Annotated in this window: 52 protein-coding genes and 1 pseudogene (1 of these 53 running past the window's edge); 26 read left to right on the forward strand and 27 right to left on the reverse strand. The window is 62.6% G+C overall.

The window, feature by feature from the left end; translation table 11 throughout:
- The coding region (locus GTA51_RS04525) for a chemotaxis protein CheA (RefSeq protein ID WP_160959069.1) at positions 1–1367 on the forward strand (1367 nt) is incomplete at its 5' end.
- A 136-nt stretch (positions 1368–1503) separates the two neighbouring features.
- Here the strand turns inward: GTA51_RS04525 and GTA51_RS04530 are convergent.
- The 13 genes from GTA51_RS04530 to GTA51_RS04590 form a co-directional block, all read right to left on the reverse strand.
- Positions 1504–2007, reverse strand: a complete 504-nt coding sequence (locus tag GTA51_RS04530; protein WP_160959070.1) for a hypothetical protein — start codon at positions 2005–2007, stop codon at positions 1504–1506.
- Positions 2008–2191: 184 nt separating this feature from the next.
- Entirely contained in the window at positions 2192–2785 is a 594-nt protein-coding gene (locus GTA51_RS04535) for a TetR/AcrR family transcriptional regulator (RefSeq protein WP_160959072.1), read from the reverse strand.
- Positions 2786–3065: 280 nt separating this feature from the next.
- Positions 3066–4040 (reverse strand): tyrosine recombinase XerC, encoded by a 975-nt coding sequence (locus GTA51_RS04540; RefSeq protein WP_160959074.1) that lies wholly within the window; start codon positions 4038–4040, stop codon positions 3066–3068.
- Positions 4015–4974 (reverse strand): GGDEF domain-containing response regulator, encoded by a 960-nt coding sequence (locus GTA51_RS04545; protein ID WP_160959075.1) that lies wholly within the window; start codon positions 4972–4974, stop codon positions 4015–4017. The genes GTA51_RS04540 and GTA51_RS04545 overlap by 26 nt, the downstream gene beginning before the upstream one ends.
- A 7-nt stretch (positions 4975–4981) precedes the next feature.
- On the reverse strand, positions 4982–5821 hold the full coding sequence (locus GTA51_RS04550) for an HDOD domain-containing protein (RefSeq protein ID WP_160959077.1): 840 nt from the start codon (positions 5819–5821) through the stop codon (positions 4982–4984).
- A gap of 1 nt (position 5822) precedes the next feature.
- A complete protein-coding gene (locus GTA51_RS04555; protein WP_160959078.1) occupies positions 5823–6227 on the reverse strand; it encodes a hypothetical protein in 405 nt (134 codons plus the stop codon).
- Between the two features lie 8 nt (positions 6228–6235).
- Entirely contained in the window at positions 6236–7594 is a 1359-nt protein-coding gene (dprA, locus tag GTA51_RS04560; RefSeq protein ID WP_160959080.1) for a DNA-processing protein DprA, read from the reverse strand.
- Positions 7591–9354 (reverse strand): tol-pal system protein YbgF, encoded by a 1764-nt coding sequence (gene ybgF, locus GTA51_RS04565; protein WP_160959082.1) that lies wholly within the window; start codon positions 9352–9354, stop codon positions 7591–7593. Before ybgF ends, dprA begins: the two co-directional genes overlap by 4 nt.
- A 115-nt stretch (positions 9355–9469) precedes the next feature.
- Positions 9470–11371, reverse strand: coding sequence for a secretin GspD/PilQ domain-containing protein (locus GTA51_RS04570; RefSeq protein ID WP_160959083.1), 1902 nt, complete (start codon positions 11369–11371; stop codon positions 9470–9472).
- A gap of 38 nt (positions 11372–11409) precedes the next feature.
- On the reverse strand, positions 11410–11901 hold the full coding sequence (locus GTA51_RS04575) for a general secretion pathway protein GspB (RefSeq protein WP_160959085.1): 492 nt from the start codon (positions 11899–11901) through the stop codon (positions 11410–11412).
- Positions 11902–11929: 28 nt separating this feature from the next.
- Positions 11930–12463, reverse strand: coding sequence for a Rossmann-fold NAD(P)-binding domain-containing protein (locus GTA51_RS04580; RefSeq protein ID WP_160959086.1), 534 nt, complete (start codon positions 12461–12463; stop codon positions 11930–11932).
- The gene (locus GTA51_RS04585) at positions 12460–14907 is read right to left on the reverse strand and encodes a hypothetical protein (protein WP_160959088.1); all 2448 of its coding nucleotides are present in this window, start codon (positions 14905–14907) and stop codon (positions 12460–12462) included. Before GTA51_RS04585 ends, GTA51_RS04580 begins: the two co-directional genes overlap by 4 nt.
- 72 nt (positions 14908–14979) lie before the next feature.
- Positions 14980–15165, reverse strand: a complete 186-nt coding sequence (locus GTA51_RS04590) for a helix-turn-helix domain-containing protein (protein ID WP_160959089.1) — start codon at positions 15163–15165, stop codon at positions 14980–14982.
- Positions 15166–15502: 337 nt separating this feature from the next.
- Between GTA51_RS04590 and GTA51_RS04595 the strand changes: the two genes are divergently transcribed.
- Genes GTA51_RS04595 through acs form a run of 5 tightly spaced genes read left to right on the forward strand, consistent with a single transcriptional unit; the run spans position 15503 to position 21202 of the window.
- Entirely contained in the window at positions 15503–16576 is a 1074-nt protein-coding gene (locus GTA51_RS04595; protein ID WP_160959091.1) for a type IV pilus twitching motility protein PilT, read from the forward strand.
- A gap of 7 nt (positions 16577–16583) precedes the next feature.
- Entirely contained in the window at positions 16584–17738 is a 1155-nt protein-coding gene (locus GTA51_RS04600) for a type IV pilus twitching motility protein PilT (protein WP_160959092.1), read from the forward strand.
- Positions 17735–18361: a hypothetical protein gene (locus GTA51_RS04605; RefSeq protein ID WP_160959094.1), complete on the forward strand. Its 627-nt coding sequence runs from the start codon at positions 17735–17737 to the stop codon at positions 18359–18361. The genes GTA51_RS04600 and GTA51_RS04605 overlap by 4 nt, the downstream gene beginning before the upstream one ends.
- Before the next feature lie 2 nt (positions 18362–18363).
- Positions 18364–19242, forward strand: a complete 879-nt coding sequence (locus GTA51_RS04610) for a LytR/AlgR family response regulator transcription factor (RefSeq protein WP_160959095.1) — start codon at positions 18364–18366, stop codon at positions 19240–19242.
- 31 nt (positions 19243–19273) lie between these two features.
- Entirely contained in the window at positions 19274–21202 is a 1929-nt protein-coding gene (acs, locus tag GTA51_RS04615; protein WP_160959097.1) for an acetate--CoA ligase, read from the forward strand.
- Between the two features lie 323 nt (positions 21203–21525).
- On the opposite strand, the gene GTA51_RS04620 is transcribed toward acs, so the two are convergent.
- A complete protein-coding gene (locus GTA51_RS04620; RefSeq protein ID WP_160959098.1) occupies positions 21526–21939 on the reverse strand; it encodes a hypothetical protein in 414 nt (137 codons plus the stop codon).
- Between the two features lie 211 nt (positions 21940–22150).
- Between GTA51_RS04620 and GTA51_RS04625 the strand changes: the two genes are divergently transcribed.
- The 3 genes from GTA51_RS04625 (at position 22151) to GTA51_RS04635 (ending at position 26207) form a co-directional block, all read left to right on the forward strand.
- Positions 22151–23428, forward strand: coding sequence for a double-cubane-cluster-containing anaerobic reductase (locus GTA51_RS04625; RefSeq protein WP_160959100.1), 1278 nt, complete (start codon positions 22151–22153; stop codon positions 23426–23428).
- Positions 23425–24183 carry an acyl-CoA dehydratase activase gene (locus tag GTA51_RS04630; protein WP_160959102.1) on the forward strand — a complete coding sequence of 253 codons (759 nt, stop codon included), beginning with the start codon at positions 23425–23427 and terminating at the stop codon, positions 24181–24183. Before GTA51_RS04625 ends, GTA51_RS04630 begins: the two co-directional genes overlap by 4 nt.
- Positions 24184–24734: 551 nt before the next feature.
- Positions 24735–26207 carry an outer membrane homotrimeric porin gene (locus GTA51_RS04635; RefSeq protein WP_160959103.1) on the forward strand — a complete coding sequence of 491 codons (1473 nt, stop codon included), beginning with the start codon at positions 24735–24737 and terminating at the stop codon, positions 26205–26207.
- Between the two features lie 153 nt (positions 26208–26360).
- On the opposite strand, the gene GTA51_RS04640 is transcribed toward GTA51_RS04635, so the two are convergent.
- A complete protein-coding gene (locus GTA51_RS04640) occupies positions 26361–26708 on the reverse strand; it encodes a hypothetical protein (RefSeq protein WP_246197980.1) in 348 nt (115 codons plus the stop codon).
- A 509-nt stretch (positions 26709–27217) separates the two neighbouring features.
- On the opposite strand from GTA51_RS04640, the gene GTA51_RS04645 reads away from it, so the two are divergent.
- The 3 genes from GTA51_RS04645 (at position 27218) to GTA51_RS04655 (ending at position 29298) form a co-directional block, all read left to right on the forward strand.
- Positions 27218–27598 (forward strand): RidA family protein, encoded by a 381-nt coding sequence (locus GTA51_RS04645; RefSeq protein ID WP_160959105.1) that lies wholly within the window; start codon positions 27218–27220, stop codon positions 27596–27598.
- Between the two features lie 168 nt (positions 27599–27766).
- Positions 27767–28846, forward strand: a complete 1080-nt coding sequence (locus GTA51_RS04650) for a TOBE domain-containing protein (RefSeq protein ID WP_160959106.1) — start codon at positions 27767–27769, stop codon at positions 28844–28846.
- 32 nt (positions 28847–28878) lie between these two features.
- A complete protein-coding gene (locus GTA51_RS04655) occupies positions 28879–29298 on the forward strand; it encodes a universal stress protein (RefSeq protein ID WP_160959108.1) in 420 nt (139 codons plus the stop codon).
- 18 nt (positions 29299–29316) lie between these two features.
- Here GTA51_RS04655 and GTA51_RS04660 read toward each other — a convergent pair whose 3' ends face one another.
- The 5 genes from GTA51_RS04660 to GTA51_RS04680 all read right to left on the reverse strand — a co-directional run bounded on the left by GTA51_RS04660 (position 29317) and on the right by GTA51_RS04680 (position 36290).
- Complete coding sequence (locus tag GTA51_RS04660) at positions 29317–32118, reverse strand: autotransporter family protein (RefSeq protein WP_160959109.1); 2802 nt, start codon at positions 32116–32118, stop codon at positions 29317–29319.
- Positions 32119–32309: 191 nt separating this feature from the next.
- Positions 32310–33776 (reverse strand): ammonia-forming cytochrome c nitrite reductase subunit c552, encoded by a 1467-nt coding sequence (locus GTA51_RS04665; protein ID WP_160959111.1) that lies wholly within the window; start codon positions 33774–33776, stop codon positions 32310–32312.
- A 33-nt stretch (positions 33777–33809) separates the two neighbouring features.
- On the reverse strand, positions 33810–34271 hold the full coding sequence (gene nrfH, locus GTA51_RS04670) for a cytochrome c nitrite reductase small subunit (protein ID WP_160959112.1): 462 nt from the start codon (positions 34269–34271) through the stop codon (positions 33810–33812).
- Between the two features lie 392 nt (positions 34272–34663).
- Positions 34664–35065, reverse strand: coding sequence for a VanZ family protein (locus tag GTA51_RS04675; protein ID WP_160959113.1), 402 nt, complete (start codon positions 35063–35065; stop codon positions 34664–34666).
- 370 nt (positions 35066–35435) lie between these two features.
- Positions 35436–36290: a zinc metalloprotease HtpX gene (locus GTA51_RS04680; protein ID WP_160959115.1), complete on the reverse strand. Its 855-nt coding sequence runs from the start codon at positions 36288–36290 to the stop codon at positions 35436–35438.
- Between the two features lie 892 nt (positions 36291–37182).
- Here GTA51_RS04680 and GTA51_RS04685 point away from each other — a divergent pair.
- The 5 genes from GTA51_RS04685 (at position 37183) to GTA51_RS04705 (ending at position 41039) form a co-directional block, all read left to right on the forward strand.
- Complete coding sequence (locus GTA51_RS04685; RefSeq protein ID WP_160959116.1) at positions 37183–38169, forward strand: 2-hydroxyacid dehydrogenase; 987 nt, start codon at positions 37183–37185, stop codon at positions 38167–38169.
- 73 nt (positions 38170–38242) lie between these two features.
- Positions 38243–38692, forward strand: coding sequence for a CBS domain-containing protein (locus GTA51_RS04690; RefSeq protein ID WP_160959118.1), 450 nt, complete (start codon positions 38243–38245; stop codon positions 38690–38692).
- Between the two features lie 18 nt (positions 38693–38710).
- Positions 38711–40048 (forward strand): ArsB/NhaD family transporter, encoded by a 1338-nt coding sequence (locus GTA51_RS04695; protein ID WP_160959119.1) that lies wholly within the window; start codon positions 38711–38713, stop codon positions 40046–40048.
- A 397-nt stretch (positions 40049–40445) separates the two neighbouring features.
- On the forward strand, positions 40446–40619 hold the full coding sequence (locus GTA51_RS04700) for a Flp family type IVb pilin (RefSeq protein WP_160959271.1): 174 nt from the start codon (positions 40446–40448) through the stop codon (positions 40617–40619).
- Between the two features lie 210 nt (positions 40620–40829).
- A complete protein-coding gene (locus GTA51_RS04705) occupies positions 40830–41039 on the forward strand; it encodes a hypothetical protein (RefSeq protein WP_160959121.1) in 210 nt (69 codons plus the stop codon).
- A gap of 86 nt (positions 41040–41125) precedes the next feature.
- Here the strand turns inward: GTA51_RS04705 and GTA51_RS04710 are convergent, their stop codons facing one another.
- From GTA51_RS04710 to GTA51_RS04725, 4 genes are all read right to left on the reverse strand, one after another.
- A complete protein-coding gene (locus tag GTA51_RS04710) occupies positions 41126–41434 on the reverse strand; it encodes a hypothetical protein (protein ID WP_160959122.1) in 309 nt (102 codons plus the stop codon).
- Between the two features lie 132 nt (positions 41435–41566).
- Entirely contained in the window at positions 41567–41830 is a 264-nt protein-coding gene (locus tag GTA51_RS04715) for an amphi-Trp domain-containing protein (protein WP_160959124.1), read from the reverse strand.
- A gap of 23 nt (positions 41831–41853) precedes the next feature.
- Positions 41854–42963 (reverse strand): hypothetical protein, encoded by a 1110-nt coding sequence (locus GTA51_RS04720; RefSeq protein ID WP_160959125.1) that lies wholly within the window; start codon positions 42961–42963, stop codon positions 41854–41856.
- 9 nt (positions 42964–42972) lie between these two features.
- Entirely contained in the window at positions 42973–43764 is a 792-nt protein-coding gene (locus GTA51_RS04725) for a ParA family protein (protein ID WP_343039462.1), read from the reverse strand.
- A 156-nt stretch (positions 43765–43920) separates the two neighbouring features.
- On the opposite strand from GTA51_RS04725, the gene GTA51_RS04730 reads away from it, so the two are divergent.
- A complete protein-coding gene (locus GTA51_RS04730; protein ID WP_160959129.1) occupies positions 43921–45180 on the forward strand; it encodes a radical SAM protein in 1260 nt (419 codons plus the stop codon).
- A 94-nt stretch (positions 45181–45274) separates the two neighbouring features.
- Here GTA51_RS04730 and GTA51_RS04735 read toward each other — a convergent pair whose 3' ends face one another.
- The gene (locus GTA51_RS04735) at positions 45275–47764 is read right to left on the reverse strand and encodes a glycosyltransferase (RefSeq protein WP_160959130.1); all 2490 of its coding nucleotides are present in this window, start codon (positions 47762–47764) and stop codon (positions 45275–45277) included.
- 263 nt (positions 47765–48027) lie between these two features.
- On the opposite strand from GTA51_RS04735, the gene GTA51_RS04740 reads away from it, so the two are divergent.
- From GTA51_RS04740 to GTA51_RS04755, 4 genes are all read left to right on the forward strand, one after another.
- On the forward strand, positions 48028–48981 hold the full coding sequence (locus GTA51_RS04740; RefSeq protein WP_160959132.1) for a magnesium transporter CorA family protein: 954 nt from the start codon (positions 48028–48030) through the stop codon (positions 48979–48981).
- A gap of 126 nt (positions 48982–49107) precedes the next feature.
- Positions 49108–50277, forward strand: a complete 1170-nt coding sequence (locus GTA51_RS04745; protein ID WP_160959133.1) for a BtaA family protein — start codon at positions 49108–49110, stop codon at positions 50275–50277.
- Positions 50277–50909, forward strand: coding sequence for a class I SAM-dependent methyltransferase (locus tag GTA51_RS04750; RefSeq protein WP_160959135.1), 633 nt, complete (start codon positions 50277–50279; stop codon positions 50907–50909). Before GTA51_RS04745 ends, GTA51_RS04750 begins: the two co-directional genes overlap by 1 nt.
- 115 nt (positions 50910–51024) lie before the next feature.
- Positions 51025–51660, forward strand: coding sequence for a tetratricopeptide repeat protein (locus tag GTA51_RS04755; protein ID WP_160959136.1), 636 nt, complete (start codon positions 51025–51027; stop codon positions 51658–51660).
- A gap of 167 nt (positions 51661–51827) precedes the next feature.
- Here GTA51_RS04755 and GTA51_RS04760 read toward each other — a convergent pair whose 3' ends face one another.
- Positions 51828–52595, reverse strand: coding sequence for a galactosyltransferase-related protein (locus GTA51_RS04760; RefSeq protein WP_160959138.1), 768 nt, complete (start codon positions 52593–52595; stop codon positions 51828–51830).
- Between the two features lie 699 nt (positions 52596–53294).
- Between GTA51_RS04760 and GTA51_RS20885 the strand changes: the two are divergent.
- Together GTA51_RS20885 and GTA51_RS20890 are read left to right on the forward strand one after the other, a co-directional pair.
- Positions 53295–54371: pseudogene (locus tag GTA51_RS20885) on the forward strand (C10 family peptidase); the annotation flags it as partial.
- The gene (locus GTA51_RS20890) at positions 54351–54785 is read left to right on the forward strand and encodes a carboxypeptidase-like regulatory domain-containing protein (RefSeq protein ID WP_246197987.1); all 435 of its coding nucleotides are present in this window, start codon (positions 54351–54353) and stop codon (positions 54783–54785) included. The pseudogene GTA51_RS20885 and the gene GTA51_RS20890, both read left to right, overlap by 21 nt.
- Positions 54786–55434: 649 nt before the next feature.
- Here GTA51_RS20890 and GTA51_RS04775 read toward each other — a convergent pair.
- Positions 55435–56043: a hypothetical protein gene (locus tag GTA51_RS04775; RefSeq protein WP_160959143.1), complete on the reverse strand. Its 609-nt coding sequence runs from the start codon at positions 56041–56043 to the stop codon at positions 55435–55437.
- A 262-nt stretch (positions 56044–56305) separates the two neighbouring features.
- On the opposite strand from GTA51_RS04775, the gene GTA51_RS04780 reads away from it, so the two are divergent.
- Together GTA51_RS04780 and GTA51_RS04785 are read left to right on the forward strand one after the other, a co-directional pair.
- Entirely contained in the window at positions 56306–56878 is a 573-nt protein-coding gene (locus GTA51_RS04780) for a recombinase family protein (protein ID WP_160959144.1), read from the forward strand.
- Positions 56875–57089, forward strand: the 5' portion of a protein-coding gene (locus GTA51_RS04785) for a hypothetical protein (RefSeq protein ID WP_160959146.1). The gene runs 22 nt beyond the window's last position; only the first 215 of its 237 coding nucleotides appear in the window; its start codon is at positions 56875–56877; its stop codon lies beyond the right edge, outside the window. Before GTA51_RS04780 ends, GTA51_RS04785 begins: the two co-directional genes overlap by 4 nt.

A 57089-nucleotide genomic window follows, 5' to 3' on the forward strand; every position in this document is an offset into this window, starting at 1 on the left:
CCGCACCCAAGCCCGAGCCGGCCCCCGCGCCCAAGCCCGAGCCGGCGCCCGCGCCCAAACCGGCACCCAAAGCGGAACCCAAGCCGGCCCCTGCGCCCAAACCCGCGCCCAAGCCGGAGCCGGCCGCGCCCCCGGCCGAAGCCGCCAAACCCAAGGTTTCCGCCACCATCCGGGTGGATCATGAGAAACTCGACCATCTCATGAATCTCATCGGCGAGTTGCTGATTAACCGCAACCGCTTCACCATGCTGGCCCGCGCCCTGGAAGAGGGCAAGGACAGCGGGGCGCACATCGGCCAGCAGCTCACCGAGACCACCTACGCCATGGCGCGCATCTCCGACGATCTGCAAGACACCATCATGAAGGTGCGCATGGTGCCGGTGTCCACGGTTTTCTCGCGCTTTCCGCGTCTGGTGCGCGATCTGTCGCGCAAATCCGGCAAGGAAGTGTCGCTTATTACCGAAGGCGAGGAAACCGAACTCGACAAGTCCGTGGTCGAGGTCATCGGCGATCCGCTGGTCCACCTCATCCGAAACTCCGTGGACCACGGCATCGAAACCGAAGCCGAACGTATCGCTGCCGGCAAGCCGCCCGTGGGCCGGGTCTGGCTGCGCGCCTACCATCGCGGCAACTCCGTGGCCATCGAGATCGAAGATGACGGCAAAGGCATCGACCCGGCCAAGATGCGCGAAGTGGCCGTCAAAAAAAATCTCATGAGCCCGGAAGAAGCCAAGGCCATGGATGACCGCGACGCCATCGATATCATCTTCATGCCCGGCTTTTCCTCGGCCGAGACCATCACCGACATCTCCGGCCGGGGCGTGGGCATGGACGTGGTGCGCACCAACATTAAAAACCTCAAAGGCACGGTCAATGTCAGCAGCGAAGTGGGCAAGGGCACCAAGTTCACCCTGTCCCTGCCGCTGACCCTGGCCATCATCGATGCTCTTATGGTGGTCGTCGCCGGCCAGACCTACGCCTTGCCGCTGGATTCCGTCTCAGAGACCACCAAGATCGAGGTCAAGCGCATGACCGAGGTCAACCGGCGCAAGGCCGTGACCCTTCGCGGCGAAGTCCTGGGCATCGTGGAGCTGTCCGAAATTCTGGAACTGCCCCAGAACCAGGACAAGCGCGACATCGTCCCCATCGTCATCCTCCAGGACAATGCCCGCCGCCTGGGGCTTATCGTGGACCGGCTGCTGGAACGCCAGGAAATCGTTATCAAACCGTTGGGTGCCTACCTGTCCGAATTCGATATGCGCGGCATCTCCGGGGCCACCATCATGGGCGACGGTTCTGTGGTGCTGATTCTCGATCCCCACGAAATCTATACCATGTCCACCCCGGGCAGCCGCTCCAAAGGGTAGCCGGTACAATCGGGGCAAAGCCCCAGGCTCCGCCCGGCAAGGTGCTGCCGCAAAAAAGTCCGCTGCCCGGAATTCGGGCAGCGGACTTTTTGTGCGTGGCGGGGTTGCCCCGAGGCCTGATCGGCCCTGCCGCCGGCTAATCGTCCAGGGAATCTTCCATCCCCGGCCCGGCATTCTGCCCGGGACGCAGCGGCTCGTAGTACAACGCCGACTTGGTGCCCCGGGTGCTGTTGTTGTATTTGAGCTTCATCTTGATTTGCTTTTCCGGGAAATTCCAGCGCATCACCGTCCAGTCGCCTTCGTTCGTCGTTTTCGGCGTACCGGACAGCTTGGTGGTGACCTGCTTGATGATTTCAATATCGTCGTGATCGGTCTTCATGATCCGGCTGTAAAGCTTGCCATCCACAACGCCATAGACAATGACGGGAGCCAGCCGCTCATGGACGCCGAGTTTGCAGGGACCGGTAAAATTGTAATACGAAATGCCGTTGGCTTCACGGAATTTGACGAAATAGCCGTCATCATTCATGGAGGCCAGCGGTTTGCCATACGGCGGTTTGGCGCAGTCGAACCCGCCGGCAGTGGCGGATGTCGCCAGAAGCAGTGCAAGTATGCCCGTTGCAAAGACGCGAAACACCATTGCGGCCTCCCTCGTTGTCTGGATCAGACAGTTCATCAATAAAACAGAGTGTTTTCCTGTAGAGGAAAGGACGCAAGAAGGCAAGGGAATGGCCGTAGCAGCGGGCAACTTGCAGCACCATGCAGAGCAGAAGCAGGGGGGGCTGCGGCATGCACGGGTCTTGCGGCGGGCATCTGCTGCCGCTTCAGGCGGCCCGGACCGGCGTGCGCGCTCCCACCAATGCCGTCAGCATGGCCGTGAGATTTTTGGCCCTGGTCCGGGACGGGGTGAGGTGCAGATGGACCGTGCCGACCAGGACGGAGACGATGCGCCGGGCCGTTTCGGCCGTGGCTTCGGTTCGCACGGAGCCGTCCAGGCGGCCCAGCAGCAGCAGGACTTCAAACTGTTTGATCACCCGGGCTGTTACGCGCCCCAATTCCCGGGCGCTTTCTCCCTGGGCCGGCAGCAGGGTGGCCGTTGGCGGGCGCAGGATGTCAAGATAGGCCCGAGGCCGTGTTTCCCAAAAGCGGCAATACGCCTCGCCCAGGCGCAGGAGCATGCCCAGCCCCGACTCCCCGGGAACGACCGGACAGCTGGCCTCGATATGGACGAACAGCTCTTCCTGCACCCGGGACAGCACCGCCGCCATGAGGGCATCGCGGCTTTTGAAATGGCGGTAGACCGCTCCCGGGGCCACCCCCAGCCGCCGTACCAGCGTCTGCGGCCCGATGCCATCCCAGCCGGCTTCGCCAAAAACCCCCACCGCCGTATCCACAAGCGCCTGTCTGGATATGTCCATGCCCGCCCTCCAATGCCGTGCAGCCAATCGGCTACTTTTTTCAATCCATCTTCCATTTAGCGGCATCGCGGCGGGGGAGCAATACAAAATCCAGCCTATGAGCGCAAAAATACTGCAATGGGTCATAACGCAGCAGTGCCTGGGTAAAAAGTCTCCAGTCTGTGTCATAAATCAACAGCTGGCCCAGGGGCGCGACTGCTGCCGGCACAGCGCTCTTCAGACCCGGATGCGTCTGCCAACGCAGTGCTCATTGGACCAGGATGCGACTGACAAGACAGTGTTATTCGGACTCGGATGGGTCAGAGCGGGGATGGGCTTTGTCGTAGATGCGCATGATGCGGGCCAGATCGAGATTGGTGTAGCGGGTGGTGGTGGTCAGGCGGGCGTGGCCGAGCAGTTCCTGGACACTGCGCAGATCGGCCCCGGATTCCAGCAGATGGGTGGCGAAACTGTGGCGCAGCATGTGGGGATGGGCGTGGCGGGCCAGCCCGGCTGCCTGGGCCAGGGCGTCGATGATGCGCCCGGCCTGCCGACGATTCAGGCGCGCCCCCCGGCTGCCGAGAAAGAGCGCCTTTTCCGTCAGGGCCGGGCCAAGTTCCCCGCGCCGGCGCTGGTAGGCGCGAAGGCGCTCCCGGGAGGCATCGCTTAGGGGAGCCAGGCGCTCTTTGCTGCCCTTGCCCATGACGCGCACGATGCCCTGGGATACGTCCACATCGTCAAGATTCAGGCCCAGGGCCTCGCTCACCCGCAGCCCTGAGCCGTAGAGCAGTTCGGCCAGGGCCAGATCGCGGCAGGCCTCGATGGAGCCGTCGGCCGCCGGGGCACCGGGCTCGGGTGTGACCAGGGCCACGGCCTCGTCGGCATTAAGCGCCCGGGGCTGTCGCCGCTCGGCCTTGGGATTTTTAACGCCTGCGGTCGGGTCCGTGGTGCACCGTTTTTTTTGCAGCAGGTATTTAAAAAAGCCGCGCACGGTGGAGAGCTTGCGCCCCATGGACACCTTGGCCGTGCGCCTGCGGTGCAGTTCGGCCACAAACCCGCGCACGGCGTCGCGCCCGATGGCCTCGGGGGCATCCAGGGACAGGCCCCGGCCGGCCAGATAGGCGGCAAACTGGGCCAGATCGCTGGCATAGGCGGCCAGGGTGGCTGGCGCGTAGCCCTTTTGAGCCGCCAGCGTCAGCAGGAAATTCGCCACGGTCCGGGCCGGCTCGGGTGTTGCCGGCTCAGGCGGGTCAGCCGTGCCGTTTGTCGAGGACATAGCAGCTCTTGGGGTTTTCCTTGGCCTTTTTTTTCAGCGTCATGGCCGTTTGCGAGGCTTCGCCGAAGTGCTTGAGCCGCCCGTCGCGGTTAAAGACCACGGCAATGGAAATGGCCATGAGCGGAAAGGCGCGCCGGTTGCCTTCGCGGTCCACGGACTGGATAAAGCCCCGGTCGCGATCTTCGGTATCGTAGAAATGGGGCACGATGTTGTCAAAGCTGGCCACCACCGAGGCACACGCCTCCTCCACCCGGTCGATGGCCATGATATAGACGAAATCGTCGCCGCCCACATGGCCCACAAAGGCCCGGGGGCCGCCCACGGCGCGCACGGTGTTAACGATTATGCGCGCGGTCATCATGAGCACCTCATCGCCCCGGGAAAAGCCGTACTTGTCGTTAAACGACTTGAAATAATCCAGATCGGCATAGGCCAGGGCGAAATCCTCCTGGCGGTCAATGAGATCCTGGATGCGGCCGATAATCGAGGTGTTGCCCGGCAGCTTGGTCAGCGGATTGGCGTCAAGGGAGCGCGTGGCCCGGGCCAGGGCGAGCGTTACGCGCGAGCGCAGCATGGCGGCGGTCATGGGGCGGGTCAGCAGTTCGTCCACCTCGGCGGCGCACCAGTCAATGTCCGGGCTTAGCCGGCTTTCGTCCATAATGAGCGCCACCGGCAACTGGCGGTAGACGTTTTCGCTTTTGATCATGGCAACGAGATCAAGCCCCGGAATATCGGCCAGTTTTGCATCCACCACCAGCATGTCCGGCGGGTCGGTGAAAAGCGCTTCGATGGCACCTTTGCCCCGGGTCTGGACCACCACCTCGGCCTCGGCCGGGGTAAAGGCTGCGGCAAAAAGGGCGGCCAGTTCCGGGTCGGGACTGAGCACCAGGATTTTCTGGGTGCGGGTAAAGGCGCACAGGGGAGCGGCAGGCATAGGCGGATCAGGTGAAGCGCAGATCGGCCAGTTCCACGAACTGGTCGCTTAATTCGTCGAGCAGCTTTTCAAAATCGGCCGGCCGGATTTTAAGGATTTTGAGCGCTTCCGGTTGCAGATAGTTGACACCCACATCGCCGGAAAAACCGTATTCAAATACCCGGGCCATGAAGTCGCCGATGTGCACCACGCAGGCCATTTCGGGATAGAGTTGGGCCAGATGGGGCTTGTGGTGATAGGACAGCCCTTCCTTGATGTTGGCCGGCAGCTTCCAGTGGTCGGCCAGCCAGGCGTTGATGCGGTCGTGGCCAAAGCCCATGACCGCCCGCTCGGCTTCAAGATAGGAGATGTCACGCTCGGCCACGGTTTGCTCGATTTCGGATTTGAGATCAGGCAGTTGTACCGTGGCCACCACCTTGCCCAGATCGTGGAGCAGGCCGGCCACGGCGTATTCTTCGGCGTCTTTGAGCTTGAGCATCCTGGCCACCGAGCCGCAGGCCATGGCACAGCCCAAACTGTGCTCCCAAAGGCCCACCATGTTCTCGGTCATGACCTCAAAGACCGAGGTCGAGACGATGATCGAGCGCAGGACATTAAAGCCCAAAAGGACAAGGGCGTGGCCGATGGAACTGATGCGGCCGGGAAAGCCGTAGACCGGCGAGTTGACCATTTTCAGGACTTTGGCCGAGAGCACCTGGTCCATGCTGATCAGCTTGGCCACCTGTTCGGTGGTGGAGTCGGGCCGCTCGACGAGTTTGGACACCTCTTCGAGCACCTTGGGCAGGGTGGGCAGGTCGCGCACGGCCAGGATGCGGCCTTTGCGTTCGGTGCGCAGATCCTCGGCCATGTCAGGCGTCCTTGGTCTTGGCTGGTTCGGTGGGTGCCGCCGCCGGTTCCGGCTGGCTGGCGGCCTTGGCCGCCTCGAACAGGGCAGCACTGGCAGCGGCCTTCATACGGAAATAATGGTCGAGCAGACGCCTGATCTGCCCCATCCACTTGTCGTCGGGATAGCGTCGAAAGAGGAATTCCAGCCGTTCCAGGCGCTTGTCATAGGAGGTGCCACCCGGGGAGCCGTCGAGCCTGACCGGCTCGCCCTCCACCACCACATGGCTCACACCCATGGAATCCAAGCGGTCCAGGATGTTCTGGGACAGCTCCGAACCGGCGGCAGCCACGGCAATGCCGTCAGGCCGGGTTACCGGCTTGGCCAGGATCATGCCCGGCTTGGCCAGGGTCAGGGGAATTTTTTGCATGGGCCGCGTTATCCTTGCGCTTCCCCGGTGTAGTACATGCCCGGCCATTTCCGCACAAGACCCTTGAGTTCCAGGAGGACCAGGGCACTGGAGAGATCTTTGGCTGCCACGGCCAGGGACGTTGCCAGGGCGTCGATGTGGCGTTTGGACCCGTCGGCCAAAAGGGTCAACACCCCGGATTCGACCGGGGAGAGGCCCTCGGGCACTACCAGGGCGGCCCGGACCGGCGGGTTGGGCGCGTCCGGCCCAGCCGGCAGCAGCGGCCGGGGCGAGGCTTGCTGCGATGCTTTGCCCGGCGGTTTCCCTGATACGCGGCCGGTCGGCCTTGGCCTTGGTCCCGGTGCAGACCCAGCCACCGCCGCAACCGGGGTGGGCGACGGGGTCGCTTCCCGGGCCGGACGCCCGGGTGGTGTCGGGCGGCGGGAGTCCACAAACGGGGCCAGCTCCCGGGCCAGACCGGCGACGATGTCCCCGGCCGACTGCACCAGATGCGCCCCCTGGGAGAGCAGGGCATGGCAGCCGGAAAAGGTCGGCAGATTGACCGGGCCGGGCAGGGCGAACACCTCGCGCCCCTGCTCCAGGGCCAGCCGGGCTGTTATGAGGCTGCCCGAGCGGTCGGCCGCCTCCACCACCATGACGCCCAGCGACAGGCCGGCGATGATGCGGTTTCGCACCGGGAAATTGGCAGCCCGGGGTGGTGTGCCCGGGGCAAATTCGCTGACAATCGCCCCGCCGGCGGCCAGCTCGCGCCACACGTCCAGGTTGGCGTCGGGATAGACCAGATCCAGCCCGGTACCAAGGACGGCCACGGACCGGCCCGGCCCGGCCAGCCCGCCCAGATGGGCCTGACGGTCGATGCCGTAGGCCAGCCCGGAGACCACGGTGATGCCGGCGGCGGAAAGGCCCACGGCAAAATCATAGGCCGCGCCAAAGCCGTAGCGCGAACATTGCCGGGCACCGACCATGGCCACGCACGGCCCGGTCAGCAGTTTCGCATCACCTATGACGTAGAGGATGGCCGGCGGATCGGGCAGTTGGCGCAGTTTGCTTGGATAGGCCGCGTGGAAATAGGGCAGCGGGATCAGCCCCTTGGCCGCTGCTGCGGCGATTTCCGCTTCGGCCGCCGGGGTGGTCAGGCCCCGGGCCAGGGCTCCGGCGGCGGTATCGTCGCAAAGGCCCTGGGGACCAAAGGACCGGGCATCGGCCAGGGCGGCCTGGGCGCTGTCGTAGCGGTCGAAAATCCGTTTGATGGTGCGCGGACCAATGCCCGGTTGATGGCGCAGGCGCAGGCAGGCCAGACACTCGGCCACAAATCCGGCGTCGTTGGTCCAGGCATCGACGCCGGGCGCGTCGGGGCGCTCAGTCATTTGGGCAGCGCCTGCAGCTTCTGGCGGGCCATGCCGGCGAGTTCCGCGTTGGGATAATCGGTCAGATAGCGCTCCAGGGAAGCCCTGGCCGCCGGAGTGTCGCCGGCTTTTTCCTGAGCCATGGCCATCTTATAGAGCGAATCGGCGGCTTTGTGGTGGCCGGGCCAGCCCTTGGCCACTTTCTCGAAATCCGCAATGGCGGTCTGGTACTCGCCCCGGGCAAAGGCCCCTTCGCCCACCCAATACAGGGCGTTTGGCGTCAGTGGGCTGTTGGGATTGGCCGTCAGGAACTGGTCAAAGGCGGCCTTGGCCTCGGCGGTGCGGCCGTTAATCGCCAGTTGCAGGGCCTTATTGTACTCGGCTTTCTGTGTCGGGGTGGCTGTTTCGGCGTTGCCGGGCACGGGCGAGGCGGGCTTGGCGGCGCTTGGTGCCTCGTCGGCTTTGGCGGCGGGCGGCGATTCGACCGGGGCCGGGGCCGGGGCGACCTTTTGCTGGGCCGGTGGGGCCGAATTGACCGCAGCAGTCTCGACCTTGGCCCCAGCAGTCTCGACCTTGGCAGCAGCGGCCTCAGCCTTGGCAGCAGCCGGTTCCCCGACTTTGGCCGCCGGGGACTTGGCCGGCCCGGCCGCTTCCAGGCCCAGGGCCTCTTCAAAGGCCGACTGGCCAGGCAATGCCTGGGCCGGTTTGGCCTTTTCGGCCTGGGGCGCGGCAGCGATTGCGGCCTTTTCCGGCGTGCCTGGCGCGACCGGTTCCCGGGCCACGGCCTTGGCGGCCGGATCAAAGGCCAGGGCGGTCAACTGGGTTTGCAGGCGGCCCAGGGCGTCCAGGGCGGCTTGCCGGGCATCGGGCAGGGCCGGGCCGAAATGCAGGGTCAAAGCCACCAGCCCGCCTGCCGCGCCGGCCACAGCCAGTCGGCGCAGCCACACCCGGCCCGGACCGCACGACTCCCGCCGGGAGGCCCGGCCGACCAAGCCCCAGCCGATGCGCCGTTTGCCAAAGCCCACGGCCAGCAGCATGGACAGATGGCACAACCGGACGATCTTTCGCGGATAGCCGCCCGTGAGCTTGTGGATGCGGCGCAGGGCCAGCCGGGTAAACACCGCCGGCACTTTGCCGTCGGGAGTGCACAGGGCCAGCCGGGTTTCGATCATGCGCCGGGTTTGCAGGCGATCCAGCGGTTGCAGGCGGTAGCGGTAATTGACCCGGTCATCGAGGTTGGGCCGTTCCAGCAAAATCTCCTCGAACTCGGTCTGGGCGAAAATAACGATCTGCAACAGCTTATGCGTGTTGGTCTCGAAGTTGAGCAACTCGCGCAACAGTTCCAGGCATTCCGGGGTGATCTTTTGGCCCTCGTCAATGAGCAGCGTCACGATTCGCTGGCCGTCCTGGCTGCGGGTGAGCAGCGACGCCTTGAGGGCGTCTTTGAGCAGCGCCGCATCCCGCCCGATTGCGGCGGTGTCCAGGCCGAACAACCGGGCCAGGGAGAGCAGAAATTCCGTGGCCGAAGGGCAGTAGGGATCATCCAAAAGATGGGCTTCGAGGTCGCCATCCTGGGCCAGGAGCCGGGCGAGTTCACGACTGAGGGTGGTTTTGCCCGTGCCGACCTCGCCCAGGACCACATTGAGCCCCCGGCGCAGACGCACGGCGATCTCCATGTGCTGCAAGCACTCCAAATGGGTTCTGGACCGATACAGCATATCCGGGTCCGGCGAGTTGGAAAAGGGTTCCCGTGTCATTCCCAGGGCTTGATAGTAACTCATGGCTGCCTCCTCCTGTCGTGTCGTTGCCGGCAATGTCTGCCGTCTCTCTCATTGTCCCCGGACTCGTCTTGTGCGTCGGGAACCGCTGGCGCGAGGTGCGCCGTTGCCAGCCCGCTTAAGGCTTGGGCGTCAAGGCGGCCTCGGCCACGGGGGGAAAGCCCCGGGCATCGCCGGCCGGCACGGGTGCGATGGGTTTGTCCTTTAAGATGGTCGGCGTCACGAAGATGTAGATCTCTTCGCGCTTGATGCTCGATCCCTTGGTCTTAAAGGCCCAGCCCAGACCCGGGATGTCGCTTAAATAGGGCACGCCGGATTCGTTGTCGCCAATGGTGTCCCGGGTCAGGCCCGAGATGACGATGGTGTCGCCGTCTTCCACCACCAGATTGGACTGGGTTTCGCGTTTGTAGATAAACGGGTTGCCCTGGACGGTGTTTTGGGTATCGACCTGATCGTCTTTGACCACGATCTTCATGCGCAGATTGGAGCCGTCCACCACGTGGGGGAGCATTTCGAGCTTGAGGGTGGCATGGGCGAACTGGACGTTGGTGCCGTTTTGCGAGGTGGAGACGTAGGGCACATCGACGCCGTTTTCCACGAAGGCCGAGAGGTTCTCCATGGTGGTGATGGTGGGGCTGGAGAGGATCTTGATTTTATTCTCCTCGGCCAGGGCGGTGAGTTGGACTTCCAGCGTGTTGCCGGCGATGTTGCCGAACAGGAAGTTGACGCCGGCACCGGCCGCGCCCAGGCCCGAGGCCGAGGTCAGGGAATCGTTTAAGGCCGGGAAGTTCATGCCAAACCCCTGGCCGGATGTGCCGCCCGGGAAGATGGGCGAGGCCGTGGCACTCGAAGCTGCGTCCCCGCTATTTGAATTGGACGCCAGCGATCCCGTTTGTCCCGAGTTGGCCCCCGTACCGATCGTGGATGTAGTCGTTGCGGTATTGCCGGTGGCGGTCGTCGTGGTGGCGGTGCCGGTCTGGGCCGGGGAAATGCGCATATTGGAGTTTTTGAGCAACCCGCCCCACTGCACGCCGAGCTGGCGGCCGGTTTCCCGGTCGGTCTGGACGATAAAGGCCTTGAGCTTGACCTGGGGGCGCGGCTTGTCGAGTTCCTCAATAAGCGCCACCAGCCGTTCGGCATCGTCCGGCGGCCCCTGGATGATAATGGAGTTGCTGTGCTGGTCGGGCACCACCGAACAGTTGAGCTGGCCAGGATTGCGGGCACCGCCGGGGGCGTTGATACTCATGCCGTCGCCCGTGGCGCTGGTCGGCGTGATGTCACGCACGGTCTCGCCGGGCTTGGGCTGACCGGATTGGCCGTCCTTATTCTGGCCGGCCAGACCCGCCTGGGCCGTGGAGCCGCACATGGCACTTAAGGTGGCGTAAATTTTAGGAAGCTCGGCGAAATTGATCTCCACCCGGGCCATGACGAACGGTTCGAGCGCCTTGGCTTTGGTTTTTTCGGCCGAAAGCTTGTTGCTGGCTTCCTTGAGCTTGTTTTGCTGTTCCATGTCGGCCAGGGTCATGACCTTGACGATATCGCCGTCAACGGCATAGGCGAGCCCGTTGGCGGATAAAATGCTCGTAAACGTCTCGTCCCAGGGGGCATCGACCACATTGATGTTGATGCGAAGGGCCTTGTCGCCGCCAGCCGCGCCCGGGATGGCCGAAGAGAGCACCACGTTCTGGTTGGCCGCCCGGGCCATGGCCCGCACCACCGCCACCAGATCGGTGTCGTACATGCGCAGCGTCACTTTCATGGTGGGGAGCTTCCTGGCCGGTTTGGCCTCGGGCTTCTCCTCTTTCTTGGCCACGATGGCGGCCTTGCTGAATTCCACCTTGCGCGGCCGGGACACCGGGGTATAGCCCTCGGACTTTTGCGCCATGGTATTCCAGTGCTCGATAAAGGCGTCCTTCTGGGGCTTTTTGACGCAGCCCAGGGGTGCGAGCAAGGCCACCGCCGTCACCAGGGCCACACCTGCCCGCCCCATCCGCCGCCATGTCTTGGCAAACCCTCGCATAGTCGTCTCCCATCCCGCCGCACGCGCAGCCGGGCTTGTCATCGGCTCTGGGACTCCTGCCCGTCGTAGGGAAGCTCCAACTTCTGGCCGTTGGCCAGACTTTCCAACGCCACCTTGTCCGGAGTCACGGAAAGCACTTTGTAGCCGCCGCCTTCCAGCGTATCGCCAGCCTGGTATTCATAGCCGTCGATGACGGCCAGCCGGCCCGAGCCCAGCTCCACGTAGCCGGTAAAGCGCGGCATGGCGGCGGATTTCGGCGCCGCCTGCCCATTTGGCAACGGTTTGTCATAAAAAGCAGCCACCTGCCACGGCTTGTCGATGGCTGCCAAAAGCGCCCCATCGATCACACCCGGGGTGGACTGCCGGGCCATGGTCAGGGCATTTTCCAGGATCTGCGCCGCTTGCGGATTCTGCGCCGGGGCCGAAACCCCAGGCGTGCCCCCGGGCCTCTCGCCCAAAAACAGCGAGCCAAGCCCGATAGCGGCCACCAAGCCCGTCGCAATAAGGATATTTTTTTCCCGCCGGGTCATGGCGTCGGCTCCTTGTCCAGGTGTCGGCTCATTGTACGGCCAGCCAGCACTTCAGCGTGTATTCGCGTCCTTCCCGACCGATAAGCGTCGCGGCAGACTCCACCTTGACCAGGGGTCCGTACCCGCCAAGCTCCAACATGAAGCGGCGCATGGACTCGGGCTGGCCCATAAGCCCCAAACGGACGGCCAAAAGCCCGTCCCGGGTCACCGAGGCGGCATCCGGGGACACGGTCACCACCCGCAAACCCAGCGGCGTGGCCATGGCGTCGAACACGGCGGTCAGCCGTCCCACTTCGGCCACAGGCAGCTTGGCCTGGCCGCCCACGGCCCCGACGGCCCGCACCTTGGCCTGGGCATCGGCCAGGGTTTTGACCACCGGTTCGAGCTGCCGGCGATCATCAAGGGCCAGCCGCAGTTCGGCGGTTTTGTCGGTCAGGGCCGCATTGTTTTGGTATTCCGGCACCAAAAAAACCACGAGAAACCCCAGGGCCACGGCCGCACCCACAACCAGGGTGGCCAGAGTGCGGGCCGGCAGGGCTTGTTTGATCTCTGCCAGGGTCATGGCGTGTTCTCCGAAAGCGTAACCGTCAGCACAAACCGCAGGCCCGTGGCCCCGCCGTCGAGCGCTTCAAGCTCGCTGCGTTTGACCGACACCTCTTCAAAGAGCGGGGAGCCTTCCAGGGCCACGCAGTAGCTGGCCAGCATGGAGTCGAACAATCGGGCGTCGCCGGTCACCACGCCCTCAAGCACCAGCCGGGCCACCGGGGCATTGAGATCCTTGGCCCCTTGGGGCGGTTTGGCCCCCGGGGCCTGCTTGGCAAGTGGTTTTTCCGGCGGACCGCACTCCGTGGTCAGCGTCCCCAGGCCGACACCTTCCGGGGCCAGAGACAGAGCCTGTTCCCAGACGCCCACGATGCGGTTGCGCGACGCATAGGCGCGCATGGACTCGACCTTGGTCCGCAGTTCCTGGGATTTTCGGGCCAAAGCGGTGGCATCCAGGCCGCTGCCAAAGGACGCAATCTGGGACACCAGGGCGTCACGGTCCCGCTCCAGGCTGCGCCGCTTGGACACCTCTGCAAAGGAGAACAGGGCCATGGCCGCCAGGACCGCCGCCAGCCCCACCAGAACCGCCTGTTCCAGGAACCGCGAGGCCCGTACCGCCGCCCGTTCCCGGTAGGTGAAAAATGTGCTCGGCGTGATGTCCTGATCGGACAGGGCCAGCCCCACCGCCTGGGAATACACGGCCGGCGGCATCGTGCCGCCAAGCGGCATGTCCGGCGGCAGCGCCCGGCCGGCCAGGACATCCAGGGGTGTGCACGGCAGCCCGATATTGTCGCTGATAAAACCCAGAAACAGCTCGCTGCCGCCAAGCACCCCGGAAACGGTCAGCCGGACCACCGGGTCGTGGCCCAGGGACTCGCGGTAATGCTTGAGCGTCATTTCCACCTGGCGCACCAGCCGCGAGGCCACCGGGCGCAGCATGTCCATGATGTCCTCAAGCTCCAGACCGTACCCCGGGTGGCAGTCGTCAAAGGACAGGCAGCCGTAAATGACGGACTCCAGCAACTCCCGGGCATGGCCGGGTTCGATCGTGATGGCGGCGTTGGCCGGTGCGGCGGGCTGGGGTGCTGCGGCCGGCGCGGGCACCGGTTCGGGTTGCGGCTCGGCATCGAATTCGAGGGTCAGGCCCAGATCGCTTGTGCCCAGGGCGTCAAGATCAAGCACCATCTCTTCCGGGGGCGCCTGCGGCCCGGCCGGTGCCGGTGCGGACGCCGCAGGAGCCGGGCCAGCCGCGCCCTTGCGGGATTCCAGGGCCTCCAGCACGGCCTGCTCCATGCCCGACATGGAGGTCTTTATGACCCGCACGAACATCAGGTCGCCGTTGCTGAAAATTTCCAGGCGCGACCAGTGCTGGCCCACATGCAGGTTGGCCACGGCCCCTGGGGCACCTGCAGCGATGACGCGCCGGCGAAACAGATTCTGGTGGGCAAAGGGTTCCAGCGTGAGGCCGGTGAGCGGGAAGCCGGCCTTGGCGAAATCGTTGTTGATGACCGTTATGGCATCGCGCGGCGTGGTATAGGCCATGGCCCCCAGGCGGGTGACACCCTTTTCGGCGATCTCCCCGCGGCGCTCAAAGTCGAACACCACCCCGGCCTCGTCAAAGCCCATGTCCTTTTTGGCCGTCCAGAAAACCGCATTGTCCACCTGGCGCGAGGCAACCTTGGGAATGGTCACATACTGGAGATTGGCCCGGGCGCTGTGGGCTGCGGCCCAAATTTTCGGCGTCGGTCCAGCGCCGCACAAGTCCGTCAGCGTGCGTTGCAGCAAGGCCACAAACGCCGGGCTGCCCGGCTCCATCCCGACCGGCACCGCCGCCACTTGCGCTCCCAGCACCACAAAGCCGGCGTCATGGCCCCGCAGCTTGACGCACACGATCTCGGCCTGGGAGATGTCCACCCCGACGCAGGTGGTTTTGCCAAACGAAAAGAACCCGGCCCGCTGCCGCACCGGCTTGCTTTTTGCCTTGCCCGCCGGCTTGCTCCGTGCCTTGGCCGCCGGCTTGTCCCCGGCGCTCTCCGCCGGCGTGGCCGCAACGCTCTGCGTGTCTCCAACACCAGCCGCTGGTGTGGCCGCAGCGGTATCCATGTCCATAACAAGATTTGTCAGCGTACCCGCAACGGTGTCCGTACCCGTCGGCGTGGCCGCAGCCTTGTCCAGCGGCGTGGTCGCAGCCGGGTCCAGCGGCGTATCCATAACGATGTCCAACGGCGGTAGCGTGCGCGACGCCAGGGCGAATTCCTCCCCGGGCGGTGCCGGCATCCCGCTCGGCGCCGGCCCGGAAGCGCTCGGCTCCGTGGCAATAGCCTGGCCGGTTTGAGCCGCCTGCCCTGCCGGCTTGCGGATCAGATCCAAAAGCCGCTGGGTCGGCGTGAGTTTGTCTTGCTTGGCCACCGTCGCACTCCCGTCGCTGCCGTCCGTCACACCCAGGCCGCCCGCAGCGACCACACCGTTTCTCCACACCAGGGGCGCAGGCAAAAAAGCCCGCTTCCCGATCAAACCCCTCTTGGGAACAGGCCTTTATCCCTGCAACCGCGTCATCCGAACTACTTCGTCGTGACAAATCCGCCAGCCACGGCCCACCTTGGCCCCACGAAGCTCATGCACTTTGAGGAGCTTGCGCACCGTCTGGTCACTGCATTTGAGCAATCTGGCCACTTCCTGCACCGTGTACGTCTCCTTCACCTCTGCTTGGCGCGTGTGCATCTCGCATCTCTCCTTATCGATAACAAACGATAGCTGCGATGGCGGCCGACCCAAAAAAAACGCCTGCGTTAAGGCGAATACCCGCATTCCAGACGCCTAGCGTTTCACTTTCTTGTTCATTGGCCGCACCTGTTTTACTTCATTAAACTTGGAACGATCCTTCCCATCGCCCCGTTCCCCCGCAAAGCCCGATACGACGCCGTCTGGACTGTCCGGCTCGGGGAGACCACCTCGCTCTCTACAAATTCCATGCCCGGCCTCCCACCGTCGGGGCGATTCCATTTCCAGCCGCTTCCATGCTAGGCATCGCTATCCCGCCCGCAAGGAGCGCCGGCCCATGGCCCAACTCGATGCCTTTTTCAAGATGCTCAAAGACACCGGTGCCTCGGACCTGCACATGGCCAGCGGCTCCCAGCCCATGCTGCGCATAAGCGGCCGGCTGGAACGCATCAAATACAAGACGCTCGAAGAAGACGAATTAAAAGCCCTGCTCTACGAAATCGCCCCGGAACGCCTCGTTTCCGTCTTTGAAACCACCGGCGACCTGGATTTCGCCCACACCGTGCCGGGCGTGGGGCGGCTGCGCTGCAACTACTTTCGCCAGGAACGCGGCGTGGCCGCCGCCTTTCGGGCCATCCCCGAAAACGTGCCCACCCTGGCCGAACTCAATCTGCCGGGTATCCTTGGCGAACTGGCCATGCGCCCCAAGGGCCTCATTCTCGTCACCGGCCCCACCGGCTCGGGCAAATCCACCACCCTGGCCGCCATGCTGCGCCACGCCGCCGACAACCGGCGCGACCACATCATCACCATCGAAGACCCCATCGAATTCGTGCACACCTCGTCGAACTGCCTGGTCAACCAGCGCGAGGTCGGCCGGGACACCCGCTCCTTTGCCACGGCCCTGCGCGGGGCCTTGCGCGAAGACCCGGACATCATCCTCGTGGGCGAAATGCGCGACCTGGAAACCATCGAACTGGCGCTGGAAGCAGCCGAAACCGGCCATCTCGTGCTCTCCACCCTGCACACAGTCTCGGCGGCCAAGACCATCGACCGGATCATCGACGTCTTCCCCGGCGACCGGCAGGCGCAAATCCGCTCGGCCCTGTCGGAATCGCTGTCCGCCGTCGTCTCCCAGACCCTGCTCAAACGCGCCGACGCCCCGGGCCGGGTGCTGGCCATGGAACTGCTGCTGGCCACCACCGCCGTGCGCAACCTCATCCGCGAAAATAAGATTTTCCAGATTCCCTCCATCCTGGAAACCAGCAAGTCCCACGGTATGCGCACCTTGGACGACTGCTTGGAGGAACTGCTGGCCAATGGCCGCATCGCCCCCACCGACGCCTGGAGAAACGCCGTCAATAAGACCCGTTTCGCCGCCAGCGCACCCCAATCGCCGGCCGAGGCCTAAGCACGCTATGCCGCGCCGCATCCTTGATACCTTGGCGGGAGCCGCCCTGGAGCAGGCACCTGCGGCTTCGGATTTCCTTTTTACGGCCGGTGCGCTGCCTGGAGCACTCATCGATGGCGCGTTTACGCCGCTGACCCTGCCGGGCCAAAGCGCGCCGCTGACTCCCCACCAGACCGGGCTGCTGGCCCGGGGACTGCTCGGCGACGCCTGGGGACTGGTCACCGATCTGCGCCGCCGGGGCAGCTGCGACGTCAGCTACCGCCATGTGAGCGGCACGCGTTTTCGGGCCAACATCCACCGGGCCGGCGGCAGCATCGGCATCATCCTGCGCCGCCTGCCCACCACCCCGGCCAGCCTGGAGAGCCTGGGCCTGCCGCCGGTGCTGTCCCGACTGACCGCCCTGGCCGACGGGCTGGTGCTGGTGGTCGGGGCCACGGGTTCGGGCAAATCCACCACCCTGGCCGCCCTGGCCACCGCCATCCTGGCTGCCCGGCCGGTCCATGTGGTGACGCTGGAAGACCCCATCGAGTGCCTGCTGCCGCCGGGCCGGGGACTGGTCAGCCAGCGCGAACTGGGCACTGATTTCCCAAGCTTTGCCGAGGGGCTGCGCGCCTCCCTGCGCCAGGCGCCCCATGTCATCGTCCTTGGCGAGGCCCGGGACCGCGACACCGTGGACGCTGCCCTGGCCGCCGCCGAAACCGGCCATCTGGTCCTGGCCACCCTGCACACCGCCGACTGTGCCGGGGCCATCGAACGTTTGCTGGCCTTTTTCGGTGCCGCCGAGGAAAAGCTCGCCCGCAACCGGCTGGCCGGCTGCCTGCGCTATGTCGTGGCCCAGCGCCTGTTGCCGCGCCTGGGCGGCGGCCGCGTGGCCTCGGTGGAAGTGCTCTATGCCAACCTGCGGCTGCGCGAACGCCTCGCTTCCGGCCAGGACGCCGGCCTCGGGTTTGCCGACATCATCGAGCAGGGCGGGCCGCATGGCATGGTGGGCTTTGACGCCGCAACCGCCGCCCTCTACGCCGCCGGGCTGGTCAGCCTGGAAGCGGCCCTGGCCAAGGCCTCGGACCGGGCCGCCCTGGCCCGGGCCCTGGACGCCGTCAAAGTCGGGCGTGGCCTGCCCGTCTCCGACATCACCGGCCTGTCCCTGGAGAGGCCGGCATGAACGCGCCGACCGTCGTCATTGCCTGCCCCTGCGGCGGCCACAGCCTGACGCTCCCGGCCGACAAGCTGCCTGTGGGCGGCCGGGCCGCCTTTGTCTGTCCGGTCTGCCGGGTCCGGCGCTCGGTGGTTCGCACCCGGGCCGGCGTGGAAATCGACGGCCAGCCGACAGCAGGCCTTGCCGGAGACGCTCCCCTGGCAGGGAAACCGTCGCCAAGCGCTGCCCCGCCAACCGCCCGCATCGCCCTGGCCCTTGTCGCCGATGCCGGATGGCGCGAGGCGCTCGCCGCCGCGCTGCCGCCGGGCTGGCATGTCCTGGCCCCGGAAACCGCCCCGCAAGCCGTGGTCGATTTCCAGGCCCACGCCCCGGGGCTGGTCCTGGCCGACGACAGCGCCCCGGCCCTCGCCGTGGCCGCAGTCGTCGCCGCCCTGCCCGGCAGCCACCGCGAAAGCCTCGTGCTGCTGGCCCTGGTCCCGGCCCCGGAGGCCGATCCGCTCACCACCTTTGCCTGCAGCGCCGATGCGGTTCTTGACAGCCGCGACACTGCCGATCTGGCCGAACGCCTGCGGGCCGCCTTTGACCGGGCTGCCAGCCTGCCGTCGCTTTTCACCGAGGGGCGCGGCTGACCATGGACCGCATCACCGCCCTGCTCGTCCATCCCGATCCCGCGGTTCGCACCGCCCTTCGGGAACAACTCGCCACCGTGGATTTCATCCGGGTGTTGGGCGAGGCGGCCGATGCCTACGAGGCTTCGGAACTGTTGCGTGCCATTCCCTACGGCCTGCTTTTTTGCGGGGTGGAGCTTGGCGGCGAGGTGGGAGGCTTTGAACTGGCCGAAGCCCTGGCCGCGGCCAAACGCCAACCCGGACTGGTCTTTATCGCCGACGACGAAGCCCGGGCCTTTCGGGCCTTCGAGCTTGGGGCGGCCGATTATCTGCTGTGGCCTTTTACGCCCCAGCGCTTCGCCCAGACACTTGAGCGTCTGGCCCGGTTCCGGCCGGCCTTTCGCGAAGCCCCGGCCCCGGAATGGCGGGCGACCTCGGCCCCGCGCGACGACGACGATGCGGCCGATGACGAGGAAACCGTGCGCCTGCCCCTGGAAGAAGACGAAGAGGACCGCTTCCTCTCGGCCCTGCGCCAGGCCTGGGATATCCGCCACGAACGGCCCGTGGACATCGAAAAGCTGCCCATCACCCTCGACGGGCGCACCATTTTGCTCCCCTACACCCAGATCCTTTTTATCGAGGCCTACGAGGACTATTCCTTTGTGCACACTGCCGCTCAAAAGCTCCTCACCTCGTATCGCCTTAAAAACCTTGAAGAACGGCTGCGGCCCCACCGTTTTTTCCGGGTGCATCGCAAGTATCTGGTCAACCTCGATCAAGTGACCGAAATCGCCACCCTGCCCGGCGGCAATTTCATGCTGCGAACGGCCGGCAAAACCCGCATCGAGCTGCCAATAGGGCGTCGCCGCATTGGCGAACTCAAGCAGATTCTCGGACTGTAACGGCCATGCGACACTGCCAAGGAGAAGAACGATGACGCCGACCGGAACGCTGGATGCCCTGCTCGTGGAACAACGGGTATTTCGGCCGGCCCCGGCCACGATCATCGAGGCCAACGTCAAACCCCACGATCTGGCCGAAGCAACTGCCCTGGCAGCGGCCGACCCTCTGGCCTATTGGGAAAAGGCCGCCCTGGAACTGGAGTGGCACCGCAAATGGGACGCGGTCCTCGACGACTCCGACGCGCCCTTTTACCGCTGGTTCCCGGGTGCCCAGGGCAACATCGCCCACAACGCCCTGGACCGGCATGTCCACGCCTGGACCAAAAACAAATTGGCGCTCATCTGGGAGGGCGAGGCCGGGGATTGCCGCAAATTCACCTATTTTGAGCTCTACCGCGAGGTCAACCGGCTGGCCGGGGCCTTGCGCGCCCTGGGGGTCACGCGCGGGGACCGGGTGTGTCTGTATCTGCCGCCCATTCCCGAGACGGTTGTGGCCATGCTGGCAGCGGCCAAGATCGGGGCGGTGCATGTGTTCGTCTTTGCCGGCATGTCGGCCAAGGTCTTGCGCGAACGCATAAACGACTGCCGGGCCAAGGTGCTTATCACGGCTGATGGCTTCTACCGGGGCGGGCGGCTCATCAATTTAAAGACCGTGGTGGATGAGGCCCTGGCCGGCGTGCGCAGCGACGCGGCCGAAACGGTGGTCATCGTGCGGCGCAGTGGTGATGACATCGACATGCAGGAGCCGCGCGACCTCTACTACCATGATCTGCTGCGCCAGGAATCGCCCGAGGCCGCCACGGAAATCATGGAAGCCGACGATCCGCTGTTTTGGCTGCACACCTCCGGCGCTTCCGGCAAGCCAAAGGCGGTCATCCACGGCCACGGCGGCTATATGGTCGGGGCGCACCACACCTTTCGCACCGTCTTTGACATAAAGCCCACCGACATCCATTTCTGCACCGCCGATCCCGGCTGGATCACCGGCCACACCTACGGCGTCTACGGGCCGCTTTTAACCGGAGCCACGGTCATCCTCTACGAAGGCCATCCGCTCTATCCCCAGGCCGACCGCCTGCCGAGCATCATCGAACGCTACGGGGCCACGATTTTTTACGCCACGCCGACACTCATTCGCATGCTCATGCGCTACGGGCCACAGTATCCCAAAAAGCGCGACCTCTCGACCCTGCGCCTGCTCGGCAGCGTGGGCGAACCGCTCGGAGCCGAGGCCTGGATGTGGTTTTACAAGCATTTCGGCGAATCCAAGTGCCCGCTGCTCGACACCTGGTGGCAGACCGAGACAGGCATGGCCATGATTTCGCCCATGCCGATTTCGGTTTTAAAGCCCGGTTCGGTGGGCAAGGCGCTCCCTGGCATCGACGCCGATGTGGTGGACGCGGCCGGGCACAGCGTACCGCCTGGGCAGGGCGGCTTTCTGGTGATCAAAAAGCCCTGGCCGGGAATGCTTCTTGGCCTTGAAGGCGACGCGGCCGGCTATGTGTCGACGTATTGGGAGCAGATTCCGGGCCTGTATTTCGCCGGCGACGTGGCCCGGCGCGACGAGGACGGCTATTTCTGGATGCAGGGCCGGGCCGACGAGGTGTTAAACATCGCCGGCCACCGGGTGGGCACGGCCGAAGTGGAGGCGGCGCTGACATCGCACCGCTTTGTCAGCGAAGCAGCGGTGATCGGCCTGCCGGATAAGATCAAGGGCGAGGTGGCCAAAGCGTTTGTCATCCCCGACCCCGGCTGGGTGGAGGCGTTTGCCGACGCCGACGCCTTTGGCGCGGAGTTGCGCAGCCACGTGCGCCGCGAACTCGGCCCGATTGTGGTGCTGCGCGCCGTTGAGTTGCGCGATACCCTGCCCCGGACCAGGAGCGGCAAGATTTTGAGAAGGCAGCTGCGGGCAGAGGAGTTGGGGGAGGGGGTGGAAGGCATCACTGCGACTGACGATTGAAAGTGCAGTTGCTTTTTTCTAGCGAGGCCCAGACCGTCCTCGGGTAGCGCGGCCGAAGCGCCGCCCGCACTATCGACGCCGCCTTGTACCGGATCGCGCCCGCTCGCCGCACCGTCGCCTCCCATCCCACGCAAAAAGGCCGCAACCCGGTCCAGCCAACGCATCCTGTCTTCCAGGATGCCGCCAAACCCGGTTGCGGCCTTGAAAAAATCCCCCGATCATGCCCCGCCCCTCGCTCCCTGCGCAGGGGTCCGGGGGGAGCATCCCCCCGGCGGGGTTTGGGGCAGCGCCCCAATCTTGACTCGTCCGTCTTATCCCGCCCCCTAGGGCGACGCGGAGGTTCCCCGATAGGTCGGCGACTTCTCGATCAAATCCGTTAACAACAGCACCATGGACAAATCGCGCTTGTTGTCCGGTGTGACAGCCGAAAGAACATAATCTTTGAGTGACGCGCCGGTGGTCGGCAGATCCTGGGGACCGCCCTGCTTGGCGTTATGGACCGATTCCATGAAAGACAACAGTAAATAGGGCCAAACATCATCGTAATAGAGGTGGTAGTCCAGAATCTCCTTGATTTTAAGGATCGCGTACAGAATGTTCTCGATCTCCCGATAATCCCTGGTCCATAAATCCCGGTCGCTGATGTGCGGCCGGCGGGGGGACAGCTCGGTGTCCAATGCTTCCCGGTACGGCCTGCTCGGCAGTCGGCGAGGTTGAAATTGCAGTATCTGAGCCATATGCCTTTCTCCCTGGCGGCAATGTGGTCCGGCGGTCCTGCCAGACTCACGCGTGTACCTCCCTCTTCGGTCGCTTTCCGGATTCCTTTAGCTCCCAAATGGATAGTTTGTAACGATGCCAATCGCCCAAACGCATTGAAACAAACGATTTCACGCCCGCCCAGGCCCCAGGTAAAAGGGTGCAATTCAAACCTTTCACCCGGAGGATGCCATGAGCGACGCGGCCCATACGGCCATGTGGGAACGGCTTGATCTGGACATCGAAGCCCACGACGCCCTGCTGGCGGTCTTGGGGAAATTTTACGGCGATATCTACTTGGCCCAGGAAGGCCGGCTCAAGGGCGCGGAGTACCTCGATTTCGTCCTCTCGGAAGTCCATGGCCTGCGCATAAAGGAATTGCAGGACGCCAAGGCCGCCGGGAAAAAGATCGTGGGCACCTTTTGCGTGTTCGTGCCCGAAGAGCTGACCCTGGCCGCCGGGGCCGTGCAGGTGGGGCTTTGCGCCGGGGCCAAGGCCGGCACCGAACTGGCCGAGACGTTGGTGCCGCGAAACACCTGCGATCTCATCAAATCCTTTATCGGCTTCAAGCTGGCCCGCATCTGCCCCTATACCGAATCCTGCGACCTGATCGTCGGCGAGACCACCTGCGACGGCAAGAAAAAGGCCTACGAGGCCTTTGGCGAACACGTCCCCATGCACGTGATGGAAGTGCCCCAGTGCAAGGCCCCGTGCGACCGCACGCTCTTTCGCGCCGAGCTCGTGCGCTACAAAGAGGCTCTGGAGCAGCTCACCGGCCAGACCATCACCGCCGAAGCTCTGGCCGAGGCCACCAAAGTCGTCAATGCCAAGCGCCGGGCCTTGCAGCGTCTGGCCGCCCTGCGCGCCGCCGAGCCGGCCCCCATTTCCGGCCGCGACGCCCTGCTCGTCAACCAGATCAGCTTCTACGACGACCCGGTGCGCTTTACCGCCAAAATAAACGAACTCTGCGACGAGATCGAAGCCCGCATCACTAAAGGCCAAGGCGTTGCCCCGGCCAAGACCCCGCGCCTGCTCCTGGCCGGCTGCCCCATGGCCGTGCCCAACTGGAAGCTGCCCTATCTGATCGAAAGCTCCGGCGCAGTCATCGTTGGCGAGGAATCCTGCATCGGCGCGCGCAACACCCGCGACTGCACCGACGAAACGCCGGGGAACCTCGACGCCATGCTCGACGCCCTGTGCGACCGCTATATGAAAATCGACTGCGCCTGCTTTACGCCCAATACCGAGCGTCTGGACAATATCGCCGCCATGGCCCGGGATCTCAAGGCCGATGGCGTCATCCACTACGGTTTGCTGTTTTGCCAGCCCTATGCCCATGAGGCCATGAAAGTGGGCAAGGCCATGGACGCCGCCGGCATTCCCTACCTGTCCATCGAGACGGATTACGGCATGGAAGACGCCGGCCAGCTCAAAACCCGGGTGGAAGCCTTTGTGGAGACCCTGGCATGACGGAATATGCGGGCCTGGACATCGGCTCGCGCAGCATCAAGCTGGTGGTGCGACGGGGGGGCGCGGTGGCGTCCTCCCGCCGCCTGCCAACGACCTTTGATCCGCTGGGGCAGCTGGAAAAGCTCTTTGCCCACGGTGTGCCCGAGCGCCTGGCCGTCACCGGCTACGGCCGGGAACTGGCCCGGGAGCGCTACCCCCAGGCCCGCGCCCTGACCGAAATAAAAGCCCACGCCCTGGGTGCCGGGAGCCTTTTCCCCCAGGCGGCGACGCTGCTCGACATCGGCGGCCAGGACACCAAGGCCGTGGCGCTGCTCCCGGGCGGCAAGGTCGGGCGTTTTGAAATGAACGACCGCTGCGCCGCCGGCACCGGCAAATTCCTGGAATATACAGCCACGGTCTTTGGCCTGTCGGTTGCGGACTTCGGCCGGCTGGCCCTGACCGGTAACGACGCCCCGCTCATCAGTTCCATGTGCACGGTCTTTGCCGAGACCGAGGCAACGACGCTCATGGCCCGGGGCGTGTCCCCGGCCAACATAGCCCTGGGGCTGCACCGCGCCGTGGTGGCGCGCACCATGGCCATGCTCGGCCGGGTGGGGCTGACCGCGCCGCTGGTCTTTGTGGGCGGGGTGGCGCGCAACCCGTGCATCGTTCGTCTGTTGGCCGACGCTCTGGGCCAGGAGCCGCTGCTCCCGGCCGAACCGGACCTGACCGGGGCGCTCGGCGCGGCCCTGTGGCTGGAAACGACGGCGGCCTGAACCCGCGCAGTCCGCCCACTGCCCCCCCGGTCGGCCCCTGCCCGCGCCAGTCCACCCCTGCCTGCCGGTCCAAATCTACCCGCCGGTCGGCCCCGCCCGCGCTGGTCCGACGCTGCCAGCCGGTCGGCCCCTGCCCGCGCTGGTCCAATCCCTTCCGCGACGGTCCAACGCTGCAGCGGGTCAGCCGCTGCCCACACAGGCCCAACGCTCCCCGCCGGTCGGCCTCTCTGTCTGTACAGGTCCGATCCTGCCCGCGCCGGCCCAACCCGGTCTGCAGCCGCCTGCCGACCGGCATCCATCAAAACAAGTAACCATCCAGATTTATTAGAACTTACAAAAATCAAACCGTGTAACCCAATTCCACAAGCAGCCGACAGGACTCTTGCCGGACCAATTAGTTTCCATGAACAATAATTTATAATTTGTAACTTGTTTTACCGTTTGACCCGGCGTACCTCGTTGCCATGACAACTTCCGGTACGCCGCCGGAGGTTGCCGGTGCCTCGATGGCAGTTCGCTTGATCCTGCCTGATTTCCTGGAGGAAGGACGTATGAAAAAGTTTGGATGTCTCGCTTTGACCGCTTCGCTGCTTTTCGGAGCAGCCGCTGTGGCCGGGGCCGCCACCGAAGTCAAAATGACTGGTGACGCCCGCGTGTATGGCAATTTCTTTAGCGCGCGCAACTTCACCGGCTGGAACAAGGCCGGAACCAAGACCGAGGATTCCTTTGAAATCTGGGAACGCTTCCGCTTGCGTTCCGATTTCATCGCCAACGAAGGCGTGAAATTCCGTCTGGGCATCAAGGTGGAAGACACCTGGGGCCATGGAACCTTCACCGCCGCCAACCCGGAAACCTCCATACAGGTCGATCTGGCCTATCTGCAGTTCAAGGTTCCCGGTTGCCAGGACATCGAAGTGACCGCCGGTTTGCAGGACGTGAACCTGCCCCAGAGCGGCCTGTTCTTCGGAAGCCCGGTCTGGAGCGACAAGATGGCCGCCTTGACCATCAAAGCGCCGCTCATTGACAACACCCTGTCGATCATGACCGGCTTTGGCCGTCTGATTGACACCAACCGCACCTACGACAACACGACCACCCAGGTGGCCGACGAGTTGGACGCCTATTTCCTGGCCCTGCCCGTCACCCTGGAAGGCTTTAAGGCCACCCCCTGGGGCATGGTCGCCGTGGCCGGCCGCAACGCCAACTACGGCTTCAAGGACACCACCGACACGGTGGATACCGGCAACAGCTTTGCCAACACCCTGGTCTCGGCCGGCAGCTCGGCCAATATGACCAGCAACTACGGCACGGGCCGCTGGAAGAACGGCCAGAACCCCTACTACTGGGTCGGCGGCGCGTTTGAAGTGACCGCCCTTGACCCGGTACGCTTCTATGCCGACGTCATCTACGGAGCCGGCGCAACAGGCGACACCAAGGGTGCCAAGCGCGAAGGCTGGATGGTTGACGGCGGTGCGGAATACACCGGCCTGGACATGGTTACCCCGCAGGTCTTTGCCTTCTGGTCCACGGGCGAGGACAAGTCCACGTCCAACGGTTCCGAGCGGATGCCCTACATGCGCTCCACCTGGGGACCGGGCAACAGCTTCCTGTTCGACGACAGCCAGGAACTCGGCAAGGGTTCCAACATGTACGTGTCGCCGGTGGGCAACTACGGCATCGGTGCTTCGCTTAATAAGATGTCGTTTCTCCAAGACCTGTCCCACCGCCTGACCTTCGTCTACCTGCGCGGCAACAACTCGGCCCGGGCCATCCGGTATGCCCGCAACACGTTTGCCAACGACTACTTCACCATGGGCCACGACCTGACCACCAACGAATACCTCATGGGCCTGAACTTCGACACGAAGTACATGATCTATGAAAACCTCGCTGCGGTCATGGAAACGGGCTGGGCCCATGGCCAGTTCCAGGAAAGCGTCTGGGGCCATCGCCTGGTGCATCAGGCCAGCGAGAACGGCAACAACGCCTGGAAGGTGGCGCTTGGCCTGACCTATAAGTTCTAGCGAACAGATTGCCATCGGCGCATCAAAGGGGGGCCTTTCGGCCCCCCTTTTTTTGGGCGCGTCCGGTCAGGCGCACCAAAAAAAACGGGGGGACAGCGCCCCCCCGTTTAAGCCAAACAGTCTGCCGGCAGCCACGGCAGAAACCAACGCGCTCTATTCGAATTCAAGCTCCAGATCGGTTTCACAGAAATCGAACTTGGCGGCCTTTGTTTCCGAGCCGTCCGCATAGACCACTTTGATCCACTGTTCGCAATCCTGGGTATTGGTGTGGCCGGCCCATACCAGCTTGGCTGTGGCTCCTGGCTTTATCATAGTGCCAACATCAAAGGAACCCCACTTGCCACCAGCCTCCTTGACCAGCACTTTTGTAATGCCGACACTCGTTTTGTTATGAACCTTGAAGGAATAATCATCTGCCGCAACAGCAATACCTTGAAAGGCAAAGAAGGACACAACAAGCAAAAGAATACATTTTTGAGACCAGCGCATTTTAGAAAACAAAGTAAACTCCTTTCCTTAGTTACTATGACAATTATGCCCAAGTTCGCCTTCGCCAAATGCCAAATCACAATAAAAAACGGTAACACATTTTTATATTGTAACGACTCCATTAAATTCGTCAACCCACCCGCTCCCCCTCACCAGCACCGCTCGGCACCCTGTACAAAGCAAGCGGCGCGTACCACAGCCACCACCTGCCAAACCGCTGCACCGATCCAGTCGCCACACCAATATTTACGGTCAAATCGTCCCGATGCCACCCCCTGGGCCGGCGACCGCACGGCGGGTTTAGGAGCAGCCCCAAAAGGCCGCTTCCATCTTCCCGCCCCGCACTCCCCGGCCGCCGGGGCATCTTCCCGGACCAGGGGATTGGCGCTATACTGCCGCACGGCCCGGCCGAGGCGACATGGCCGGTGGCGACAGTTGACGCCGCGCCCCGGGCAACGCACACTGCGTCAGACCGCCCTGCCGGCGGCCGCGTCCCCATCGCCAGCCAAGGAGGTTTCCCAATGTCCAAGCAAGTCGTTGTCGCCGAAGGTTCCTCGCCGCCCATCGGCCCCTATTCCCTCGGCGTGTGGGCCGGTGATCTGCTCTTCGTCTCGGGCCAGACCCCCATCGATCCGGCCACCGGGGCGGTGGTCCCCGGCTCGGTGACGGACCAGGCGCACCAGACCATCAAAAACGTCCGCACCGTCCTTACAGCCGCCGGCCTGACCCTGGACAATGTGGTCAAAGCCACGCTGTTCATTAAAGACATGGACAATTTTGCGGCCATAAACGAAGTCTACGCCAGCTATTTCGCCCAGCCCTACCCGGCGCGTTCCTGCGTCGAGGTGGCCAGACTCCCCCGGGACGTGCTGGTCGAGCTTGAGGTCGTGGCCGCGCGCTAGTGCCGCGTTTGCGAAATTGCCACTATGGTCTGCATAGCGGTAAAATACTTAATTTACTGCACTTATTTACAAAAAACATAAATGTTTTTTGTGAACGCTACGCTAGAACGTGACTTTGCGGGCCTGCCCGTAACATTTCGACCGCACAGATGGAGGCGGGGAGGTTTGATGGACGAGACGAATAATGCCGCGCCCGAGTCGGGGGGCAAGCGGTTTCGCGCGGCCCGGATTTTTTCCGTGCCCGATGATGTCAAATTTCTCGACACCTTGGAGCTGACCCGGCTCTCCGAGGCTTTTTCCGCTTGGACGACCCGGGCCGGACGGCCGGATGTGGCGGTTTCACGCAACCGGGTGCGGCTGATTTATCTCATGCTGCGCCACACCGGGGCGCGCCTGGGCGAGGTGCTGGCCGTTAACGACCGCAGCGACGTCAATCTGGAAAACCTGTCGGTGATGCTGGGCGGCGGCGAGGAAGGGCCGGGCCGCGAGGTGCAGATTCCGGCGGAACTGGGCGAAGCCCTGGCCGCCGTCTTTGACGATCCGGCCTACGCCAGCCTTCGCGGGGGGCTTTTTCGCCTGGACCAGGGCCATGTGCGGCGCAAATTCTACGAACGGGCCGAGGAATGCGGCTTCACCAAGGAGCTGGTCAACCCCAGCACCATCCGCCGCTCCCGGGCCGTGGAACTGTTGCGCGACGATGTGCCCCTGCCCGTGGTCCAGCGCATCCTGGGCCATTCCACCGCGGATTTGACCGCCGCCTTTCTCCATCTGCCCGAAGATCAACGGCGCAAGGTGGAGCGCCAAGTGCTCACCCGGGAAACCCGGCGCACCAGCGCCCGAAACGCCTTTTTCGGCCGGGTGGCCCGGGTGCAGCGCGGCGACATCCAGTCCATCGTCACCGTCGAAAGCCTGGGCGGCCATGCCGTCAGCTCGATTATCACCAACGAGAGCCTCAAAAACCTGGGTGTTACCGAAGGCAGCTTCGTCACCGCCGAGATCAAGGCTCCCTGGGTGGTGCTGGAGGCTGCCGTCGATATGCCGCGCTCCACAGCCGGCAACCGCTTCCTGGGCGATGTGGAGCTGATCCGCCTGGGTGAACTGACCAGCGAGGTCATCGTGGCTCTGTCCGACGACACCCGGCTGTGTGCGGTCATAACGACCCAAAGCGCCCGGGAGCTGGCCTTGGCCGAGGGACAGAAAGTCTGGGCCATGTTTACCGCCTTCGCCGTGGTGCTCCACGTGGAGTAGGCCGCAGCGGCAGGCGCAAACCGGAGTGGGCCATGAAAAAATGCATCGTGTGCCTGGACGGCTCCCAGCCGTCGTTTCGCGCCCTGGAACGGGCCTTGGACGAGGCCGGCTGCGGCGTGGCCGATATCCTGGCCGTCACCGTGGTCGAGGCGCTGACTTTTTTCGATTGCAGCGCCACCGACTGCGACAAGGCCTTCGCCACCATCCTGCGCGAGCCGAAAAAGATCCTGGCCGAAGCCGAGGAGATCGCCCGTTCCCGGGGCGTGACCATCCGCACCCGCTACGAACCGGGCCGCCCGGCCGAAACCGTGGCCCGCATCGCCCGGGAAGAAGGGGCCGCCGAAGTCTTTATCGGCAGCCGGGGCAAGGACGACGTGGAAAATATGCTGCTGGGCAGCGTGTCCATGCGGCTGGTGCAGATCGCACCCTGCACGGTGGTGGTGGTGCGCTAACGCGCTAGCCGCAGCGCCTTAAAACGTCAGCCGCAGCCCGACAGACAGGGCCATATCCGAGCGCGCGCCCCCGGCCAGACCGTCAAAGCGGGCGTTTATGGCCCGGCCGGCCGCACCGCCAAGGGTCAGCCCGGCCCCGAACCGGGCCTGATCACGATCCGAAGCGCCGCCGGAAACGGCAAATTGCTCCTGCGGCGCGCCGGCAAAGGCCGCCCGGACCAGCGGTGCCGTGTCGCCGTATTCGTGCCGCCAGCCGCCCCAGATGTCCGGCGTAAGTGTCCATCCCCCCACTTCAAAAGCCTTTTGCAGCCGCAGCCCCAGCACCGAGGCCAGGGACGTGCTGTCACTGGCCGGGAAAGCCAGATTGGCCGCCCCGGCCCCGGATTCGCCGTAGGCGTTGCGGTGCAGGCCCAGGTATTGGGCCTCGACAAACGGCTCGGCCACCAGGGCGTTCCCCAATTCCACCGTGCGCCCGGCCCGCAGATAGGCCAACAGCTCCTGCATGGTGCTTTGGCTTGCGGCCGTACTTGACCAGACCGCCCGCTCGGTATGCAGCCGGTGCGCGCCGTAGGCAACCATGGCGTCCAGGCTGTACGGGGCGAAATCCAGGGAAACATACGGCCCAACGCGCCAGATATGGTCGTCGCTGGTCCCTGTGCCGCCGTAAAAATCGGCCCGCGACCAGGCATAGCCGCCAACCAGTCCCAGCCGCACACCGGGATACGCCCGGACGCCGACCCCGCCCATGGCCCCGGTCAGGGAACTGGCGTAGCCCGGGGCGTCGCCGCTGGCCATCCCCTGGCCCTTGGCCCCGTAGACCGAGGCAAAGACTTCCACCGGGCCTTCAACGGCCAGCCCCGGCCCGCCTGCGTTCGCCGCCGGCAGGGCCGCCTGCAGGGGGCTTACCCCAAAGGCCGCCCGCCCGGCAGCGGCAGACTGGCCCAGGTCGGCCAGATCGGGCAGGCCCGGAGACTGGTCGGCAAAGCCCGTCGGGGCCAGCCCCCCGGCCCCGACGACAGGCCCCGTCGCTCCCCGAAGCCCGCCCATGCGGGCGGCAAAGGCGCTGCTAAAGGCCGAGGCCGCGTCCACCGACAGCACCATGGCCCGGGTCTGGGGGCCGGGCATAAGCCGCGCCGTCAGGCCGGCCGGGTCGCCGGACTGATCCAGCAGACCAATAAGCCCTTCCATGGCCGGATTGACCGTCGTGGTGATGCCGTCGAGAGCCGCACCCAGGGACGGGTTGGCAGCAGACCGGGTGTACCAGCCCAGGTCGCGAAGCCCGGTCACGGTCAGGTTGGACCCATCCGAGGTGGAGGAAAAGCGCACCATGGGCAGATTGCTGGAAACGGCCGGCCCGGCGGCCGGCCCGGCCAGGGAACCGGCCTCGATGAGCCGGTAGGACTGGCCGTTGGCCACATAGCCGGACGTATCAAAGGTCAGGGCCAGGGCGGTGTCGCCCCCCAGGCGCACGGACTCGACCCCTGCCACCGACACGGGCGAGATCCCCAGGGGCGAGAGGCTAAAGGCCAGGGTGGACGCCCCGGACGTGGTCAGGCTGTCAACGCCGGCCCCCAGGTCGATGCGGCCGGAAACCCTGCCGCCGAGCACCTCCAGCCGGTCGTTGCCGCCAGCGGTCTGGACAGCGTACGCGCCGCCGGCCAGGCTCCCGGAAGTGACGATGGTCGTATCCCCGGCGTCGGCCCGAACGGCCGTGCCCGGCGAAGCAATGGTCCCAGGATTATCGAGCCTGTTGCCAGGGCCATACGCTTCGGCCATGGCCCCGGCACTTGGCGCCTGGCCCAGGAAAAGGACGGCCACGTTTTCGGTGCCGGCCAGACCGAACTTGGCCGTGGTTGCGCCGGTGATGGTGCCGCTGTTGGTGACGCTATAGCCGGGCGAAGAGATAAGCAGCCCCTGGCCGCCCGAGACGACGGCCCCGGCCCCGATGGCAACCGTATCGCCGCGCGGCTGAAACGAGCGGCCGGCCCAGAGGGTGTCCAGATTGCCGGTGACGGCAAAATCACCGGACCCGTTGCCGGCAGTGTAGAGATACGAGGTCAGGGAATAGATGGCATAGACTGAATATCTTGAGCTACCGGGCAGAATAAATTCCGACAGGCCCTGAATGTCGGCCAGGGTGTCGCCGTGGCCCCAGCGGTAGGTGTAGCCGAGCTGGGTCCAGGGGAAATGGCTCGCGCCGTAGGCCGAGGCTTCCCAGTTGGCGTAGTAGGCGGTGAAATTGGCAAAGGCCGCGTCACTCATGCCGGCCGGGCGGACGAAGGCGGCGGCGCTGCCAAGGGAAGTCGGCTGTGTGGCGATGGACGGGTCTTTGGTCGGCCGCTGGATGGAATCGAGGCTCGGCGTGACGAGCATCTCGACGATGGTGTCGTTGCTGTTGGAAGCCGGCATGCCCAAAGCCTGGGACGTCGCCAGCTTGGCGTCGGCCGCCGTGACGCCCGTTTGCGACCAGTAGGATTTCAGTTCGCCGCCAACGGTCACCCAGGTGGCGCTGGAACTGGCGGAGCCATACACGCTCATGGTTTTGCCGGGGTAGGCGCTGGTGTAATAGGATGATTTGGTGAAGGTGGCGGCCACCACCTTGCCGTCCACGTAGGTGTTGCCATCGCCGGTCCCGGCCCCGGTGATGACTTTGAGATTCCTCACCGTCCAGGGTCCGGGGTTGGCGGCGTTGGCCCGGGCCTCGGCCACGGCCGCATCATAGGCGTCGTCGGCTGCGGCAGGGGAGCCGCCCAAGCCAACCAGCAGGAGCACCAGGACAAGCACGGGAAAAGACCGTCGCAATGCTCTCGGGTCAGGCATGGGACACTCCTTGCGGCCGGATGGTGATAATTTTTTCCTGTTAGTTCAATCACCTCCAGGAGTCAAGCACCCTGCAGTTTCTTTGGCCCCTGACCGCCACGCCGCAACGGCCGGGCGGCCCCCCCAAAAAATGCGCCCGCCCCGAAATCCTCGGGGCGGGCGCTGGAAACGCATTCTGGTCCCGGCGTGGCCTAGAACCGGTCCTGGACGCCCATGGGGTCTTTAAACTCCTGGTCGGGCTGTCCGGGCAGCTTCTTGGTGCCCCGGCCTTCCAGGTACTTGGACAGTTCCAGATCGACCTTTATGGGCACGTCGATGCCGGCCTTGGTCAGAATCTGGCGCAGATAGGCCTCGGCCTTTATGGCAAAAGCAATGGAGTCGCCCAAAACGCGCATGGCTTCGGTGGGGTTGTGAAAGCCCATGGAGTTTTCCGCGCCAATATACAGCGAGCGGTAGAAGGCTTCCTCGTAGTAGTCCTTGGCCTTGTCGTAAAGGGCCTGGTCAAAGGTCTTGCCGTCTTGCCTGGCCTTGTGCACGGCCTCAAACAGCTTGGCCGTGGCAGCGGTGGCGTTGCCGGCCCGAATCTGCAGCGAGACGGTGCGGTCCTGGATGGTGGTCACCTGCTGCTTGAGCCACTCCGGCGTCTCGGTGTGGCACTGGATGCAGGCCTTCATGTCGTTTTTCAGCGGCGACGTCACCCGGTGGTCGGAAATCTTGCGCACGCCCACCTTGGTATAGGGCATGTGGCAGTCGGCGCAGGCCGCCCCGGCCTTCCAGTGGACGCTGTTGTTGGAGAAAAATTCAAATTCGGGGTGGCGGATAAATCCCAGCTTGAAGCCCGTGACGCTCTGCTTCCATTCGCGGTAGACATCGTCGCTGCGGATCTTTTTGATCACATCCTCAACGGCGATGCCGCCCCATTTGCCGTACTGCCAGGGGAAAATCAAGCCCACAGACTGCATGTCCTTGTCTTTGGGGATGCTGTAGGTGACATGGCACTGGGCGCAGACCACCGAACGCATTTCCTGGCGGGTCAGCTTCTTCCAGTCCACGCCCAGGCCCTCCAGGGCCGGGACCAGGGTAAAGCCCCGCGAAACAGTCAGGCTCATGTCCTTGTTGTTGTGGCAGTCGATGCAGGCCACGCCCAAGGTCTGAAATTTTTCAGGAATCTTGGCCAGCACTTCCTTAAAGGGCAGCTTGTAATAGTCAACGCCCATTTCCTTGACGAGCAGCGGTGCGTAGGGCGTTTTGCAGCTTAAGCACACGCCGCCGGCTTTGAGGCGGGAGGCGTCCACTTCGAGCTGGTCGCGCAGCATATAGGCGTGGCCGCGCGGCTCGTTGTATTCCACACCAAAGCCCCAGCCGTTAAACAGCAGGGCCATGTAGGGAAATTCGGCCAGCTTGTCGTAGGTGATGCGGTCGGCGTCAAAGCCGCGTTTGTATTTGCTCTTGCCGGCGGCCGTCGGCTCCTCGGTCATCTTCCAGGTCTCGTACTCTTCGGGATAGGCCTTGCCCCACACGGCCGGATCGATTTCGCCGTCGGGAATGACAACGGTCTTGACCGGCTCGGGTTTGGGTGGCGAGCAGGCGTACGGAACAAACAGGAACGTGGCCAGCGCTGCGCCAAGCGCCATTTTATAGAGTATTTTTCCCCGCATGGTCATCCCTCTCTCGGCCGGAGCCGGTTGGCGTTAACGCGTGAAGGGCACGCCGGCGTGCCGGTGCATGACCCGGCGATGGCAGTCCCAGCAATACCGCTTCTGATCGATCATCTCCACGGCCGTCTCGTGGCAACGCACGCAGTTGGCCTGGACCACCGCCTTGCCATGGGCGGAAATCCGAATGTCGTCAGGCACCCGGCCCGAGTGAAAGACCACCACATCCTTCATGCCGTCGATGCTTTTCCAGACATAGTGGTTGGCCAGGTTGTCGTTTGGCAGATGGCAGTCCACGCAGCGTATGCGTTTGTGCGCCCCCTGGTGGAACCAGGCCTCATACTGGGCCTCCATGACATGGCAGGAAGCGCAGAAATCGGGCGTCTCGGACTTGGCCAACAGCCCCGGCGGTCCCAGGGCCAGAAACAGCCCCACGCCAACGACCACAAGCCCGACAACGACAAGGAGCCGCACGCCCCCTTTGCCGGCATGTCCCATGGTCCCTCTCCTCGCTAAAAGGTTTTGGGACTATGCTACGATAGCCAAGCCGGCATGACAATGCGACAAGCGAAAATAACAGCTGTATACAAAAAGATAATCAAACGCATCAGGCCAGCAGGAGTGGCGCAAAAACGTTGCGCTTAACCTGTCTGTTGCGTGGAGGGCGGGCCGCTGCCACAATCGGCTGGCAGGGGAACGACTGATTTGATCAAAAATGCAAAACGGTTTTTTTGATGCAGCTGGTGGGGGAAAAGGCCGGGCCGGCCAGTCGCCGGAATACTCCGGCGCTGGCCCGATTGCTGGATGGGGCTCACCGAAGTCAGCCACGTTGCGGCGGTGTGCAGGAATGCCCCGGCACCGGCCTGCTTGTTGGATGGGACGGGAAAAGGCTAAAGGGCGCGGCCGCCCTCTTCCTGGCGCAGCCCCCGGCAGGCCTCACAGCGGGCCAGCAGCGTCTGGGCGAGCCACATGCCGAGAAAAACACCCACGGCATTGGCCACGGCGTCCAGCATGCTCGAAGCCCGGCCCGGCACAAACGACTGGCCCCATTCGATCAGGCCGCCCAGCGGAACCATGCAGTAGGCGGCGTTGCGGGCGGTTTCGCCCTTGGCAAAGGCCACCAGCGGCAAGGCGCCAAGCCAAGCATAGCACAACAAATGATACACCTTGTCGGCGTTCCAGAATTTAACCGGCAACTCCAGGCCGGGCAACAGCGACAGATAGACCGTGGAGGCTATGGAAAAAAGCCACACGGCCATGACAGCCCGGCGAAACAACACAATGCGGTTCATTCTGATTCCTTCATGCCTCCGGCGGCCGGGGGGGGAGGCGCCTGTTAGAAGAATGCCTCCGGCGGCCAAAGGGGTGGCCCCTTTGGAATCCCACCTGGAAGGCAAGGGGTTTACGGGGAACAACGTCTGTCGCTGCAACGCAGTCTCCCCTAGAAATTTTCCCCTTGAGGGGTCCTGGGGAATATCCCCCGGCTGGCAGAGCAACGGTGGCTCTCGTCAAGCGCCCCCTCGACTGTCCCGGTCACAGCTGCCAGATTGCCAGCCAACGCCAAAAACCCCTTGAAATATTTCTCCCTTTCAGGGGGTCCGGGGGGGATGATCCCCCCCGGCCGCCGGAGGCCTCTTCGCCTCGCCTTCCACTCTTCTCCCCCTATCGCCCGGCCATGGCGCGCAGGCGGCGGATGCGTTCTTCGGTGGGCGGATGGGTGGAAAACAGCGAGGCCATGGACACGCCGGCAAAGGGGTTGACGATGAACATGTTTTCCGTGGCCGGGCTGGCGTTCATGGGGATTTGCCGGGAATAGGTATCGAGCTTGCCGAGTGCTCCGGCCAGGGCCAGGGGGGTGCCGGACAGTTCGGCTCCGGCGGCGTCGGCCAGATATTCGCGCGAGCGGGAGATGGCCATTTGAATAAGCGATGCGGCGATGGGGGCCAGAATCGCCATGAGCAGGCCGCCGAGCACGCCCGAGCCGCCGCCTTCCTCGTCGCTGCTGCGGGAACCGCCGAAGATGGAGGCCCATTGCAGCATATTGGCCAGCATCATGACGGCACCGCCGAGCACGGCGGCGATGGACTGGACCAGGATGTCGCGGTTTTTGATATGACCCAGTTCGTGGGCGATAACGCCGCGCAGTTCTTCGGGCGAGAGCAGGCGCATAAGCCCCTGGGTGACGGCCACCACGCCGTGTTCGGGATCGCGGCCCGTGGCAAAGGCGTTGGGGGCTTCCTGGGGGATGAGCATGACGCGGGGTTTGGGGATGCCGCCGTTTCGGGCCAGTTCTTCGACCATGGCGTGCAGCCCGGGGGCGTCGGCCGGGGACAGTTCGCGGGCCTGATACATGGACAGCACGATTTTGTCGGAAAACCAGTAGCTGCCCAGGTTCATGGCCAAGGCCAGGGCAAAGGCGATAACGAGTCCGGAGCGGCCGCCCATGGCTTGGCCGACAATGCAGAAAAGGACGGTGAGCAATCCGAGGAGCAGGGCGGTTTTTATCTGGCTGGTCATGATGCGGTGGTCCTCCTGGCAAGGAAAGACCTCGCCCGGTCCGTGTGGGCCAGGCGAGGTCGCTTACTCATCGTGTTCGTATATTGCCGAAACCAAGTTCACAACCGTCGCGGCGTCGGATTGTTCCGGTCTTTGCGGCCGGTCCGCGCCCGAAGCACCCGGCAGGAAGGTATCTCCCCCCGCCCGGCGGGTTCCGGAGAGAACCTCCGGTTCCCGACTTCGCGGCGAGTCATCTCGCCGGGAGTGGGTTTCTGTGTGGTTTTGGCGCGACGTTCGCGCAAACTTTGTTCGCGGGTTTCCGTACTTCCGGGACCATTCCCCTGGGCGACGCCTCCTCCCCCGAGGGGGCTGCGTGTCGCGTACTCTGGGGCTATGGGCGATCGGGCAAGTCCTTTCGCCTTTACGGCCTTTTACCGGCCGTTCCTGCGGGCGACTCAATTCGCCGATTATGCACCTATCTGACCCATCGGCGTAAACCTCCACCTTGCGCCTTGGCGCGTTGTCTCGGTCCAATCCTCTCCCGGGTGGGAAGCCGGCGGGTCTCCGTGCGGCCCTTGTGCGCCGCGGCGCCGACATCCAGGCATGTGATCGACTGTCCTTGCATTCTGGCTGGCCGGCTCAGGCCGGTTCGCCATCCTACTGGGGCGACTCGATTCGCCGGGTATGGGAAACGGCATTCGTGACGGCGGTTCCTCCTGCTGGGGTTCGCCTCTTTCGAGGTTGCCGTTGATTCTCAAACTAATCCTTCCCGGCCGCTTGTAAAGTGAATTTTAGCTAAATTCCGGCCCGGGAAAAAACAGCCTGCGGCGGCGCGCAGGCAACGATTGACACGAAGCAACGCTTCGGGCCACCTCGCCAGGAGTAACCACTCGCCACGCCCAAGGAGCGCCCCATGCCCAGCCGTCCACGCATCGTCGTCACCCGGGCCATCCCCGAACCCGGCCTGGACCTCTTGCGCCGCCACGCCGCGGTCTGGGTCAACCCCGAGGACCGCCCGCTGACCCGCGACGAACTGCTCACCCAGGCGGCCACGGCCCACGGGGTCATGGGCCTTTTGACCGACCGCATCGACGCCGGCTTTTTCGAGGCCGCGCCACTGCTTCGCGGCTACGCCAACTACGCCGTGGGCTATGACAACATCGACGTGCCCGAGGCCACGCGCCGCGGCCTGCCCGTGTCCAACACCCCGGACGTGCTGACCCTGGCCACGGCCGAACTGGCCTTTGGCCTGCTGCTGGCTGCGGCCCGCCAGATCGTGGCCGCCGACGCCGTCATGCGCTCAGGTAACTGGCCGGGCTGGGGACCGCTGCAATTTATCGGCACGCAGTTAACGGGCCGCACCCTGGGCATTTTCGGCCCGGGGCGCATCGGGCTGGCTCTCGCCAGGCTCTCGCGCGGGTTTGACATGCCCATCGTGGCCTGCGGCGGCCGCAAACCCAACGACACCCTGGTGCGGGAACTGGGGGCCAGGTATCTGCCCTTCGAGGACTTTTTGGCCACGGCCGACGTCATCGCCATCACCGCCCCCCTGACCCCACAGACCCGCCACGCCTTTGACGCCGCCGCCTTTGCCCGAATGAAGCCGACGGCCATCCTGGTCAACACCGGACGCGGCCCCATCATCGACGAGGCCGCCCTGGTGACCGCGCTGGCGCACGGCCAAATCGCTGCCGCGGGCCTGGACGTCTACGAATTCGAGCCGCGTATGGCCGAGGGGCTGGCCGCGCTCAAAAATGTGGTCATAACACCCCACATCGGCTCGGCCACCCGGACAGCCCGCGACGGCATGGCCGTCCTGGCCGCCCAGAATCTGCTGGCCATGCTGGACGGCACCACGCCGCCCACCTGTTTAAACCCCGAAGTGCTCGCCCGATCTTGACATTTTTCGCAAATCCGGCGCATCCCTAGGGCGCGACCCAGGCACCGACGTTGCCGCGTCGCAAGGAGCAATTATGCGCGTACGCGAAATGATGCGGGATACCCTGGCGACCGTCGGCCCCGATGCCTCCTTTGCCACCCTCACCGCTGCCCATCGCCGCCGCGATTCCAGGCTGGTCTACGTGGTGGACGCGGCCGGGAAGCTGCTTGGCGTGGTGAGCTGCTACGACCTTCTGCGGGCCGCCCTGCCCTTTTTCGTCGATTCCAACCTGGCCCGGGCGCTGCCTGAAGACGCCGCTGTCGTCTGCGAGGGCTTTGCCGCCTGCCGCAACAAAACCGCTGCCGACGTCATGAATCGCCAGGTTGTCTCGGTTGGCCAGGACGATTCCTTTTTTGCCGCCGAGGTTTTGTTTACCGAAGGCAAGTTTAACGTGTTGCCGGTGGTTGACGCCGAGGGCCGGGTCGTGGGCGAAATCACCCGCCGGCGCATCCTCGATTTCCTGGCCAGACGCTGCGGCCTGTAGCACGGAGAAAGGTTCCCTATGTTCTGGATCGCCACCGCCATCTTTGTCGCGGCCTATGTCGTCATCGTCTCGGAAAAGATCAACAAGACCAAGGTGGCCCTTTTCGGCGCGGCGCTGACCCTGGCCACCAAGGTGCTCACCCAGCACGACGCCTTCCACGACGCCGATCTGGGTGTGGACTGGAACGTGGTCTTTTTGCTCATTTCCATGATGATCATGGTCAACATCATGACCAAGACGGGCGTGTTCCAGTACGTGGCCGTCAAAGCCGCCAAGATCGCCAAGGGCGAACCCTTTGCCATCATGGCCATTTTTGCCGTGGTCACGGCCGTGGCCTCGGCCTTTTTGGACAACGTCACCACCGTCCTGCTTCTGGCCCCGGTCACACTCCTGGTGGCCCAGGAGCTGGAAATCGACCCCGTGCCCTATCTTATCACCGAAGCGCTGGCCTCCAACATTGGCGGCACGGCAACGCTCATCGGCGATCCGCCCAACATCATGATCGCCTCCAAGGCCGGCCTTGATTTCATGGATTTCCTCATCCACCTCGCCCCGGCCATCGTCGTTATCATGGCGGCCTGGATGCTGGCCTGGAAGGTTATCTTCGGCAAACGCCTGACCGTTGGCGCGGCCCAGAAAGCCCGCATCCTGGCCATGGACGAGCGGGCGCTGATCCGCGACCCGGCGCTGCTCAAAAAAAGCGGCCTGATCCTCGGCCTGACCATCGCGGGCTTTACCCTGCACGGCTTTCTCGGCTTCGAGCCGGCCACCATCGCCCTGCTCGGGGCCTCCACCCTGCTCCTGGTCTCTGGCCAAGATCCGCAGAAGGTGCTTGAGGAAGTGGAGTGGCCCACCATCTTTTTTTTCATCGGCCTGTTCATCATCATCGGCGGCACGGTCAAAGCCGGGCTGATCGGGGTCTTTTCCCAGAAGGTCATCGCCCTGACCAACCCCACCCAGGACTCCATGCTGGTTCTGTCCATGGTCATGGTCTGGTTTTCCGGCATCGCCTCGGCCATCGTTGACAACATTCCCTTTGTGGCCACCATGAATCCGCTGTTGGCCGAACTGGCCGAGAAGGTTCTCGGCCCGGCCACCGGCCTGTCCGGCCCGGCCCTGTACACCCATCCGACCATGCTGCCGGTGTGGTGGGCCTTGGCCCTGGGGGCGTGTCTTGGCGGCAACGGCACGGCCATCGGGGCCTCGGCCAACGTCATCGTGGTCGGGCTGTCCCAAAAGGCCGGCCACACCATCACCTTTGCCCGTTTTTTCAAATACGGCGCGCCGGTGACCTTGGGCACCATCACCATCGCCATGGGCTACATCTATCTGCGCTACTACGTCCTTCGCTGGTAGCCCTGACGCCGAGACGGCGCACGGTGTCCGGGCCCCCTGCCCAGGCCACCGTCGTCGCCAGCGGACCGGCCACGCCTCCTGGCCTTGTCCCTGCCCCTGCCCCCGGACGCAGCACCCTGACTCTGGAACACATTGGCCGGCCGGTTCGCCGGGCGAACGCTTCGCCCGGCCGGGCGTTACCCTTACCCGCTCCCCTCCCCCTGGCTCACGGATTCCATTATTTCTGGAACGACTCCGCCCTATTCCACAGCTTCGGGCTCAAAAATCCAGCTCTATAAAAAATACTGAACTTTTTAAGTGCGATAGAAGAATCCGGCGGGTTGGCACGCGCTATGCTTAGGAGAACAGCATGAGTCGCCAGGAAGCAACAAACATTTTACATACGGAGAATAAGACCATGCTGACCACCATCGCCGCTTTCATCCGGGACGAAGAAGGTGCCACGGCCGTTGAATACGGGCTCATGGCCGCTCTGATCGCCGCTGTCATCATCGCCGCCGTCACCAGCATCGGCTCCAACCTCAAGGACGTTTTCGACAACGTTGCCAGCAAGCTGACCGTCGCCTCCTAAGGCCCACATGTTTTGCCGCCAAAAGGCCGTCTCCCGGCGAGGAGACGGCCTTTTTGTTGCGCAGCCAACACCTTTTGGCCCCAGCGATACGGCCCGCAACACCCCCGGACACGAACCTTTTCGTTTGCTGCAGACAGCACCCTTTGGCATGGTTTCCTAGCGAGGAGCCATTCAGGCACGTCAACCCCCACCCGCCAAGGGAGAACAGCCATGAGCTTCACCGTCCACGCCCCCTCCCCAACGACCGAGGAACCCCGGTTCGACTGCATCTTTTGCGACAAACCGGCGCTGGTGTCCTCTGAAGCAGCCCGCACGGAAACCACCCGGACAGTGGAAGTGTTCTGCCGCCACTGCGGGGCCAGAAAGACCATGGGCACCCGTAAAAATACCGACGGCTCGCTCTGGGAAATGGCCGACTAGCTCCCCGCGCCACGTCCACAGCCGTGGGGTACGCACCAACGACAACGGCCTCCTGTGCAGGAGGCCGTTTGGCGTAAACGCTTACCCTACCAGCCGTAGCGCGGCGGCGGAGGATAATAATAGGCCGGCGGAGGATAGTAGCCGGGAGGCGGCGGGTAATACCCGGGAGGCGGCGGATAATACACCGGCGGCGGTGCGGCGTAGACCCGAGGCGGCGGGGCGTAATACGGCGCAGCCAGCAAGCCGCCGACGACGCCGCCAACTATCCCGGCCCCGAGGGCGACTCCCAGCCCGGGGCCAGGCCCATAATACCCCCCCCTGCGCGGTTGCGCAGAAGCGACGCTTGCTGCCAGCAGCAGGCTGGTCAGGGCCAGCAGGAGAATTTTCTTGTACATACGCTGTATCCTCGAACCTCTTGCCCATGTTTCAGGTTGCGGCCCTTGGGCAGGGCCTGCCTGAGAGATAAGCACGAACTGTCCGTTGACCAGGACGACCTGGGTGGACCAGAGACGAGGGAGCGACGGCCGTTAGCGCGCCGCGCCGGCAACGCCGCCCAACTCCGGCGGTCTTTTCCAGGAAATTTCCAGATGAAAGGTTTCGGCGTCCTTGTTGGTGGCGGCTTTGACGACCACGTTGACGCGCGGGCACGGATGCAGGAGGAGGGCTTCGTCCCCAACCTGCACGGCAAGCTTCCCGTTTTTCATGTCGGCAATGAGCTGTTCCAGGACGACACTCAGGTCGGCACACTGCATGACACCTTCGATCTTGATCTTTTGCTTGTCCTTTTCCACGAAACGAGCCTCCTGGCTAACGCTTAGCCGGTAATTTCAAACGCGACGCAGCGCCCCTGGGCCAGCCGCACAGACCCGCCGCGTCCCAGGACAAACGTGACCAGCGGTTTGAGCGCCTCCAGACCCAGACGGACTTGCGGCAAGCGGTTGCGGAAAAAATCGCCATTGTCGAAGAGTTCCAGGACGTGCCTGTCGGCTGCGCCTTTGCGCAGGCGGGCCGTCAACACCGGCAACGGACCGCAATCCTCCCCCGGGCGACAGGCAAACTGATCCGGCCGGGCCGTGGGCAGGACGATGCGTTGCAGGGCGTGGCTGAAATACAGGATTTTTTCCACCGGCACGGCACCGGCGGCAGCATCGACCACAACGTGCAGGGCACCCGGATCGTCGGGGACAAAGGCATCGAGGACGCTGCGAAAAAAGAGCGTCAACGCGTGTTCTCCCTGGAGCAGGGAATCCGGCTCGCAGGAGGCACTGGCAGCGTCACTGTGCGCCAGCGGCGTCTCGTGCGGCGCAGGAGACGCCACCGGGGCAGCATACGGCGCGACAGACGGGATGGCCGGTTCGGTTGGCGGCTGGAAGGCCATACCGAGCGCATCCGGTTGCGACGGCACCGTCAGCACCGACGGCGCGGCTGACGCGGCGTCTGTCGGCGCAGCCGGTTCGGTTGGCGGCTGGAAGGCCGCACCGAGCGCATCCGGTTGCGACGGCACCGTCAACACCGGCGGCGCGGCAGACTCAGAGGCTGTCGGCGCAGCCGGTTCGGTTGGCGGCTGAAACGCCGCACCGAGCGCATCCGGTTGCGACGGCACCGTCAGCACCGACGGCGCGGCAGACGCGGCGGCTGGCTCGGGGGCGGCCGGCGACGGCTCCCCGGCCGCAGCTTCCTGGACCTCGGCCATAGCAAGCGGCCCCCCGGGCGCGACCGCGGCCTCGGCCACCGGCGCGAGCGTTTCCGGTGTTTGCAGATTGCGGGTGTCGTCAGCCTGTGGCGGTGTCGCCGAGGCCTCAGGTGCCAAAGGCTGGCCGGCCCCGGCGGCCTTTTTTTTCGCAGGCTTGCGGCCGGCAGCAGGAGTTTTGGGCTTGGCTGCGTCTTGCAAAGGATCACGGCCGAGACGGGAACGTGTTGCCATACGACATCCTTATTGCCGGGCGGCGGCTGCCCCGCCCGGAGTTGGTTGGCCGAGTCGAACCGCCAGTTCCCGGCACAGAGCGGTAAAATCCGCCGCCCCGGCGCTTCGTGGCGCATACCTGAAAATATCCTGCCCAAAGCTGGGTGCTTCGGCCAGGGCGATGTTTTCCCGAATCGCCGTGGCGAACGCCGTCCCGGGGAAATGCTGCCGCACCAACTCCCGGACCTCGCGGTGCAGGCGCTTTTGGGCGCTGTAGCGGTTGAGCACGACACCGACCACGTCCGGCCCGCCCGACGTCCCCGACAACTCGGCCAACGTCTCCATAAGCCAGGCCAGACTTTGCATGGCCAAAAAATCCGGGGTCATGGGCACCAGCACCCCGGTTGCCGCCGCCAGCACCTGGCGCGTCAGCGGCCCCAGATGGGGCGGGCAATCAATGATGACGATATCGACCCCGGGCAGCGTGTCCAGGGCGCTTGCAAGCTTGTGCGACCCAACCGCAGCTCCGGCCAGCCGCGTTTCCGTTGCGGCCAGGGCGGCGCTGCCGGGCAACAGGTGCAATTGCCCCAGGTCGGCCACGGCCTGGGCCAAGGTGAGCCGCCCGTCCAGGACGCCGGCCAGTCCGTCGAGGTCTGCCGCGACCAGCCCCAGGGAGGCGGTCAGATGGGCTTGCGGATCGGCGTCCACGGCCAGCACGCGCCAGCCCAGCCGGGCCAGCCCGGCGGCCAGATTGACACTGCAGGTGGTCTTGCCCACCCCGCCTTTGTGGTTGAGGCAGGCGAGGCGCGGGATATGGCTCACGGGAGGGTGCATTGGCCCAGAATGCCCCGGGCCTGTGACATTTTAACGACAGGGGCCGCACAGGCGCTGTTTCGACGCCGCAACGTCACGGACCGGTCATGGCCCTGCACCCGCAGGCCGCTAGAGGCTTAAGCAAAACGCCGCTGCGAGGGAACCGTGTCGATTTTACAAATTTTGCGCCAAAAGGGGCGGCCCCGGCAGGTCGTCGTGCAACTGACCAACCGCTGCAATGCCCACTGCGCCCAATGCGGCATGCGTGCCACCGCCGGCGGGGCGCGCGGCGACATGGAAATCGATACGGCCAAGAAAATCATCGACCGCTGCGCCGCCCTTGGTGTCTCGGCCTTGTCCTTTACCGGCGGCGAACCACTGTTGTGCGATACGCGGTTGTGCACGCTGCTGACCTACGCCGGCCAGGCCGGCATCCGCTATCTGCGCACCGGCACCAATGGCTACCGCTTTGCCAACCCCGGCGCGCCGGGCTTCTCGGACCGCGTGGCCCGGCTGGCCGACGCCCTGGCCCGCACCCCGGTGCGAAACGTCTGGATCAGCCTGGATTCGGCCGATGCAGCCACCCACGAGGCCAACCGGGGCTTTCCCGGCCTGATCGAGGGCCTGGCCCGCGCCTTGCCCCTGTTCCATGACCGGGGCATCTATCCCACGGCCAATCTGGCCATCAACCGCCTGATGGGCGGCCCTGATGCCGTGCAAGGCCGCGATGATGCGGCCTTGTACGCTGCCGCCGGCGCGGCCCTGACCCGTTTTTTCACCACGGCGGCAGGACTGGGCTTTACCATCGCCAACTGCTGCTATCCCATGAGCGACGCCGACCAGGAGCACGGCACGACAGCGGAATACGCCGCCAGTTCGGCTGATGGCCGGGTGACGTTTGGGGCCTGGGAAAAGGCTGCCCTGTTTCGGGCCGTGCTGGACACCGTGCCGCGCAACCGGGACAAGCTGCGCATCTTCACGCCGCAAAGCGCCGTCTATGCCCTGTGGCGGCACTATGCCGGTGCCCCACGCGCAACCCGACCGTGCCTGGGCGGGGTGAGCTTTTTTTATGTGAACCGCTTCGGCGACACCTTTCCCTGCGGCTACCGGGGAACGGAGAACCTGGGGCCGTTCTGGAAGATGCGCGAGGACCAGCTGGCCGGCACGCCCCATTGCCGCATCTGCGATTGGGAGTGCTTTCGCGACCCCAGCGAACTGCTGGCACCGTTTGAAGACCTCCTGGCCGGGCCGGCCGGCTGGGGCCGGCTCCTTCGGGCCGACCGGCGGCAGCTCGGCTATTGGCTGTCTGATCTGCGCTATTACAAAGCCTGCGGCGACTTTGACGGCCGCCGGCCGCCTGAGCCGGCCAGGCTGGCGCGGTATGCCGGACAATCTGGCGCAGCACCCGGCCCCGGGCAGGCGTAAGGCCAGCCCCCGCGCCTTTCCCCCACCAAACAAAAGCCCGCCGGTTCCCCGACGGGCTTTTGCAGTCCGGGCCTGCGGTCGGGAACCCCGGCCCTTAGCCGGCCGAGAGTAACGGCATCGGCTCCGCTGCCACCGCCGCCATCCCGTGGTTGCGGCCGGTTGCGGCGTCGGTGTCAACCGGCGGCATCGATTCGTACATCCGCCAGAACTGCTCAAAGGCCGTCTCAATGGTGCGGGTTTCGGCATAGGTCCGGGCGGCCCGGCCCATGGCCTGCAGGCGTTTGGGGTCGGCAACGAGCCGCACCAGGGCCTGATACAGGGCCTCGGCGTCCCCGGCCGGCACCACCAGACCGGTTTCGCCGGGCAGGATGTTCTCCATGGGGCCGCCCTGGTCCGAGACGATGATGGGCAGACCCGAAGCCTGAGCCTCCAGGACCACGTTGCCAAAGGTGTCGGTGGCACTCGGGAAGACGAAGAGATCGCAGGTGGCAAAAAGGGCCGTCAGCTCCTCGCCCTCGCGGTAGCCGGTAAAGACCGTGGGTGTGCCGTCCAGCAGGCCGCGCAGGGCATCGAGATACGGCCCGTCGCCGACGATGGTGAGGACCGCCTTGGGGAACCGGGTCACCAGCCGGCGAAAGGCAGCGGCCAGCAGATGCAGGTCTTTTTCCCGGGACACCCGGCCGGCATACAGCAGACGCGGGCCGTCTCCCAGCTCGAACGCCTCGGCCACGGCCTCGGACCGGTTGTCCGGCGAGAACTGGACCACATCCACGCCTCTGGGGAAAAGCCGCAGCTTGGCCGGGTCGAGCCCCTTTTCCTCCAGCTCCCGGCCGGTTTCCCGGGACGGTACATAGACGTAGTCCATCTGATTGTAATACCAGATGATAAATTTCCAGGTCAGGTCTTCCATGGCCTCGTCGCCGGTGAGAATCTGGGCGTACTGGGGAATGGCCGTGTGGTAGGTGCCATAGATCGGCAGGCGTAGCGTCTTGGCGATGGACAGGGCGGCCAGACCGATCAACCCCGGAGTGGCCGAATGGATGTGGGTGAAGTTGCCGGCGTAGACGAAGTCGAGCATCTCCAAAAGCGGCGGATAAAAGAGCTTTTGCTCCGGATATTCATCGAGACAGTAGACGCCGATGGGCTTGAAATTTTTCACCCCCGGCTCAAAGACGCGCGGGCCGTTATCGCACGTGACGATGGTCAGTTTCCGGCCGGTCTTAAGGGCCAGTTTGGCCTGCTGGCGCAACGTGCCCGAAACACCGTTTATCTCGTGGAAGGTATCGGTGAAATGGGCCACCCGGGCTCCGGCGTCCTGGCCGGTGTTGCCAAGCAGCGCCTCCCGGGCCTGGCTGCTAAAGGCCCGGTCCTTGGTGAAAATGGAATAGGCCAGAAAATAGGGGGCCAGCATGGTATACAGCGCCCCGGCCGAACCCAGGGAACCGAAAATGTCGAACACATTGGCACCGCTGACGTGGTCGAGCAGCGTTCCGGCAAAATGGGTGGCCACCTGGTTGGTGGCCCGGTTGACGAAGGAAAACCAGCCGTTTTCCAGATTCTCACCGTTTAAAACCCCGACCTGGGCGAATTCCATCAGGGTCGGGTCGGACCGGATCAGGGATTCGGTCTCCAGCCGGATCAGATCGCGCAACGGCGTATTGGCCGTGGCCCGACGGCGGGACAGCCCGCGCAGGATCCGGGTGCGCAGGCGAAAGGCCAGTCCGACGCTGCCGTGGACGCCGGGTTCCAGGAAGCGGTCCACCACTTTGAGTGTCACGTCCTTGTCCAGGAAGCGTTCGATGCCGAAACGGTGTTTGTAGTATTGGTAGGCGATGCTGTAGAGGTTGCGGGCCATGGTGCGCGGGGTGCTGGATGCGCCGCGCGCCGTGGCGGCACCGTTTTCCAGGCCGTCGAGAAATTGGGCGAGGTCGGTTGCCCCTTCCACCTGGGTGTAGGTGGTGGCGATGGTCAGGGCGCTGTGGTCGTCGGAGCCGCCGATCAGGTTCTTGCGCCAGGGCTGGGCATAGCCGGGGTCGATGGCGTGCTTTTCGGCCAGACGCCAGATGACGGCGGCGTCAAGGCCGGGGATAATGTCGCGCAGGCACTCGTTTTGCCAGGCGTCGCGGGCTCCGTTAATTTCAAAGTTGCGAAAGAGCAGCAGCATTTTTTCAAAATTTTCCACAGTCATGCGATCGTTGACCCCGAAGAGCGGATGGGCTACCGCGTGGTGGATGCCTTCCTGGCGCAGGTACCCGACGAGATCATAGATATTTTCGCGCAGGCGCTGCATCTCGCGATGCTTGTTCTCGTCAATGTCATAGACCAGGACATGGACTTTGCAGTGGTCTTCGGGGAAATACGACGTTACTTCCTCACTCATGAAGGTTCCCGGCAGATGGGCAATGGCCAAGGAGCCGTCAATACAGTTGTGGTCGGAAATCGTCACCAGCCCCATGCCTTTTCGTCTGGCTTCGTCGTAGATGAGCGCGGGTTCCGTGAAGCTTTCCGGGCAGTTTATTTTCTGCAATACCCATTGGGACGGCCGCGCGGAAAACTTGGAGTGCACGTGCAAATCGACTTTCATGTTTTTTCCTTACAAGAGGTGACTCTGGTGCTACGGTGTTCTCCAAGCCTCTACGTCTCCTTTGTTGCGGTACAGTAGCGATTAGCCGCAGTTTTCAGTTCACCCAAGGACGTTTTGTCACGGAAACGTCACTTGCCTAAACCTTCCTTCTGGCACATTTTATAAGGATTGTTCCACTGATACTAGGCTTCTACGGCGTCTGGCAAACAGCACCTGTTCACCCGCCCTGGCGGTCAAACTCTTCCTGTGGATAGGCTCGCACGATGTTAACGATACACAGCAACGCTCCTGAAAACGCCGGCGAATCCGACAGCGCCCTGCGCTACACCTGGATCAATCTGGTCGACCCCAATCCTGACGAAATCGCGAAGGCCCTGGCCCTGGCCCCGCTGGGCGCGGAGTTCATCGGGCATGCCCTGGACCAACACGAGTGCCCGCGCATCGAATCCGAGGACGAGAGCACCATGGTCGTCATCCGGGCACCCTATCTTGAGACGCGCTACGGCGACGAACGGCGCTCCACAGTCCCCATCGGTATCATCTTATCCCAGTCCGTTATCACCACCATTTGCCGCGTGGACGACGCAGCCATCCAGCTGCGGCTGCACAACTGCGGCCAATCCACCTGCCTGCTGCGGATTGAACAGCATTTGTGCCACGTCATCAAAGAAATCTCGATGCTCTTTATGCGCTATCTCAAGGAGATTTCAGCAGAAATCCAGGAATTGGAACACGATCTGGCCGATACGCGCTCCAATGAAGACCTCAAGTTACTGCTCAATTTGCAAAAAACAGTCACGTATTTTCATTCTGCCTTAAAGACCAATGACTTTATTATCGACAGAATCATGCGCAAGGGCCTGCCCGTGGGCGCAACCACTAAACTCGCCTTTTCAGAAGACGAGGTGGACGGACTGGACTACGCCTTGACCGAAACGCGCCAGGGCATTTATATGTCAAAGATTTTCACAGAAGTCTTGCGCTCCATTGCTGACGTTTATTCCTCGATCATCTCCAACAGCGTCAACGAGATCATGAAGGTTTTGACGTCATTGACCGTCATCATCATGATCCCCACATTCATTACCAGTTTTTACGGCATGAACATCGAATTGCCTTTTCAGCATGACACCACAGCCATATCCATCGTGTCTGCCATAAGCATCGTGCTCACTATTTCTATTATTATCATCATGAAAGTGCGCAAGATCCTGTAGACCGCCAGCCGCCTCCACAGGTACGGCGCACCTGCCGCCAGACCGTGCCCGGCCACGGCAAACAGCCGCCAGTGTCACGGAAACGTCGCTTTTTCCGTCCATCCTTCCCGGGTATAGACGGTTTTTATGAAGCAACAGCCAAAGCTCACCCAGCGTCTGCAAGACGCCTTTTTCGGTCTCGTCTACCGCAACCGCCTCATCTACAACACCTGCTGGGAAGATCCCCGCCTGGATCGCCGGCTCCTGGGTCTGACCAGCGCCTCGCGGGTGGCGGTCATCACCTCGGCCGGGGACAATGCCCTGGACTATCTGCTGGATGATCCGGCCCAGGTCGATTGCGTGGATCTTAATTTCCGGCAAAACGCCCTGCTCGAACTCAAGCGCGGCCTTTTTCTCCACGGCACCTTTGAAGAGCTTTTCAGCTTTTTCGGCGACGGCGGCGGTCCGAACTGCGCCGCGATCTACGCCCGGATAAGAAAGCATCTGCCCGCCTATGCCGCCGCCTACTGGGACGACAACATCGGCTATTTCAAGGCCGGCCGGCTGTCGCGGTCGTTTTACTACCACGGCGCTTCCGGGGTGGTGGCCTTTGCCTTCTCGCGGCTGCTGGGCCTTATAAAACCCCGGGTGCGCCGGGAAATCCCCCGGCTGCTGGCCGCCCGGACCCCTGACGAGCAGCGCCGTGCCTACGCCGCCATCGAGCCGGCCTTCTGGGACCGGCTCTCGCGCTGGCTGGTCGGCCGGCCGGAACTCATGGCGCTTCTTGGCGTGCCCCAGCCGCAGATCCGGCTTATCCGCGACTCCCACCCGGGCGGCCTGGAGGGCTTTGTCCGGGACAAGGTGCGCCAGGTGTTCACCGAAGTGCCCATGGCTGAAAATTACTTCTGGCGTGTCTACATGACCGGCCGCTACACCCGGGAATGCTGTCCCGAATATCTCAAGGAAGCCAACTTCGCCGTCATCCGGGAGCGCCTGCCCCGCCTTTTCATCCACACCGAATCGTTAAGTGATTTGCTGGGCCGCAAGAAAGGCTTTTACAGCCACATTGTCCTGCTCGACCATCAGGACTGGCTGGCCCACCACAACCCCCAGGCCCTGGCCGAGGAATGGGACGGCATTTTCGCTGCTGCCGCGCCCCAAGCCAAGCTCTTGATGCGCTCGGCCGGCCTGGATGTCTCGTTTGTGCCGGACGCGGCCCGCCAGCGGTTGCGCTTTTTGCCCGAACTGACCCAGCCCCTGCACGCCGCCGACCGGGTCGGCACCTATGGCAGCCAGCATCTGGCCGTGGTGGGCTGATGGAATGCTCGGCCGCCGGCCTTAAAGGCTATTACCGGCTCCATGCCGGCATCTATGATGCGACCCGGTGGAGTTTCCTGTTTGACCGCGCCCGTCTGCTTGAACTCTCCTGTGCGGCCTTGGCCGCCACCGGCCGGGAGCACGGGGCGCGGGTGGCGGAAGTGGGCTGCGGCACGGGGCGCAATCTGCGCGCCCTGGCCCGCATGTTGCCCACGGCCCGTCTGACCGGGCTGGACCTGTGCCCGCCCATGCTGGCCCGGGCGCGCAAGGCAACAGCCACGGCAGCGGATCGGGTGACCCTGGCTTGCGGTGCCTACGGCCCGGACAGCCTGGGGCACAACTCCCAGGATCTCATCGTTTTTTCCTATGCCCTGACCATGTTTAATCCCGGCTTTGAAGCTGCCGTGGAAACGGCCTGGCTGCATGTACGCCCGGGTGGAATTGTGGCTGTGGTTGATTTCAACGATTCGCCGTTCCCGTGGTTTCGCACCTGGATGGGCCTGAACCACGTACGCCTGGACGGCCATCTGCCGCCGCTTTTGGCCGCCCGGTTGACCACCCTGTCCTATGAAACCAAACCGGCCTACGCTGGACTGTGGCGGCACTTCTGCTTTCTGGGGCGCAAAGGATAGTCGTTGCCACGCCAGCCTGGGGTTGGCATAAACGGCGTCTGCGCGAAGCCGCTCGGGGAACACGCCGTTTCTATCCCCACCTGCGTCACGAGTATGGCCGCGGCCGAGAGAGGGCATGCGAATACAGAAAAATATCGCGCTATTTGAACGGCTCTGGCTTGGCTCCCTGGCCATTGGCCTTTTGCTGTTTGTCTTTGACGGCAAAGCGGCAAATCCGTTTATCAGCACTGATCTCATGTTCGTCTTTCAAGTGCTTGCAGCCGCGTCAAATGCCTGGATCGTCCTGCTCGTCTCTCGAAAAAAAAGTAAAACAGCACGCTATTTGGTCTTCATTTCATTTGTCGCCGGAGCAGCCATGGATCTGCCCGGCCTGATCGATATGTCGGTTCGCGGTATGCAATGGCTCTTGACTGCCGCGCAATACGCCATGCAAGCCGTCGGCCTGTATTATCTCGTGACGGCCAAAAGCGTAAACCCCAGCCGCCACGCCGAATCGGCAGTAGCGAATTCGAAAATACTCGACTGCGCCCTGGGGTTGCTTGAATCGGAGAAATACACTGCCGCCATAACATTGTTTACCGGCATAATCGAGTCAGACCCAGGCAACCTTGATGCCTATTGCGGACGGGGAATCTGCTTTATGCGCCTGGGCAATACCGAGAAAGGACTGGCAGACATACGCTTGGCCGCCTTGCAGGGAAACATCCCGGCTCTGGCCTTGTTGCGGCAAGAGGATCGGGCCAGGCCGTAAACGCCGGCATCCGTTCAGGCGCGCCGTTTCGGCCAGTTGATGCGGCAAGAGGCTCGCACCAGGCCATAAACGGGCCGCAGGCGCTCTGGCGAAACCCGAGACAGCACTTAGCACAGCCCGGCGCAAACGTTATCACGACGAACGGCCTGTACCAAATGCACCACCGGCTATATCCACTCAAAATCCGCGATATAATTCTTCAATTCTTCCAGATCCATACCCTTCACTTTGTCATACTCCTTGCAATTATCATTAAAATAAGGATTTTTCACAGGATGGCTGTCTTGATAGCGCGGATGGTGTAAATGATACATATGTCCGCTCACAACTTTTTTCTGAAAATCGAGCATCGCCATGCGATGCAACAGTTCGCGGTCCTCATGCCCCCACGACTTAAAATACTCATTGTAATAGCCAGCTTCGGCAATGCTCTTTTTATCAAAAAAGACCAGCCCTCCGGTCCCGTCTTCGTACAGCACGTTGCAACTGCCTGGAGCTGGGAATTGCTTGGGAGAATGCAAAAAATTGGGGATCAAAGACTCTGGCACGTCAAGAAACAAGCCGCTGTAAGGCAATGAGACAGCAACCCCGTCCAGGACAAACTGATACGCCCGCCGTATATTTGCCGGATGGCAAATCGTATCAGCATCCGTAATGGCCACAACGTCTGTGCGGCTCTTTTTTATGAGCACATTGAGATACTTGGTCCGATGAAAGAAATCGCTGCCATCTTCTATAAACTCATATTTTATAGTATCTTTATACAGATTGATCTGTTGTTCAAAATGTCTGGTTTTTCCGATCTCCAGCATTAATATAGCAGCGTCAAAATGTTTAATTAAAAAATTCAGTACGATATTTAAGTTTCGCACTCTTTCAAGAGAATCGTATTTAACCAGAATAAGAAACGAGGCATTTCGCAAATCATATTTCATATACGGCCTCTCTCCCACAGCGCGCTGGCCGCACAATGCTTGTCGCCAGCGGCAGCAAGCACTGTGCGGCCTCTCTCATTGCGTGCGACGGCATCACCGTGCGTATCGGTGACCGCACAAAAACGGTTTCGCAACCCGCCACCCATTTTCCGCTTCCGGCTCTGTTCGGCCGCCAGCATGATTCGCATTTAAATAATCAGATTGGACAAGTTCTCTCGTTTCAGGGGACAGGCCGCTCCATTTCCCTACCAAATAACGGTTGGCTACGAGAATAGCTCATTTTTGTAAGCTAGCCAATGGAATCCAGCCCCTACCAATTGAGTCCCCACTTATAGAAATTGAATCTTATGCCTTTTTCTGTCCCACACTTCGAAATACGAAAGCTGCGCAGCAGGTTCCTGCCAACCCCCATACTCCTCCCCTGACAAGCGCAGCCTGCGCTCGCAGACTCCACGCCAAGGCCGGAGTTATACATGCTCTTGCTTGATCGAATATGGGGTTCGACGCTTTTTGACAAGGCGACAGCCATTCGGTAGTGAGAAAAATGTGGGAAGCTTACGTTGTCTGGCGTAATTGTTTTGGAACGGTGAATCACATCCATCTTGGTGGAGGGGATCTATGAATCTGCCCTGCTCTCCATGCGTGTGGCGTCGTACCCGGCATCGACACGGTCTTGTCGGCAGTGTCCTGGCATTTGCGTTGCTTGTTGCAGCGTTTGCCGCACCAGCCTGGGCCGCTCCGACCTCGGCTGCCCAGGCCCTGGCTGTGGTTTCAGGCTGGCTGTCCCTGGAGGCCGCACCCCTGGGAGCACCCCTGGTCGGGCAGGCCGCTGCAGTGGCGGCCTATGGCGACATTGCCGGATTGCCCGCGTATTATGTTGTGACCTTGGACGGGCAGGGCTTGGTCATCGTGCCGGCTGACGACGAAGTAGAGCCTATCGTGGCCTTCTCCCCGTCCGGCCAGTTCGACCCGTCCGAGGCCAACCCCTTCGGCGCTTTGGTCTCCAACGACATCCCTGGCCGGGTCATGGCCGTGCGCCAGCCGACGGACAAGCTCGCGGCCCAGGCCGCCAGCGAAGCCCAGGCCAAGTGGTCGAGGCTCCTGGGGACTGCAAGCGCGACCGCCCAGACGGAACAGGGCATTCCCACCATCAACGATGTGCGCGTCAGCCCGCTTGTCGCCACCACCTGGGGCCAGGATACGGCTGGCGGGGTCAATACCTACAACATCTACACGCCAGGCAATCGTGTCTGCGGCTGCGTGGCCACGGCCATGGCCCAGCTCATGCGGTTCCACCAATTCCCCACGGCCGGCGTCGGGACCGCCTCATATACCATTTCTGTATGCGAAGTAGCATCCTCCAGGGCGCTTCGGGGCGGCAACGGTTCCGGCGGGGCCTACGACTGAGCCAACATGCCGCTTGGCCCCGACGCATCGACTTCCGAAACCCAGCGCAACGCCATCGGCGCGCTCACCGCCGATGCCGGAGTCTCGGTGAACATGGATTATTGCCAAAGTTCCGGCACAGATACCTTAACGGCCGCCGCTGCATTCAAGAACACCTTTGGCTACACCAATGCAGCCACTGCCTATGATTCCGGAAACAACCTGCCGGCCACGGCCCGCAACACCATGGTCAACGCCAATCTGGATGCCGGCTACCCGGTGTTGTTCGGCATCACCGGTGACGGCGGACATGCCATTGTCGGCGACGGCTACGGCTACAATACCGCAACGCTCTACCATCATCTGAACATGGGCTGGAGCGGTTCCGACAACGTATGGTATAATCTGCCGACTATCCGCACAGACGGCTCCATTTTCACGTCGGTCTACAAGGCCGTCTATAATGTCTATGTTACGGGCAGTGGCGAGATCATCAGCGGCCGGGTGCTCGACGGCGAGGCAAATCCGGTCAACGGGGCCACGGTGACCGCCACTCGGTCAGGCGGCGGCACCTATACCGCCACCACCAACGCCAAGGGCATCTACGCCCTGGCCAAGGTCCCGGCCGCCTCTACCTATACCGTGGCCGTGACCAAAAGCGGTTACACCTTTGCCTCGAAACAGGCCGTCACGGCGACCTCGACGGACGACTCCACCACCACGGGCAACGTCTGGGGCCTTGATTTTGCCGACACCTCGGCCGTACGGACACAAGCACCTGCGTATCTGCTGTTGCTGCAGTAGGGACCCGGCGGCCGCGTCGGATGGACCGCCCTTTCGGCAGAGCTTCCGTGAGGAAAGCTCGTGAAGTCGGCCGTGGGGGAGAGAATGCTTTCCTTCGGCTCTGAGGCGATGCGCTGGCTTGTGACATGGCTGCGGCCCACGCCGCCAGGCGGCATGTTTGCCCCCGCGCTTTGCCCGCTTTTGGCGAACAGGGGAAAACACAGTGCTTTTTGAAGCCCAGCCACAACCTCTTGGACAAAAAAAGAGGGGTTGCAGCCGTTTGGCTGCAACCCCTGAAATCTTGGTGCCGAAGGGGAGAACCGAATTAGCTTTGTATATAATAATCATACAAGACCCTAGATTTATTGGAAAAATTTATCGAAAACTCAACTTCAACACCACTATTTTATTCGAATGCATGTACACACAAACTGTACCTTGACATTCTAATTAAATCAATACGTTATTCAGAATCACTGCTTTACTACTAGTAAGAGTAAACTTTTGGCTTTAAAATTGACACCGGTCCTCATCATTGCTTGCATTTCGACCGGAGCCTTAACTAGGCAAATACTTAAAATCTGACCGAAACGATCACGAACCGAACCTTAAAAAGCGCAAAAGCCCCAAGGCTATAGAGGCTTTTGCGCTTGCAATGCTTATACAAAAGCTACTTAAAATCACTACATTCTGTAGCAATATTTTTTACGCCTTTCTGGTTCAATTGATTAGCATCAGATTGCTGGCGATACTCATTTGTTTGAATATTAACCCAAGACAATCCAGATGATTTATCTTCCTTTGCACCCAACTCAAGTGTATATTTATCGTCAACCCACCTCGACAAATCAAATGCAATGGATTTACCATCATCAAGAACCATTGTTCTCTTGCAAATTTTTTGTGGAACACCGAATTTCTTAATCATACTTTTTTTAAGCGAATCAACAGATTCGTTTTTAACTAAAATATTTATACTTTTGACCAGTCCATCATTTTGGTCAAAATTATATTTTATCGTTTCAACACTGTTTCCCAAAAAAGGGACCAGTTGCATTTTAAAAGCGTCCTGGCGATACTGAGCATATCCTTTAAAAGAAGTATTTCCCGTATTATTATTTTTTATATCATCAGGCAAAGGCTGAAAAAGGTGAACGCTATTGAACGTATTCACGATTGGTTCTGGCTTAGCATTAGGATTATCACTACTTGATGAGCCACAACCAACCAAACAGCAAAGGGCAATAAATAACACCGTGCAAAAAATAGTTTTATGCATTTAACACTCCTTTTTTTAAATAAAGACCAAAACAAATCAAATGTCAAGCACTCCTATATATCATACTGATTTTATGTGGATAGCCCCCCCCCTCATCTTCTTTTACCGAATCTCTAATGTCCACAAAAGTATACGTACCTGGACCTTTTTAGACGACCGTGGTTGCTGGATCGAACTTGTCTAATAAGGTCCAAAAATAAAAGTAGACACCAATTCTAACATTTGCTAAAACCTTCTTAGACAAATCAAGGAGGACACCACCATGACCGGACAACACGTAGGATACATTAGGACCAGTGCCACAGACCAAAATTTGGCAAGACAGCTTGACGGTATCAACTTAGATCGTCTTTTTGAAGAACAAGCCAGTGCCAAGGATACCAAGCGCCCCGTGCTCCAGGAATGCCTTGCATACGTTCGCACTGGAGATTTTTTACACGTCCACAGCGTTGACAGGCTATGCCGCAACCTATCGGATTTACTTAACATCGTCACCGAACTTGTAAATAAAGGGGTTTGTATAAAATTCCATAAAGAAAATCTTAGTTTTGGGTGCGGTGAATCAGATTCTATTTCAAAGTTAATGTTGTCTATTCTCGGTGCGGTTGCCGGATTTGAACGGGATATGATAAAAGAACGACAACGCGAAGGTATCGCGATTGCTAAAAGGCAGGGGAAGCACCTTGGCCGGAAATCAATTCTCGATGAAAATCAAATCACTCAATTGATGGCACGTATTAGTGGTGGCGAAGATAAATCGGCATTGGCGCGTGAATACGGTGTATCAAGAGCAACGTTGTATAATGTAATCGGCAGGAAAGAAAAAAAGCAATGAGTAATAACAAACCATTCAAGACCACTTGGGCCGGGATGAACGATAAAATCCACACCCCTAAGCTCACGCGGTCGGTCGGTAAGACGGGGTTTGAAGCAAATGATGCGCGTCTTGAAATGGAAAAATCTAAAAGTATCAGCACCAATAAAATACATGATCCAGATTTTGACATTTCGCCTAATCATAAGTGGTTGATGATTCGTCTATTTCT

It is taken from the genome of Solidesulfovibrio aerotolerans, from assembly GCF_009856865.1.
GTDB lineage: Bacteria > Desulfobacterota > Desulfovibrionia > Desulfovibrionales > Desulfovibrionaceae > Solidesulfovibrio > Solidesulfovibrio aerotolerans.

Bases quoted from the DNA above. Each gene is read 5' to 3' on its own strand.
- GTA51_RS04625 (WP_160959100.1), top strand. From the start codon at position 22,151: ATGAGCGACGCGGCCCATACGGCCATGTGGGAACGGCTTGATCTGGAC.
- GTA51_RS04665 (WP_160959111.1), bottom strand. From the start codon at position 33,776: ATGCGGGGAAAAATACTCTATAAAATGGCGCTTGGCGCAGCGCTGGCC.
- GTA51_RS04695 (WP_160959119.1), top strand. From the start codon at position 38,711: ATGTTCTGGATCGCCACCGCCATCTTTGTCGCGGCCTATGTCGTCATC.
- GTA51_RS04700 (WP_160959271.1), top strand. From the start codon at position 40,446: ATGCTGACCACCATCGCCGCTTTCATCCGGGACGAAGAAGGTGCCACG.
- GTA51_RS04550 (WP_160959077.1), bottom strand. From the start codon at position 5,821: ATGGCCGAGGATCTGCGCACCGAACGCAAAGGCCGCATCCTGGCCGTG.
- GTA51_RS04600 (WP_160959092.1), top strand. From the start codon at position 16,584: ATGCCGCGCCGCATCCTTGATACCTTGGCGGGAGCCGCCCTGGAGCAG.
- ybgF (WP_160959082.1), bottom strand. From the start codon at position 9,354: ATGAGTTACTATCAAGCCCTGGGAATGACACGGGAACCCTTTTCCAAC.
- GTA51_RS04635 (WP_160959103.1), top strand. From the start codon at position 24,735: ATGAAAAAGTTTGGATGTCTCGCTTTGACCGCTTCGCTGCTTTTCGGA.
- dprA (WP_160959080.1), bottom strand. From the start codon at position 7,594: ATGACTGAGCGCCCCGACGCGCCCGGCGTCGATGCCTGGACCAACGAC.
- GTA51_RS04685 (WP_160959116.1), top strand. From the start codon at position 37,183: ATGCCCAGCCGTCCACGCATCGTCGTCACCCGGGCCATCCCCGAACCC.
- GTA51_RS04710 (WP_160959122.1), bottom strand. From the start codon at position 41,434: ATGTACAAGAAAATTCTCCTGCTGGCCCTGACCAGCCTGCTGCTGGCA.
- GTA51_RS04610 (WP_160959095.1), top strand. From the start codon at position 18,364: ATGGACCGCATCACCGCCCTGCTCGTCCATCCCGATCCCGCGGTTCGC.
- GTA51_RS04750 (WP_160959135.1), top strand. From the start codon at position 50,277: ATGGAATGCTCGGCCGCCGGCCTTAAAGGCTATTACCGGCTCCATGCC.
- GTA51_RS04605 (WP_160959094.1), top strand. From the start codon at position 17,735: ATGAACGCGCCGACCGTCGTCATTGCCTGCCCCTGCGGCGGCCACAGC.
- GTA51_RS04760 (WP_160959138.1), bottom strand. From the start codon at position 52,595: ATGAAATATGATTTGCGAAATGCCTCGTTTCTTATTCTGGTTAAATAC.
- GTA51_RS20890 (WP_246197987.1), top strand. From the start codon at position 54,351: ATGGGCTGGAGCGGTTCCGACAACGTATGGTATAATCTGCCGACTATC.
- GTA51_RS04740 (WP_160959132.1), top strand. From the start codon at position 48,028: ATGTTAACGATACACAGCAACGCTCCTGAAAACGCCGGCGAATCCGAC.
- GTA51_RS04555 (WP_160959078.1), bottom strand. From the start codon at position 6,227: ATGCAAAAAATTCCCCTGACCCTGGCCAAGCCGGGCATGATCCTGGCC.
- GTA51_RS04535 (WP_160959072.1), bottom strand. From the start codon at position 2,785: ATGGACATATCCAGACAGGCGCTTGTGGATACGGCGGTGGGGGTTTTT.
- GTA51_RS04545 (WP_160959075.1), bottom strand. From the start codon at position 4,974: ATGCCTGCCGCTCCCCTGTGCGCCTTTACCCGCACCCAGAAAATCCTG.
- GTA51_RS04620 (WP_160959098.1), bottom strand. From the start codon at position 21,939: ATGGCTCAGATACTGCAATTTCAACCTCGCCGACTGCCGAGCAGGCCG.
- GTA51_RS04690 (WP_160959118.1), top strand. From the start codon at position 38,243: ATGCGCGTACGCGAAATGATGCGGGATACCCTGGCGACCGTCGGCCCC.
- GTA51_RS04530 (WP_160959070.1), bottom strand. From the start codon at position 2,007: ATGGTGTTTCGCGTCTTTGCAACGGGCATACTTGCACTGCTTCTGGCG.
- GTA51_RS04660 (WP_160959109.1), bottom strand. From the start codon at position 32,118: ATGCCTGACCCGAGAGCATTGCGACGGTCTTTTCCCGTGCTTGTCCTG.
- GTA51_RS04680 (WP_160959115.1), bottom strand. From the start codon at position 36,290: ATGACCAGCCAGATAAAAACCGCCCTGCTCCTCGGATTGCTCACCGTC.
- GTA51_RS04675 (WP_160959113.1), bottom strand. From the start codon at position 35,065: ATGAACCGCATTGTGTTGTTTCGCCGGGCTGTCATGGCCGTGTGGCTT.
- GTA51_RS04580 (WP_160959086.1), bottom strand. From the start codon at position 12,463: ATGACCCTGGCAGAGATCAAACAAGCCCTGCCGGCCCGCACTCTGGCC.
- GTA51_RS04570 (WP_160959083.1), bottom strand. From the start codon at position 11,371: ATGCGAGGGTTTGCCAAGACATGGCGGCGGATGGGGCGGGCAGGTGTG.
- GTA51_RS04575 (WP_160959085.1), bottom strand. From the start codon at position 11,901: ATGACCCGGCGGGAAAAAAATATCCTTATTGCGACGGGCTTGGTGGCC.
- GTA51_RS04755 (WP_160959136.1), top strand. From the start codon at position 51,025: ATGCGAATACAGAAAAATATCGCGCTATTTGAACGGCTCTGGCTTGGC.
- GTA51_RS04645 (WP_160959105.1), top strand. From the start codon at position 27,218: ATGTCCAAGCAAGTCGTTGTCGCCGAAGGTTCCTCGCCGCCCATCGGC.
- GTA51_RS04705 (WP_160959121.1), top strand. From the start codon at position 40,830: ATGAGCTTCACCGTCCACGCCCCCTCCCCAACGACCGAGGAACCCCGG.
- GTA51_RS04590 (WP_160959089.1), bottom strand. From the start codon at position 15,165: ATGCACACGCGCCAAGCAGAGGTGAAGGAGACGTACACGGTGCAGGAA.
- GTA51_RS04745 (WP_160959133.1), top strand. From the start codon at position 49,108: ATGAAGCAACAGCCAAAGCTCACCCAGCGTCTGCAAGACGCCTTTTTC.
- GTA51_RS04655 (WP_160959108.1), top strand. From the start codon at position 28,879: ATGAAAAAATGCATCGTGTGCCTGGACGGCTCCCAGCCGTCGTTTCGC.
- GTA51_RS04650 (WP_160959106.1), top strand. From the start codon at position 27,767: ATGGACGAGACGAATAATGCCGCGCCCGAGTCGGGGGGCAAGCGGTTT.
- GTA51_RS04720 (WP_160959125.1), bottom strand. From the start codon at position 42,963: ATGGCAACACGTTCCCGTCTCGGCCGTGATCCTTTGCAAGACGCAGCC.
- GTA51_RS04540 (WP_160959074.1), bottom strand. From the start codon at position 4,040: ATGTCCTCGACAAACGGCACGGCTGACCCGCCTGAGCCGGCAACACCC.
- GTA51_RS04735 (WP_160959130.1), bottom strand. From the start codon at position 47,764: ATGAAAGTCGATTTGCACGTGCACTCCAAGTTTTCCGCGCGGCCGTCC.
- GTA51_RS04630 (WP_160959102.1), top strand. From the start codon at position 23,425: ATGACGGAATATGCGGGCCTGGACATCGGCTCGCGCAGCATCAAGCTG.
- GTA51_RS04775 (WP_160959143.1), bottom strand. From the start codon at position 56,043: ATGCATAAAACTATTTTTTGCACGGTGTTATTTATTGCCCTTTGCTGT.
- GTA51_RS04595 (WP_160959091.1), top strand. From the start codon at position 15,503: ATGGCCCAACTCGATGCCTTTTTCAAGATGCTCAAAGACACCGGTGCC.
- nrfH (WP_160959112.1), bottom strand. From the start codon at position 34,271: ATGGGACATGCCGGCAAAGGGGGCGTGCGGCTCCTTGTCGTTGTCGGG.
- GTA51_RS04780 (WP_160959144.1), top strand. From the start codon at position 56,306: ATGACCGGACAACACGTAGGATACATTAGGACCAGTGCCACAGACCAA.
- acs (WP_160959097.1), top strand. From the start codon at position 19,274: ATGACGCCGACCGGAACGCTGGATGCCCTGCTCGTGGAACAACGGGTA.